Raw genomic sequence first — 57,671 nt, 5'->3', positions numbered from 1 at the left:
ACGCGGCCGAGGCCGAGGCGTGGCGCCGCGCGCGCGCCGAGGGCTCCGCGCCGCCCGTGCCGACGCGGGGCGATCCGGATGCTGCGGCCGCCCCGACGACCGACTGGGCGGCCTTCGCGCAGTCGCTGACCCAGACCGTCATCGTGCGCTCGGCCGAGGCGCTGGCCCGCGTCGCGGCGCCGCCCGCATCCGATGCCGCCGCCGGGCCCACACCGTCGCCCAGGCCGCAGCCGGCGCCCTCGCCGCAGGCCCGCCCCGACGGCCGCGTCTGGCCCGTGCCCGCCCGCGACAGCCGGTCGGCGCGACCGTGAGCGCCGCGCGCGCGTAGGGTGGCACCGTGCACGATTTTTGGGCGTTCGCGGGCAGCTACTGGTGGCTCATCTTCCCCGCCATGGCGGTGCTCGGCGGTGTCGGCCGGGCCTGGGAGCGCGGTGCGCGGGCACGTCACCAGCGACGGCTGGAGATCCTGCACGCGAAAGGCGAGCTGAAGACGGCGCAGCCGAAGCCCGTCGCCACCGCCGCCGAGCCGAAGCCGATCACGAAGCCGACGCCGACCCAGCCGCAGCTGGAGCGGCTCTTCGCCGCACACGATGCCGTGACGGCCCGGTGGCTCGACTACGAACTGGATGTCGCGAAGCTCATCGCGTTCCCGACGATCAGCGACGGCCGCCAGCCGCTGACGGCGGCGTTCCTGCGGGCGAAGAAGACGGCCGACCGGCTGCGCCCGGCATCCGCGAAGGCGCACGTGACCGACGCCGAGCTGGCCGAGTACGCCGGCGCCGTCACCGACTTCGAGGTCGCCTTCGACATCGCCGAGCGCGAGGCGCGGCGGCTGCGCGACTCGGACTTCAGCGAGACCGAGCGCAAGCGCCTCGCCACCGCGAAGCAGCTGCTGTCGGTCGCCGTCGACGAGGCCGCGACCCCGGCCGAACGCCAGCTCGCCTACCGCCGGGTCCGCGACGAGTTGGACGGCCTCATCGTCGTGTCGGACGAGGCGATCACCGTGCTGGAGGAGAAGGTGGCGCTGCCGCTGCCGTCCCGCACCCCGGGCGCCGACCCCGCCGGAGCCTGAGCCTACCACCGCCCGGCCACAGCGCCCCCCACACCTCCGCTCCAGTCGCGGCAAACTGCGGGTGGATGCCGCCAACACCCACATATCGCCGCGACCGAACCTCACGGGTGTCCGCTCCGTCGCGGCAACCGTGCCAAACGCAGGGTGAAACGGCCGAAACACCCCGCCGCACGCGCCAGACGTGCGATCCACCCTGCATTTGGCACGCCCGACGCCCGACGCCCGGGGGCACCAGCCGGCGGCAGCCCCGGGGAAACGCGGCCGCGGCGCCGCCCGCACCTCCGCTTCAGTCGCGGCAAACTGCGAGTGAAGACCGTCAACACCCACATATCGCCGCGACCGAACCCGGCGGCGGCCACCGCGCCCCGCGCTGGCGGCGGCGGCCACCGCGCCCCGGCGCCTGACGCACGCGGGCACCCGCTAGCAGCACGCCCGGGGCAAACGCGGCCGCGGCGCCCACGCCTCCCCAGCGGAGGGCGCCGCGACCGCGGGCTCAGTCGGCCGAGCTCCCACGACCCAGCTCGGCGAGATACGCCATCATGCGGGTCGTGAGGAAGCCGCCGTTGTACAGGCCGATCGCGGTGAACTGCTCGTCGAGCGTGCCCGAGCGCAGCAGGCCCGCGACCTCGTAGCTTGCGACGCTGACGACCGGTTCGGTGTCGTTGGCGCGCAGCAGCTCGACCTCGGCGGCCAGCTGCTGCCGCCCCAGTTCGAGCGATCGGCTGAGCACCGCGTCGAACTGCACGTCGACGACAACCAGGTTCTCGCCGAGCACCGCGTTGTTGTAGTACTTGTCGACGAGCCCCTGGTTGCGGGCGAAGTTGTTCAGGCCGTACCCGAGCGTCGCGTACTGCGCGTTGGGCTTGCCCGGCCCGATGTAGTCGGCGATCGCCGGCTGCACGTTCGCCTGCGACACGGCGAAGGCGACGTTGAGGTCGACGTTCGCGAGCATCTGCGTCATGCGATCGGCCGAGACCCCGTACTGCTCGGCGAGGGGCGCGATCGTCACCGATTCGAACGCCGCATAGTTCGCGTCGGCGCCGCGTCGGAAGAAGTCGCCCACCTGCTGCAGATCGACCTCGTCGCTGATCTTCGCCCCCGGGTTGTCACGCCCGACCTCGAACGTCGCGGCGGCGTTGGAGATCTGCGACCGCGCGAGCTGGGCCCACAGCGCCGGTGCGGTCAGCTCGCTGAACATCTCGTCGAGCGACGCGAAGTCGCCGGCGGCGAACCGCGCCTGGATGTCGGCGATGCGGTTCTCGGCGAACATCAGCAGCGAGTACGCGTCGAACGCCCCCGCGTAGCCGTTGACGAGCCCCTCGACATCCGAGACGTTCTTCGGCTCGTACGCCGACAACCGGTCGAGGAAGGCGCCGAACTCCAGTGACGCGGTCGTGGTGTCCATCGCCTGCGCGAAGAAGGTGTCGAGCCCGGCGAGCCCCTGCGTCGTCAGCGGCAGCAGGAGGCTGCCGACGGCGGCGATGGCCTCCATCGCGGCGGCGGCCTGGGCGGCGAGGTTGTAGGCGCCGGCCTGCAGCCCCTGCCGCTGCAGGTCGGTCGCCTGCGCCGCGTAGCCGTCTGCGAGGGCGATGAGGCCGGTCGCGGCGAACACCTCCTGAACGGCGGCGGGCAGACGCTCCAGCGACGCGCGCGCCGCCGTGTAGCGCGCGAGCGCGGCATCCGTCTGCGGCTTGATCTTGTCGTACGAGGTGTTGTCCAGCCGCGGATCGCGAGTGACGCCGGGCACGTCGATCTGCGTGCCGGTGAGGTGCTGATACGCCTCGTAGATGTCGCCGACCTCGATCACCTCGACCCCGATGCGGTCGCCCTCGCGCACGACATCGACGTAGTCGCCGTTCTTGTCGGGGGTGTTGCGCTGGCCCATCGGGATCAGCACGGTCGTGAACCCGGCGTCGCCGGCGGCCGCGACCTTCTCGGGAATGCCCCCGACCGGGCCGATCATGCCGGTCGAGTTGATGGTGCCCGTCATGGTCACCTTCTTCAGGAACTTCTCGCCGCGTGCGAGGGCGATGAGCCCGGCCGTCGTGAGCGCCCCCGCGCTCGGGCCGTCGTTCCAGCCGTCGGTCTCGAAGCGGAACTCGCCCTCCAGCGGCAGGCCGAGCAGCAGCGTCGAGGCGATGGCGGCGTTCCAGGCGCCCGCCTGCGACTGGTCGCCGATGCCGCCGACCTCGTCGACCGAGAACTCCACCCGGAAGTCGCCCGCCTCTTCCGGATCGGTGCGGGAGATCTTCGTCGTGCCCGTCGTGCCCTCCGATCCGCGCGTCGCGAGCCACGTGATCGTGATGCTGGTGCTGGTGGACTTCTCGGGGATGGTCGCCGCGACGCATCCACTGGCGACCAGGGCGACCGAGACGGTGAGGGCGAGCGCGGCGAGCGCGCGATGGATGCGGAACACGATGTCCTCCGGATGAGTGGGGAGCGGGCCATGCGGATCCCCTCCACAATCGCGGCCGCATCCGCCGCGCACCCCCGTTTGCGCGGAACCCGAATGATCCCGAACGATAGGATCGCGGCAGCGCGAGGGAGGTGCCGATGGATGCCGTGATCTGGTCGCACGACGCCGTCCGAGCGGCGGCCACCCTCGACGACCTGACGGCGCTGCTGCGCGACCGGCGCGTGCACGCCGGATCGCCGTCGTTCAGCGAGCTCGCCCGCCGCGTGAGCGATGTGCGCGCCGCCCGTGGCGTCCGGGCGAGCGAACGCTCTCCCGGACGCATCACGGTCTACGACTGCTTCCGCTCCGGACGGCGCCGCGTCGATGTCGAGCTCGTGCTCGACATCGTGCGGGCGCTCGGCGGCGACGAGGCCGAGGTCGGGCACTGGCGCGAGAGCTGCGCGGCGGTGCTGCGCCGCGACGCCGCGGGCGTCGTGCCGGCCCGCCGCGACGACCTCACGGTGGCGGCGGCGTTCACGGGGCGCGGCGGCGAGGTCGCGGCGGTGCGCCGCGCCATCGGGCCGGTGCTCATCACCGGCATGCCGGGTTCGGGCAAGACGCAGGTCGCGACCCGGGCGCTGCGCGAGCTGGTGGATGCCGGCCGCATCGCCGGCGTCGTCTCGGTCGACCTGCGGGCGAGCGACACGTCGGCCTGGCAGTCGTCGGCGACGGCGATGCTCGATGCCGTCGCCGTCGCGCTGGGGTCGGAGGCCGATCCCGACGCCGAGCTCTCCGAGCGCGCGGAACATGTCGCCGACCTGCTCTCGCGGCAGAACACCGGGCTGGTCGTCGACGACATCGCGGCGTGGGAGCAGGTGGCCGCGCTGGCCGAGCGGGTCGTCGCCACCCCGCTCGTGCTCGTCAGCCGGTCGCTGCTGGACACGCCGCCTGCGGTGCAGCTCGTCGAACTCGCCCCGTGGTCGCCGCAGGAGGGGCTCGATTACCTCCGCGCCATCGTCGGCGCCGCGCGGGTCGATGCCGAGCCCGAGGCCGCGGCCGACCTCGTCACGCTGGCGGGCGGGCTGCCGCTGGCGGCCGCCCTCACCGCGGCACGCATCCACGCTCGCACGCACTGGACCCTGGCCGAGCACCGCGACGCGCAGCGCGCCCGCCTCGACAGCCTGCGCCTGGACGACCCGGTGAGCGACTCCATCGCGCTGACGGCGGGGATGCTGCGGCCCGAGGCGCTGCGGGCGCTGCGGCTGCTGGCCGTGCTGCCGTGCGACGGCATCCCGGAAGAACTGCTCGGCGCGCTCCTGGACGTCGACGACGCGGCGGCCGCCGAGATCTTCCGCGAACTGGCGGCCAGTCACTGCGCCGAGCGGCACGAAGGCTCCGTGGCCGGCCCGCGGTGGCGGCGCATCGGGCTGCACGCCCTCGTCCGTGCGTACGGGGCGGCCGCGTCGTGGGACGACGATCCGCAGGGGGTGCGGGACGCCGCGCTCGACCGCCTCGCCGACGCCTACCTCGAGCGGGCTCGCGGCGCCGCGGAGGCGATCCATCCGGGTCATGCGGCGAGCTATCCGCACACCCCGGCGCCGACGGCATCCTTCGACCCGCTCGACGGCGAGCGGTGGCTGGCGGCGGAGCGCGTCTCGCTGATGCTGCTCGCCGAGGCGCTGGAAGACCGGCGGCCCGAGGTCACGGTGCGCACCGCGCAGGCGCTCAGCCGTCATCTCGACGTGCAGGGGCTGCTGCCGCTGGCGCTGCGACTGCAGTCGCGGTCGCAGGAGCTGGCGCAGGTGCTCGGCGATCCGATCGACATCGCCATCGCCGCGCACGCTGTCGCCCAGCTACGCATGCGGCTGCGGCACGAGGGCGCCGTCGCCGAGCTGGAACGCGCCGCCGCGCTCGCGGCGCAGCTGCCGCTGCCGCGGCTGAGCGCCTCGGCGACGAACGCGCTGGCCGTCGCCGCCGTGCACGCGGGCGACCTCGAGACGGGCCTGCGGCACTTCGAGAGCGTCCTGGAGATCGCGCAGACGCGCGGCATCCCCGAGTACGTGGGGCCGAGCCTGGACAACATCGCGATCGTGATGCGCCAGCTCGGCGATATCGAGGGGTCGATCGTCCGGCATCGCGAAGCCTACGAGCTCGCCGTCGCCCAGGGGCACGCGCGCAACGCGGCGAGCGCGCTGAGCAATCTGAGCGACGACCAGCTCGCCGCCGGCGACATCGACGGCGCGGTCGAGTCGGCCGCGCGCGCGGTGGAGCTGACCGCCGACTCCCGGGGCGAGACGCACGCGTACGCGCTGACGAACCTCGGGCTCGCGCTGTCGGCGCAGGGGCACGCCGCCGACGCCATCGCCCACCATCGCCGCGCGCTGGAGGTCAGCGAGGAGATGTCCGATCCGGTGCTCAGGATGGCCATCCACATCAACCTGGGGCTCGCGCTGCGCGAGGCCGGCGACGCCGCGGCCGCCGCACGCGCGCTCGAGGCGGGGCTCGCGCTCGCCACCGACAGCGCCCACGAGCGCGGGCGCGGGCTGCTGGGGCTGGCCGAGCTCGCGGCCGACGCCGGCGACGCCGCAGCCGCCGCCGTCCACGCCGAGGCGGCGCTCGGGGCGCTGCCCGAGGGCTCGTCGCCCGAGCGCACCCGCGCCGAGCAGCTACGGCGCCCCCCTCACTGACCACGGCTGTGCCAAACGCAGGGTGAACCGGCCCGCAGACGGCCGCGCACGCGCAGAAAGCGCGTTTCGCCCTGCGTTTGGCACGCGCCGTCGCCCCGTCACCCCGGCGCGGCAGCCGCTGTCGGTCGCGGTGGACGGAGCCGCGACACCCGCGGAGCCCAGGTCGCCCACAAGCGGTGGCCCTCTCCCGACAAGGAAACGACCGGGCCGGGAAGGCGATACCGTGTGACGGAAGGGAAGGAGCACCAGTGCGCCGGGGATCCAATCTGCCCGCCGTCGGCAGTTACAACCAGACGCTGGTTCTCGACCTGATCCGCCGGTCACCGGAGGGGCTCAGCCGCGTCGAGCTCGCGGAGCGCACGGGGCTGTCCCCGCAGACGCTCAGCAACGTCACGCGCCGCCTGACGAATGAGGGGCTGATCCTCGAGGCCGGCAAGGTCATCTCGGGGCCGGGCAAGCCGCGCACGCTCCTCGCCCTCGATCCTCGCTCGCGCTATGCGATCGGGGTCCACCTGGACCCCAGCGTCGACACGATCATGATCGTGGACATGTCGGGAAGGGTGATCGCGCAGGCGGAGCATCCCCCCGGGCAGACACAGGATGCCACGCGGCTCGTGGCGGCGATGGCGGGAGCCGTGCGGGCGATCGTGGACCGCGCCGGCATCGACACGGATCGGATCCTCGGCATCGGCGTCGCGGCGCCGGGACCGGTCGACACCGCATCGGGACGGCTCCTCGATCCGCCGCTGCTCCCCGCGTGGCATGGCGTCGACCTCACCGCCCGGCTGCTCGACGAGACCGGGATGCCGACGGTGCTGGAGAAGGACGTGACGGCCGCCGTCGTCGGCGAGCAGTGGCTGGCGTACGGTGACGAGCCCGGTGACACGCTGTTCTTCTACTACGGCGCGGGCATCGGTGCGGGCCTCACGCAGTCCGGGCTTCCCGTGCGGGGGCGGACGGGGAACGCGGGCGACATCGCGCACCTCGGTGTCGATGCGGACGGCCCTCGGTGCGAGTGCGGTGCGCGGGGATGCCTCGGCACCTCGCTCGAACCCGACGAGCTCCTGCGCGAAGCGGGCCTCCTGGAGGGGGCGGATCGCCCGGGCTCTGCAGACCCGCGGCCTGCGCTCGACCGCCTGCGCGGCCTCGCCGAAGACGGCGAGCCGCGCGCGGTCGCGGCGCTCGAACAGGCCGCGCGCCGTCTGGCCCGCGGCCTCGTGCAGATCAACAACCTGCTCGACGTCGACATGGCGGTGATCGGCGGCCCCGTTTGGGTGCGACTCGCTCCCGTGCTGCGCGATCCGCTCCGTGCGGCGCTCGCCCGCGACACGGCGGTGCGCACGACGGGGCCGCTGCGCCTGCGCGATTCACGCGGGGGCACGGATGCCGCGGCGGTGGGCGCGGCGTGCCTCCTGTTGGATCGCGCCTTCACGGCGCGGCCGACGGCGCTGCTGATCACGGAGTAGTCCCCGCTCCCTCAGATCCAGGAGGAACTGCTTGACATCTTTAATCCATTTGATAGATTAACCCACGAGTCCGGCACACGAGAGTGCTCGAACCCCCCTAGCAAAGGAGCAGGAATGCAACACAGCAGGCTCGGCACCATCGCGGCGATCGCCACCGTCGGCGCCATCCTCAGCGGATGCGCCTCGAGCGATTCCACCCCCAGCGCAGACGAGACCGGCGACCGCACGATCACGGTGGTCTACCAGATGACCTCCGCGTTCCACCAGCTCGATGACCTCTTCCAGAAGGTCAAGCCCGAGTTCGAGGCCGCCAACCCCGGCGTCACGGTCAACCTGCAGCCGATCGAGTCCGAGGACGAGTACTTCACCAAGCTCGCCCTCATGAACGGCTCGGCCGACACGGCCCCCGACGTCATCTACGAGGACACGTTCCAGATCCGTTCGGATGCCGCCGCCGGCTACCTGCTGCCGATCGACGACTACCTCGCCGACTGGGACGACTGGAGCCAGTTCTACGACGCCGCCAAGGAGGCCGGTCTCGGTGACGACGGCCAGACGTACGGCGTCTCGATGGGCACGGACACCCGCGCCATCTACTACAACAAGAACATCTTCGCCGCGGCCGGCCTGCCGACCGACTGGCAGCCGGAGAGCTGGGATGACATCATCGAGGCCGCTGAGGCGATCCACGCCTACGACGCCGACCTCATACCGCTGAACATCTACGGCAGCAAATCAGCCAGCGAGCAGGCATCCATGCAGGGTCTGGAGATGCTCCTCTACGGCACGAAGTCGACGCTGTACGACACCGACTCGCAGAAGTGGGTCACCGGCTCGACCGGCATGACCGACTCGCTCGGCTTCTACCAGACGCTCTACGAGAACGACCTGGGGACGCCGCTCGACCTCGCGCTCGATTCGACGATCGGCAGCCGCGTCTCCACCGAGCTGATCCCAGAGGGCAAGCTCGCGATGGCGATCGACGGCTCGTGGCTGCCCGGCGGCTGGATCGAAGGCGACAACGCGTGGGCCGACTGGGAGAGCACCATCGGTCTGGCCAAGATGCCCACCCAGAATGGCGAGGATCCGGGCTACACGTCGATGTCGGGCGGCTGGACGCTCGCGGTCGGTTCGCAGACGGACTACCCGAAGACCTCCTTCGACTTCATCGCGATGGCCCTGAACCAGGAGAACTCGCTCAAGTACGACACCGAGAACAGCCAGATCGCCGTGCGCGACGACGTCGCGACCACGGACGAGTACCTGGACTACAACCCCACGTTCTCGTTCTTCTCGGACCTCGTGCAGTACACGCACTTCCGTCCCGCGACGCCGGACTACTCGCAGATCTCCAGTGCGCTGCAGCAGGCCGCGGAGTCCGTCATCACGGGCGACGCGACAGCGGAAGAGGCGGCGCAGACCTACGACGACGCCCTGACCAAGATCGTCGGCGCGTCACACGTCGAGGCTGGCGACTGAGCCGGATGGCCACCGTGACCACGCCTCGCCCGCTCCGCGCTCCTTCGGGTGCCCGGAGCGGGCGGGGCACCCTCCGCACCCTGTCGAAGTCGACCCCGCTGATCCCGGCGCTCATCCTCCTCGTCATCTTCCTGGTCGGGCCGATCATCTTCGCCCTCTGGGGATCGTTGACGAACCAGGCGCTGTCGGGCTATCGCGCCGCGAAGCCCGAGTTCATCGGCCTCGACAACTACATCGCCCTCTTCGGCGACAAGGACTTCTGGAACTCCGTCGTCCTCACCCTCGTCTTCGTGTTGTTCTCGGCGATCATCGGCCAGAACGTCCTCGGGCTCGCCCTGGCGGTCCTCATCCGCACGGCGACGAAGGCACTGTCCGTGACCGTGAGCACCCTCGTCGTCGTCGCGTGGGTCATGCCCGAGGTCGTCGCCGCTTTCGCCCTCTACGCCTACTTCTCCTCCGACGGCACCCTCAACGCGATGCTGAACGGCATCGGGCTCGGCTCGGTCAGCTGGCTCATCGACTACCCGATGCTCACCGTCATCCTCGCGAACATCTGGCGCGGGACGGCCTTCTCGATGCTCGTCTACAACGCCGCCCTCGCGGAAGTCGACCCCGCGGTGCAAGAAGCCGCGCAGATCGACGGCACCACCACGGTGCAGCGCTTCTTCCTCGTGACCATCCCGATGATCCGCCGCTCGATCACCACCAACCTGATGCTGACGACGCTGCAGACGATCGGAACCTTCGGCCTCATCTGGGTGATGACCGCGGGCGGCCCCGGCACGCGCAGCTCGACGCTGCCCGTGCTCGCCTACCAGGAGGCGTTCAAGTTCGCGCAGGTCGGCTACGGCACCGCGATCGCGGCCGTCACGATCGTGCTCGGCGCCGTGTTCGCGATCCTCTACATCAAGATCCTCAAGCCCGAGGTGGAGTCATGACCGTCGCCCCCGCAACCTTGGCCGCACCGGCCCGACGCCGCACCCCGCGATCGGTCGCCGCACCCACACGACAAGGGGCGCGGTGGTTCGCGAACATCTCGCTCGTGGTGATCGGCCTCTCGTTCCTCATCCCGATCGCCTGGATCGTGTTCTCGTCGGTCGACCCGAAGGCGCTCGTGTCGGTCTCCGTGCCGGGATCGCTGACGCTCGACAACTTCGCCGCGGTCTTCACGTTCGATCAGACGCTCCTTCCACTGTGGAACTCGACCCTGATCTCCTTCGGGACGGCCTCGCTGACGGTCGTGGTCGGCGTGCTCGCCGCCTATCCGCTGTCGCGCTTCAACATGCGCTTCAACCGCGGCTTCCTGTACGGCGTGCTGTTCGGCTCCTGCCTTCCGATCACCGCGCTGATGGTGCCGGTGTACGCGATGTTCGTGCAGTTCAAGCTGCTCGACTCGCTCGTGGGAGTGATCCTCTTCCTCGCCGCCACGTCGCTTCCGATGGCGATCTGGATGCTGAAGAACTTCATGGACTCGGTGCCGGTCTCTCTCGAGGAGTCGGCGTGGGTCGACGGGGCATCGGCGATGCGCGCGCTGTGGCAGATCGTCCTGCCGCTCATGCGCCCCGGCCTCGGCGTCGTGTTCATCTTCGTGTTCACTCAGGCGTGGGGGAACTTCTTCGTCCCCTTCATCCTGCTGTTCAGCTCGGAGAAGATGCCGGCCGCCGTCGCGATCTTCACGTTCTTCGGAAACCACGGCGCGGTAGCCTACGGGCAGCTCGCGGCGTTCGCGATGCTCTACTCCGCGCCGATTCTCGTTCTCTACCTCGTCATGCAGCGCATGACGGGCAACTCGTTCGCCATGGCCGGCGGCGTCAAGGGCTGACACCCCCGCCCCCGCCTCCCGCTTCTCCACCGGGCCTGCCCGGCCGACCCTCGACGTAAGGACCCACCGCACGTGCACGACCGCACCCCCCTCATCGAAATGCGGGTCGACCGCTTCCTCCGGGAGCGACTGCTGCCCGCCGTCCACCGGGCCTCCGCGCCGCTCACGGTCTCGGCGTGGGAGGCGCCCGGGGAGCCGGTGCCGTTCGAGGAGGCCTCGGTCGCGCCCTTCACGCCGTTCGCCGTCGGCGACGTGTGGGGTCGGCCCTGGGGAACGACCTGGTTCGCCGTGCACGGAGCCGTGCCCGCCGCGTGGCTCGACCAGCCGGGCACGCGCGCGGAACTGGTCGTCGATCTCGGGTTCACCGCGGGGCAGAGCGGCTTCCAGGCGGAGGCGCTGGTCTGGCGCCGCGACGGATCCGTCATCAAGGGCGTGTCACCGTTCAACACGACGGTCGCCGGCGCCGTCGTCGACGGCGCCGTGGACGTCCTGGTCGAGGCGGCATCCAACCCCGACGTCGGCAGCCTGTTCAGCTTCGACCCCACGCACCTGGGCGACCCGACGACCGCCGGCAGCGAGCCGATCTACCGCCTACGCACGCTCGAGCTGGGTCTGCGGGATCTGACCGTGAGCGCGCTCGTGGACGACGTGATCGTCCTGCGCCAGCTCGTCGCCGAGCTCGACGCCTCGTCGCCGCGCCGCGCGGAGCTCGTCGAGGGGCTGGACCGGATGGTGGACGCCGTCGATCCGCACGACGTGGCGGGGACGGCGGATGCCGGTCGCGCCGTGCTCGCGCCGCTGCTCGCGAGCCCCGCGCACGCGAGCGCGCACGTGCTGCACGCCGTCGGGCACGCGCACATCGACTCGGCGTGGCTATGGCCGGTGCGCGAGACGGCCCGCAAGGTCGCCCGCACGTTCTCCAACGTGCTCGCGCTCATGGACGAGGACCCCGACTTCGTGTTCGCGAGCTCGTCGGCGCAGCAGTTCGCCTGGATCAAGGAGCGCTACCCGGAGATCTGGGGCCGGCTCGTCGAGCGCGTCCGCGAGGGCCGTTTCGTCCCCGTCGGCGGCATGTGGGTCGAATCCGACACGAACATGGTCGGCGGCGAGGCGATGGCCCGCCAGTTCCTCGAGGGCAAGAGCTTCTTCCTCGAGGAGTTCGGCATCGACACCCCCGAGGTCTGGCTGCCCGACTCGTTCGGGTACACCGCGGCTCTCCCGCAGATCATGCGCGCCGCGGGCGCGCGCTGGTTCCTGACGCAGAAGATCTCGTGGAACGAGACCAACCGCATCCCGCACCACACCTTCCACTGGGAGGGCATCGACGGCAGCCGCATTTTCACGCACTTCCCGCCCGTCGACAAGTACAACTCCGACGTGTCGGGCGCCGACCTCGCGCACGCGCAGCGGAACTTCTCCGACAAGGGGCGCGCACGCGTCTCGCTGCTCCCCTACGGCTACGGCGACGGCGGCGGCGGTCCGACGCGCGAGATGACGGCGGCGGTCGCACGCACCGGTTCGCTGGAGGGCTCGCCGTCGGTGCGGCACTCGACACCGCGCACCTTCTTCGAGACGGCCGAGGCCGAGTACCCGAACCCCGAGGTGTGGAGCGGCGAGCTGTACCTCGAGTTCCACCGCGGCACGTACACGAGCCAGCTGCGCACCAAGCAGGGCAACCGCCGCAGCGAGCACCTGCTGCGCGAGGCGGAGCTGTGGGCGGCCACCGCGAGCGTCCGCGCGGGGGCCGAGTACCCCGCCGCCGAGCTGCAGCGCCTGTGGCGTCACCTGCTGCTGCAGCAGTTCCACGACATCCTCCCGGGCACCTCGATCGCGTGGGTCCACCAGGACGCCGAGCGCGGGTACGCGGCGATCCGCGAGAGCGCGGAGCAGATCATCGGCACCGCGCTGCGCGCCCTCGTCGGCACGGGCACCGAGACCGTGCTCGCCAACGCGGCGCCGCACGAGCGCGACGAGGTGGCTGCGCTGTCGATCGGCCGTGCCTCATCGGCCGGGTTCGCGGCGCCGTCGCCGAGCGGCGACGGGTTCGTCCTCGACAACGGGATCGTTCGAGCCGTGATCGGTGCCGACGGCACGTTCGCGTCGCTCGTCGATCTCGCCACCGGGCGCGAGAGCGTCCCCCCGGGTGAGCGGGGCGGCGTCGTGCACCTGCACCGTGACACTCCGACGCAGTGGGATGCCTGGGACATCGACGACACCTACCGCCGCCACAGCGACGAGCTCGCCGCATCGATGGTGCGCGTCGAGGGCGACGACGTCGTGATCGAGCGCACGTTCGGCACGTCGCGGATCGTAGAGCGGGTGCGCCTGGCATCCGGCTCCCGCGTCCTCTCGCTGTCGTTCCAGATCGACTGGCACGAGACGCAGAAGCTGCTGAAGCTCGGCTTCCCCGTCGACGTGCACACCGACCGGGCCGCGTCCGAGATCCAGTTCGGACACATCGAGCGCCCCACGCACACGAACACGTCGTGGGACGCGGCGCGGTTCGAGACGGCCGCGCACCGCTGGGTGCGCGTCGGTGAGCCCGGCTTCGGGGTCGCGGTCACGAACGACTCGACGTACGGGCACGACATCACCCGCCACGAGCGCCAGGGCGGCGGCACGTTCTCGCTCGTGCGGCTGTCGCTGCTGCGGAGCCCCCTCTTCCCCGACCCGCGCCACGACGAAGGCGAATACCGGCTCGAGGTCGGCGTCGTGATCGGCGCCGAGGTGCAGGATGCCGTCGTCGAGGGCTACCGGACGAACCTCGCGCCGCGCGTGATCGACAACGCCGGAACCTCTGCGGTCGAGCCCCTCGTGATGGTGACCGACGGGGGCGTCGTGGTCGAGGCGGTCAAGCTCGCCCGCGACGGCTCCGGCGACGTCATCGTGCGCCTGTACGAGGCGCTCGGCGAGCGCGTGCGCACGGGCATCCGGTTCGGGTTCACGCACGGCACGCCGGTCGAGACCGACCTGCTGGAGCGCCCCGTGGCCGCCGCGAGCCTGTCCGACGACGGCACGCTTGCACTGCGCCCGTTCCAGCTCGTCACGCTGCGCATCCCCCGCGCCGCGCAGTAGCTTCCCGAAGAGCAGTAGCTTCCCGAAGAGCAGTAGCTTCCCGAAGAGACGGCACATCTCCGGCGAGATGTGCCGTCTCTTGCGTGCGGCGGGGTCATGCCTCGGCGGCGGCGGCCCCCTCACTGACCACGGCTGTGCCAAACGCAGGGTGAACCGGCCCCCAGACGGCCGCGCACGCGCCGAAAGCGCGTTTCGCCCTGCGTTTGGCACGCCGCCCTTGACGTCCCGCTGGTGACGTGGTTACCTAGTCAAGTAACTAACCACCAAACCAGCAGGGGGCCGGAGTGATCGAAGAAGGCCGACCGCTCTTCGTGCAGATCGCCGAGAGCATCGAAGACGCCATCGTCGACGGCAGCCTCGCCGAGCAGGCACAGGCACCGTCGACGAACGAGCTCGCCGCCTTCCACCGCATCAATCCGGCCACCGCGGCGAAAGGGATCGCGATGCTCACCGACAAGGGCGTGCTGTACAAGCGCCGCGGCATCGGCATGTTCGTCGCCGACGGCGCCCGCGAACTGCTGCTCACCGAACGCCGCGCGGCGTTCGCCGACCGCTACCTCGACCCGCTGCTGGCCGAGGCGCGAACGCTGGGCCTCGGCCCCGACGACGTGAGCCGGCTGCTCGCGGAGCGGGCCGCGGCGTCCATCGACATCGCCACGGAAGGAACCCAGCGATGACCACCATCGTCGAGGTCGACCACCTCACCAAGCGCTACCGCGACACCCTCGCGGTGGACGACGTCAGCTTCACGATCGAGAAGGACACGATCTACGGGCTGCTCGGCCGCAACGGCGCCGGCAAGACCACCCTCATGTCGATCCTCACGGCGCAGAACTTCGCCACGAGCGGCGACGTCCGCGTCTTCGGCGAGCACCCGTACGAGAACGCCCACGTGCTCGGCCGCATGTGCTTCGTGCGCGAGAGCCAGCGCTACCCCGACGACGCCACGGCACGGCACGCGCTGAAGATGGCGCGCCTGTTCTTCCCGAACTGGAACCAGGAACTGGCCGACCGCCTCGTGGCCGACTTCCGGCTGCCGCTGCGCACGCGCATCAAGAAGCTCTCCCGCGGGCAGCTGTCGGCGGTCGGGGTCGTCATCGGCCTCGCCGCGCGCGCCGAGATCACCTTCTTCGACGAGCCCTACCTCGGGCTGGATGCCGTCGCCCGCCAGATCTTCTACGATCGGCTGCTGGCCGACTACGCCGAGCACCCGCGCACGGTCATCCTGTCGAGCCACCTGATCGACGAGGTCGCGAACCTCATCGAGCGCGTGATCGTGATCGACCAGGGCCACATCATCATGGACGAGGAGACCGACGCCGTCCGCGGACGCGCGGCGACCATCGTCGGCGACGCGGCGGCCGTCGACGCGTTCGTCGCGGGTCGCGAGGTCGTGCATCGCGAGACGCTCGGCCGCGTGGCGTCGGTCACCGTGATCGGCGCGCTTACCCGCGACGATCACCGACGCCTGGCCGAGGCCGGCCTCGACGTCGCACCGGTGTCGCTGCAGCAGTTGATCGTCCGTCTGACCCAGCGCGCCGACGACCCGGCGCCGTCGACCGAAGGAGCACTCCGATGAGCCGTACGCTCAACGTCGTCCGCATGCAGCTGATCAACCGCCAGACGTTCATCTGGATCCCGCTGATCATCCTCGGCGGCGCGGTCGCACTCAGCATCGCCGTCTACGCCATCCTCGCGGCAGCCGGCATCGACGACGTGGTCAAGGCCGGCGGCGCCGCCTCGGCCCCCCTGTGGTACTTCGTCGCGCTGGGCATCGGCGCGCTGAGCTACACGTTCCCGTTCTCGCAGGCGATGAGCGTCACGCGGCGCGAGTTCTTCCTCGGGACGATGCTGACCGCGGTCGGCGCGTCGGCGCTTCTCGCGATCCTGTTCATTCTCGGCGGTCTCATCGAGCAGGCGACGCACGGCTGGGGCCTGAACGGCTACATCTTCTACCTCGACTGGATCTGGGTGTCCGGGCCGCTCGCGGCCGGCTTCACCTACTTCTCGGCCGCGATGCTGCTGTTCACCACCGGGTTCGGCTTCGCAACGGTGTACAAGCGATTCGGCCCGCTGGGCCTGACGCTCACGTTCCTCGGGCTCGCGGTGCTCCTCGTGGCGGTGCTGTGGGTCGTGGCGTGGTCGGCGGCGTGGGTCTCCGCCATCGAGTGGATCCTGACGCAGGGCGCGCTCGGCCTCGCCCTCTGGGGCCTCGCGCTGACGGTCGTGATCGCCGCAGCCTCGTACCTGACGCTGCGCCGCGCCGTCCCGTAACCCCTGCAGGCTCAGTCGGCGGCGGCGCCCTCCTGCTGGGCGGTGTGGTGGCGGATCACCTCGGCGACGACGAAGCCGAACCACTTCTGCGCGAACTCCGGGTCGAGGTCGGCCTCGACGGCGAGGCTGCGCAGGCGGGCGATCTGCTGCTCTTCGCGCGCGGGGTCGGATGCCGGCATCCGATGCTGGGCCTTGAGCACCCCGACCTGCTGCGTGCAGCGGAAGCGCTCGGCGAGCATGAAGATCAGCGCGGCGTCGATGTTGTCGATGCTGGCGCGCAGGGCGGTCAATCGCTCGGTGGCGTCGGTCATGGCGGCTCCCTCCGTCTGTGCCGACCCTATCGGTTCTGCCGGTGCCCGCCGCGTCATCCGGGCGATTTCCCGCGTCGTCACCCCGCGTCGCGGGGGAGCCGGGCCGTAGAGTGTCAGCATGACCAATGACGAAACCGGCAGGCGGACCTTCCCCCGACGCGCGCGGCGTCGCACCTCCGGCGCACCGTCGGCAGGGACGACCGAGGTGGCGCCGGCATCCGTCGCCCCGGCGGGCGCGCGCAGCGGGCCACAGGTCTGGGCGAACGTCAACCGCCCGTTCGTCGCGGGGTTCTTCCTCGCGCTGGGCGCGCTCGCGGCGATCGCGCTCGGCACGGCGATCAGCAGCCTGGCCACGATCTGGGTCTACATCGCGTTCGCGCTGTTCATCGCGCTCGGCCTGAACCCGCTGGTGCTGCGCCTGGAAAAGCGCGGCACGAAGCGCGCGTGGGCGATCGTGATCGTCTTCTTCGCGTTCTTCGTGATCATCGCGGCCGTGATCTGGCTGATCGTGCCCACGGTGGTCAAGCAGATCGCCCAGTTCATCAACGACCTCCCCGACCTCATCTCCAACTTCCAGACCACGGACCTGTACGCGTGGCTGCACGATCAGTTCGGCGCGCAGGTGCCGGTCATCCTCGCCGAGGTGCAGAAGTTCTTCACCGATCCGAGCAACATCGCCGCGATCGGCGGCGGGGTGCTGAAGGTCGGCATATCGATCGGGACGACGCTGTCGGGCCTCGTCATCGTCATCGTGCTGAGCCTGTACTTCCTGGCCACGCTGCCCGAGATCAAGCAGGCGTTCTACCGGATGGTGCCGGCCCGGGGCCGCGAGCTGACCGCCGACCTCACCGAGCAGATCACCGACTCGGTCGGCGGATACCTCGGCGGCATGGTCGTGCTGGCGTTCTTCAACGCGCTCGTGACGTTCATCCTGTACACGGTGCTGCAACTGCCGTTCCCGGCGCTGCTGGCCGTCGTCGCCTTCGTCATCACGATCATCCCGCTCGTCGGCACCGTGCTGTTCTGGGGCATCGGATCGGTGGTGGCGCTGTTCTCCAACCCGCTCATGGCGCTGATCTTCGCGGCCTCCTACCTCGTGTACATGCAGCTGGAGGCATACGTGCTGACGCCGCGGGTCATGAACAAGGCCATCTCGGTGCCGGGTTCGCTGGTCGTGATCGGCGCCCTCGTCGGCGGCACCCTGATGGGTCTGCTCGGCGCGCTCGTGGCGATCCCCGTGACGGCGTCGATCCTGCTCATCGTCAAGAAGATCTTCATCCCCCGGCAGGACTCGCTCGTCTGAGCGTGCGTCTCAGGCGCGGTCGGGCAGCAACTGGGTCGGGCTCGGCGCCTCGACGCGACGGCGGGCGCGACCGGGGATGCCGGTGCGCTCGTCGAGCGTGAGACCGGCGACCTCGTTCGACAGCTGCCCGGCGACGAGCAGCTCGTCGCGCACGACGACGTGGTGCCGCGGCCAGTCGACGCCGGATTCGACGAGGGCCACCGGGCGCAGCTCGGCGCCGGTACCGCGCACCTCGACGACGGCGATCGTGTTCGAGCCGCGGATGCCGGCGTAGACGAAGCGGCCGTCGCGCGACAGCGCGATCTCGGCCGCGGCGTCGACGCCGGGAACGGTGCCGGGCGCCAGCGGCGTGCCGCCGACGAGCCGCCACGCCCCGGAGCCCGAGGGGTCGGGTGCCAGCGCGAACAGTTCGCACGACAGTTCCGTGACGACGTAGAGGTGGCCGGAGGGATGCCAGAGCGTGTGCCGCGGCCCGGACCCGAGCGGCAGCACCACCCGCCCGGCTTCGTGCGACACGCCACCCGGCGCCCAGATCCGCACCTGATCGAGCCCCAGGTCGGTCGTGATCAGGCCGCCGCCGGGAAGGAACCGCGCCTGGTGCGCGCGCGACGGGCGGGGCTCGGCGGCATCCATGCCCGAAAGGGCATACGGGTCGGTGGCGGCGGGGGCGAGCGACGACGACGACGGCGCCCCGGCGGCATCCAGGGTCATGCGGACGACCCGGCCGTCGCCCCAGCACGAGGCGATCAGCGCGCGCCCGTCGGGCGAGACGGCGACGTGGCAGACGGCCTCTCCGGCCTCGACCGGCGCGCCGAGCGGCACGAGGGTCTGTTCGCCGGTGCGACGGAACGCCTGCACGACCTGGCGCGCTTCGAGCGCGGCGTACAGCACCGGCAGCGTGGGGTGCCCGGCGATCCACGACGGCGAGTCGGTCACGACCGCCGGCTCGCGCAGCGACAGCGCACCCCCCGCCGACGTCTCGTCGAGCGCGCCCGCGTGCAGCACGCCGATGCCCGTGGCGGTTCCGCCCATGTCGGCGGTGTACCCGCCCAGGAAGATGCGCATCAGTGTCTCCTCACGCGTGTCGACTCGGTCGCACTCCGCGCGCTCCGCGCCGCCGTGCGCAACGCCCGCGCATCAGTCGACGAGGTCGTGCCGCACGATGACGCCGTCGCGCGCGGGACCCACGCCGATGACCGAGATGCGGGTGCCGCTCATGGCCTCGAGCGCGAGGACGTAGTCCTGCGCGGCCTGCGGCAGGTCTTCGAAGCGGCGGACGCCGGAGATGTCCTCCGACCAGCCGGGGAAGTATTCCAGAATCGGAATGGCATGGTGGAAGTCGGTCTGATTGACCGGCACCTCCTCGAATCGCCGCCCGTCGACGTCGTAGGCGACGCACACCGGGATCTGCTCGAGGCCCGTGAGGATGTCGAGCTTGGTCATCACGAGGTCGGTGATGCCGTTGATGCGCGTCGCGTACCGCGTGATCGGAGCGTCGTACCAGCCGACGCGACGCGGCCGGCCCGTCGTCGTGCCGAACTCGAACCCGCGCGTGCGCAGCCACTCGCCCTGCTCGTCGAACAGCTCGGTCGGGAACGGCCCCGACCCCACCCGGGTCGTGTACGCCTTGACGATGCCGACGATCCGGTCGAGCCGGTTCGGCCCGACACCCGCTCCGGTCGAGGCGCCGCCCGCCGTCGCCGACGACGACGTGACGAACGGGTACGTGCCGTGGTCGACGTCGAGCATGGTCGCCTGGCCGCCCTCGAAGACGACGACATCGCCGGCATCCAAGGCGTTGTTCAGCAGCAGACCGGTGTCGCAGACCATGGGCCGCAGCCGGTCGGCGTACGACAGCAGATCCTCGACGACCTCGTCGACCGTGATCGCGCGCCGGTTGAAGACCTTGACGAGCAGGTGGTTCTTCTGGTCGAGAGCGCCCTCGACCTTCTGGCGCAGGATGTTCTCGTCGAACAGATCCTGGATCCGGATGCCGACGCGGTTGATCTTGTCGGCGTACGTCGGCCCGATGCCGCGCCCGGTCGTGCCGATCATGCGCTTGCCGAGGAAACGCTCGGTGACCTTGTCGAGCGTGCGGTGGTACTGCGTGATGACGTGCGCGTTGGCGCTGACCTTCAGGCGCGATGTGTCGACGCCGCGCGCGTTGAGCGCCGACAGCTCGGCGAACAGCACCTCGAGGTCGACGACGACGCCGTTGCCGATGACGGCGTTGACACCCGGCGAGAGGATGCCGCTGGGCAGCAGGTGCAGGGCGTACTTCTCGTCGCCGATCACGACCGTGTGGCCGGCGTTGTTGCCGCCGTTGAACTTGACCACCCAGTCGGTGCGCTCACCGAGGAGGTCGGTGGCCTTGCCCTTGCCCTCGTCTCCCCACTGGACGCCGACGATCACGATGCCTGGCATGGGCTACTCCCCCGCTATCGGACGGTGAGCCCCCAGTCTATCGGGCGGGGTTGCGGGCGACGGATGCCGGCATCCGTCGGCACGGGCGACGACGCACGCCACCGCGGGCAGGTCCGCCGGCGCCCAGTCGAGGGTCGGGAGGGCGGATGCCGGCATCCATCGCAGCCGGGAGTGCTCGGTCGCCCGCGGCGTCCCGGACACGAGCGTGCAGTAGTACGTCGTGAGCGTCACGATGCCGAAGTCGTACTCGTGGATCGTGGTGGTGACGAGGCCGCCGACGGCGACGACGCAGCCGAGCTCTTCGATCAGCTCGCGGCGCAGCGCCGCGCTCGGGTCTTCGCCGGGTTCGATCTTGCCGCCGGGGAACTCCCAGCTGCCGGCGAGTGCCCTGCCGGGCCCGCGCTGCGCGGCCAGCACCCGTCCGTCGTCGCCGACGAGCACGGCACCCACCACGTCGATCCGTCTCATCCCACCGATGATGCCGCACGCGCCGCCGACTCGACCCCGCCTGTCCCCCAAACTGCCGACACCGGCGCGCCGCGCCGCGGAGGACAATCGAAGCCACGACGAAGGGAGCGCGATGCGCTGGAGTTGGTTGCGCCTGACGGCGGCCGCCGTCGCGCTCTCGGGGGTCGCCGCCGGGTTCGTCGTCAACGTCGACCGCGCGGTGCGGCAGGGGCAGAGCCTCGGACTCGTGCTCGCCGACTATTTCAGCTTCTTCACGATCATCTCCGCGATCCTCGGCGCCGCGGTGCTCGCCTGGGGCGCGAGCTGGGGTCTGCGGCATGCGGATGCCCCGCGCGAACCGTTCGCCCTCGCCCTCGCGCTGGCCGCCGTCACCGGCCCGGTGCTCCTGCTCGGCGTCGTCTACAACGCGCTGCTGCGCGGGATGCCGTCGGCGGAGGCCCTCGCCGACTCACCCGGCATCGCGCTGCTCGACACCTACGCCGTCGAGGTGCTGCACGTCGTGCTCCCCGTGTACTTCGTGCTCGACCTGCTGCTCGCGCCGCGCCGCCGCGGGCTGCCGTGGTGGACGCTCTCCGTGCTCGTCGGCTATCCGCTGCTGTGGACGGCGTACACGATGGTTCGCGGCGAGCTCGTCGCGAACCCCGACGGCTCGGCGCCGTGGTGGTATCCGTACCCGTTCCTCGACCCGCACGGCCCGGGCGGGTACGGCTCGGCATTCCTCTACATCGGCGCGATCTGCGCCGGCTTCCTCGTGATCGGCACGGCCGTCATCGGCATCGGCCGCTGGCGCGAGCGCCGCGCGCCGCAGTAGCGGCATCCCCCGCCCCATCGCCCCCGTCGGCCACCCTCCCCTCTCCCGCGAAACCTCGCAAATGTCCGCTTTCAGACCCGTTTCCGCGGTGTTTTGCGGACATCTGTGAGGTTTCGCGAGACCTCGCATATGTCGGCTTTTCGGGCCGTTTCGGTGAGATTTGCGGACATATGTGAGGTTTCGCGGTGGTGGGCCGGGGCGGGACGGCGGGGCGGGAGGGACGGCGGGGCGGGGCGGGTCAGACCCGGTAGCGGATCGGGAACCGCACCGGGCCCGTGTTGCCCGAGACGGGCAGCCACTCGCCCGGGCCGTCGGGCTCGGCGCCCGGCATCCGCTGCGCGAGCAGGGGCAGCGCGACGGACATGTCGGTGCGGGCGACGAAGTGGCCCAGGCAGTGGTGCACGCCGCCGCCGAAGCCGCTGTGCAGCGGGCGGTCGTCGTACGTGATGTCGAGCTCCACGTGCGCGGCCATCGCACGCGGGTCGGTGCCCATCGCGTGCGACAGCACCTGCACGATGCCGCCGGCCGGCACCCGCAGGCCGTTGAGGTCGACGTCTTCGATGGCCTCGCGCGTCACCCAGGTCACGGTGGGGTTGACGCGCATGACCTCCTCCACGGCGCGGGCGCCGAGTTCCGGTCGCTCCGCCAGCAGCGCCCACTGGTCGGGACGGGCGAGCAGCGTCTGCAGCGCGAGGCCCAGCTGGTTGCGGGTCGTCTCCATGCCCGCGAACGCGAGGAACACGAGCGCGACCGACAGCTCGCGCCGCGAGAGCGCGTCGCCCGCCTCGTGCGCCTGGATGAGCGTCGTGACGAGGTCGTCCTGAGGATGCCGCTGCCGATCGGCGATGACCTCTTCGATGTAGCCGGTCAGCCCCTCCAGCGCCGCCTCGATGCGGGGCAGGTCGTCGCGCACCCGGATGCCGAAGGACTTCCCGAGGTCGTCGGCCCAGTGCGCGATCTGCGGCCACTGCTCGTCGGGCAGCCCCAGCAGGTAGCAGAGCACCCGCGAGGCGTAGGGCTCGGCGAACTGCGAGACGAACTCGACGCGCGCGAAGCCATCGGCATCCGGGGCACCGAACCCGTCGATGAGGTCGTTCGCCAGCGCCTGGAACCGCGGCCGCATCGCCTCGATCGTCTTGTTGCGAAACGCCGGCCCGAGGAGCTTCCGCAGCCGCAGGTGGTCGTCGCCCTCCAGGCTCAGCAGCGTCTCCTGCCACCACTGCCGCCACGGCCCGTCGTGGATGCCGTTCTGATCGGGCCACTGCGCACTCCCCTGCCGGAAGCGGCGGTCTTTCAGCAGCGCCGTGCCCTCCTCGTACCGCAGGATCGCCCAGCCGTACGGGGTCTCGGCGTACCACGAGGCATCCTGCGCGTCGTGCACCTGGGTCGAGGTGACGTCGAACGCGGTGTCGGCGAGGTCGAGGTAGGGGACCGTCATAGCGCGACCCTACCGCGGATGCCGCCTCCGACCGGCGGCGCGGGAGCCGGCATCCGCCCCTGGATAGGATTGAACGCATGTCGAAGGTCCTCCAGTCCCTGCCCGTCGGCGAGCGCGTCGGCATCGCCTTCTCCGGGGGGCTCGACACCTCGGTCGCGGTCGCGTGGATGCGCGACAAGGGCGCCGTGCCCTACACCTACACCGGCGACCTGGGCCAGTACGACGAGGACGACATCGCCTCGATCCCGGGCCGTGCGCTGCAGTACGGCGCCGAGGCGTCGCGCCTGGTCGACTGCAAGCCGCTCATGGTCGAAGAGGGCCTCGTCGCGCTCTCGTGCGGCGCGTTCCACATCCGCAGCGCGGGCCGCACCTACTTCAACACAACGCCGATCGGACGCGCCGTCACCGGCACCCTGCTCGTGCGGGCGATGAAGGAGGACGGCGTCGACATCTGGGGCGACGGCTCGACCTACAAGGGCAACGACATCGAGCGGTTCTACCGGTATGGCCTGCTCGCCAACCCGGCGCTGCGCATCTACAAGCCGTGGCTCGACGCCGACTTCGTCACCGAGCTGGGCGGGCGCAAGGAGATGAGCGAGTGGCTCGTCGCGCACGACTTCCCGTATCGCGACTCGGTCGAGAAGGCGTATTCGACGGATGCCAACATCTGGGGCGCGACGCACGAGGCCAAGACCCTGGAGCACCTCGACGTGTCCCTGGAGATCGTCGACCCGATCATGGGGGTGCGCTTCTGGGATCCGGCCGTCGAGATCGCCACGGAAGACGTGTCGATCACGTTCGAGGCGGGGCGCCCGGTCGCCCTGAACGGCACCTCGTTCCCGGATGCCGTCGCCCTCGTCCGCGAGGCGAACGCCATCGGCGGACGCCACGGCCTGGGCATGAGCGACCAGATCGAGAACCGCATCATCGAGGCCAAGAGCCGCGGCGTGTACGAGGCGCCCGGGATGGCGCTGCTGTTCATCGCGTACGAGCGGCTGGTCAACGGCATCCTGAACGAAGACACCCTCGCCACCTACCATGAGCAGGGCCGGCGCCTCGGGCGCCTGATGTACGAGGGGCGCTGGCTCGAGCCGCAGTCGTTCATGCTGCGCGAGTCGATCCAGCGCTGGGTGGGGTCGGCGATCAGCGGCACCGTCACGCTGCGGCTGCGCCGCGGCGAGGACTACACGATCCTCGACACCGTCTCGCCGAACCTGTCGTACGCGCCCGAGAAGCTGTCGATGGAGCGCGTCGGCGACGCCGCCTTCGGCCCGACCGACCGCATCGGCCAGCTCACGATGCGCAACCTCGACATCGCCGACTCGCGTGCGCGCCTGGAGCACTACGCCGGGCTGGGCCTGCTCGGCGGGGCGACCGCCGAACTCGTCGGGCAGCTGTCGGCGGGCGCGGCGTCGGAGATCATCGAGCACGCCCAGCCCTACGATGCCTCGCGCGAAGAGCTCGCCGAGGCCGTGGATGCCGCTGGCGAGTCGGCGTCGTTCGACTTCGGCGCCGACTGACGCGGCTCAGCGCGACCCGACTCCAATCGGTCGTTGAGCGAGGGGAGCGAGACGAAACGACGTGATCAGACGAGAACCGCGTTTCGTCTCCTCGCTGCGCTCGTCGCTCAACGACCGGGAGAACCTCTAACTCAGACTCAGCGCGGCGGGGCGAAGACGGCGGCGGCGGCCTCGATCTCGGCATCCGTCGGGATGCGGGGCGCGTAGTCGCGGGCGCGCAGGTAGTCGAGGAAGCCGGCATCCGGAGCGACGCCGTAGGTCGCGACGTAGTAGGTGACGGGTCCGGTCCAGACGTACTCGCCGTCGGTGCGGATCGTCAACGGCACGACCGGTTCGTCGTGGTTGAGCACATCGACGCCGCGGGCGGTCGTGTGCATGACGACGGCCCCGGCCTGGAGGTAGGCGCCCACGCGCGCCGCCTCGTCGGGGGACAGCCGTTCGTCGTTCAGCGGCGGCCGCTGCCGGTCGGGCGTTGCGACCCAGCCGGGCGGGAACACCGATACCTGCGTCACCATGCGCTCTCATCCCTCCGGCTGGCACCAGTGTCGCACGCGCACATCCGCGTCGGGCGTCTCACCCCGGGGAGAATAGAGATTCGGCCGCCGCCGCGGCCACGCGTTACGATGCGAGAGCGGTCTCAGCTACTGGGGGCATGGGGCCGAAGCCGGTCCTCCGACCGCCGCGAAGCCGACGCCCCCGCGAAAGCGTTCCGACGACGATGTCCGACACCGCATACGATCACGACCCCGCCACCCCGGCCGAGCCCGGCGACCAGATCCCGGGCGAGAAGCACGCCAAGCCCCGGCGTTCGCTCGGCCGCCGCATCGGCATCATCGCGTTCTCGGTCGTCGCGGGCCTGACGGCCGTCGCCCTCGTCCTCGCCGGTGTCGTGGTCTTCACCATCCAGCGCTCGTTCCCGCAGCTCGACGGCACGATCGCCGTCGCCGGCCTCGGCGACGACGTGACGGTCTATCGCGACGTGCAGGGCATCCCGACGATCGTCGCCGACTCGACGCACGACCTGTTCTACGCGCAGGGCTACGTGCACGCGCAGGACCGCTTCTGGGAGATGGACTTCCGCCGCCACGTCACGAGCGGGCGCCTGTCCGAGCTGTTCGGCGCGAGCCAGCTGCCGACCGACGAGTTCCTGCGCACGCTCGGCTGGCGCCGCGTCGCCGAGGAGGAGGTCGCCGCGCTCGACCCCGTCACCCGCAGCTACTACGACGACTACGCCGAGGGCGTCAACGCGTACCTCGCCGACCACCAGGGCGCGGCGGTCTCGTTGGAGTACGCGATCCTCGGGCTGCAGAACCCCGGCTATGAGATCGAGCCGTGGACGGCGGCCGACTCGGTCGCGTGGCTGAAGGCGATGGCGTGGGATCTGCGCAGCAACGTCGAGGAGGAGACCGAGCGCGCCCTCCTCGCCCAGACCCTCACGCCCGCGCAGATCGCCGAGCTCTATCCCGCCTACCCGTACGACCTGAACCCCGTCATCGTGCCGCAGCTCACGACGGATGCCCCTGCCCCCTCGTCGGCGGTCACCACCTCGTACCGGACGGATGCCGGTGACGCACCCGCACCGGAGGCCTCGGCATCCATCGCCTGGACCGAGGTGGGCAGCGTCGTCGAAGCCGCGTCGGCGTTGCTCGGCGGCGTGGGCGAGGGCATCGGCTCGAACTCGTGGGTCGTCTCGGGCAGCCTCACCGAGAGCGGGCTGCCGCTGCTGTCGAACGACCCGCACCTGGGCGCGGCGCTGCCGAGCGTGTGGCACCAGGTCGGTCTGCGCTGCCGCACCGTCGGCAGCGCCTGCCCGTTCGACGTCGCCGGGTTCGGGTTCTCCGGCGTGCCCGGGGTCATCATCGGGCACAACGCCGACATCGCGTGGGGCTTCACGAACCTCACCGCCGACGTCACCGACCTGTACATCGAGAAGGTCGACGGCGACTCGTACTGGCGCGACGGCGAGCTCGTGCCGCTTCAGACCCGCACCGAGACGTTCCACGTCGCCGGCGGCGACGACGTGACGATCGAGGTGCGTTCGACGGTGCACGGCCCGATCGTCTCGGGCCTGACCGGCGACTTCACGGCGATCGCCGACGATCCGTACGTCGGGTCGAAAGACGAGGCTGCGCGACCGGACGACGCCGGGGGCGGTGCGGGCGGCTCCGACTCGTCGGGCGAGTACGCCGTGTCGCTGCGGTGGACCGCGCTGGATGCCGGCAGCACCGCGGCCGCGATCTTCGCGCTGAACACGGCGCACGACTTCGCCGACTTCCGCGCGGCGGCATCCCTGTTCGACGTGCCGGCGCAGAACCTCATCTACGCCGACACGCAGGGCAACATCGGGTATCAGGCGCCCGGGAAGCTCCCAATCCGCGGGGCCGGCGACGGCACCATGCCGCAGCCCGGCTGGGATCCGGCCTACGACTGGACGGGGTACATCCCGTTCGAGGAGCTGCCGGTGTCGTACAACCCGGCATCCGGGTACATCGTCACGGCGAACAATCGCCTGGTCGACGAGACGTACCCGTATTTCCTCGGGTCGGACTTCGACTACGGATTCCGCGCCGCGCGCATCACCGACCTGCTGCAGCGTGCCATCGCGAAGGGCAAGGTGACCGCCGACGACATGGCCGCGATCCAGCGCGACCAGCAGTTCTGGATGGGCAAGCGCCTCGCGGGCGTCTACGCCGACATCACCGTCGACGATGCCGGCGTGCAGCGCGCGCTCGACCTGTTCGACAGCTGGGACGCGCAGAACAGCCCCGACTCGGCGGCGGCCGCGTACGCCAACGTGCTGTGGGACGAGCTCGCGCAGGATCTGTTCTCACGCCGCGCCGACCCGGCGCCGCTGTCGGATCAGGCGCGCCTGTTCGTCGTCGTCGACGACCTGCTGGACGACCCGGCGTCGCCGTGGTGGACGAACTCGCAGCTCGACGTGGCCGGCCAGCGCGCGATGCTGGAACGGGCCGCGACCGACGCGTACACCCGGCTCGTGGGGCTGCAGAGCGACAACCCGGATGCCTGGAACTGGGGTTCGCTGCACGCCATCACGCTCACGAACTCGACGTTCGGCGAAAGCGGCATCGCACCGATCGAGGCGCTGTTCAACCGCGGGCCGTTCGCGGTCGGCGGCGGCTCGGCCGTCGTCGACGCGACGGGGTGGTACGTGGGCTCCGGGTCGTTCGCGACGCAGACGGTGCCGTCGATGCGGATGACCGTCGACCTCTCCGACTTCGACGCGTCGCGCTGGAACCACCTCACCGGCACGAGCGGCCACGCGTTCCACCCGAACTACCTCGATCAGGTCGACGACTGGCAGCACCTGCAGCACACGCGCTGGCTGTTCACCCTGGACAAGGTGAAGGACGCCGCGACCGACACGCTCATCCTGACCCCGGCGTCCTGAGTCGACCGCCCGCGGTTCCGCGTTCGCCGCGGGCGCGGGCTCGGCGCGGGTTCGGCGCGGGCTCGGCCGACGGCTCGGGCTCGCGTCCGGCGCGGGCGACGGCATCCCTTGCTCGCGCTGTCGAAACCTGCACGCGCTATCGAAAGTTCAGCAGCGCGTGCAGAAAACGACAGCGCGACAGGGAAGCGCGACAGGGAAGCGCGACGGGGGAGCGCGACGGGATGCCGGACGAGCGAGAGTCGGGCGGGTGTCGGCGGCGGCGAGCCGGATCAGCTCGCCGCCGGAGTCGGTCTCGCACGTGCGTTCTCGCGTGTGGGTGGATGCCGCCACCCACACGCTGTCGCCCACCCGCCGGTCATGACATCCCGTCGGGCTTCGGCTCGCGGCATCCATCGCGCGCTCGCGCTGTCGAAACCTGCACGCGCTGTCGAAAGTTCAGCAGCGCGTGCAGGTTTCGACAGCGCGTGCAGGTTTCGACAGCGCGTGCAGAAAACGACAGCGCGACGGGGAAGCGCGACAGGCGAGCGACGGGGAAGCGCGGCGGGCGAGCGACGGGCGAGCGACGGGCGGGGGCTCAGCCCGCGGCATCCGTCTCGCGCTTGTCGCGGGCGAGCTCGTCGACGAGCAGCGAATCCTCGTCGAGGGTGCCGTTGCGGTAGGCCTGCCGCCCGACCATGTGCGCCGACAGCGGCGCGGTCGCGAGCTGGATGAGGATGACCGGCACGAGGAACGTCGTCACCTGCCACGACCCCAGTGCCAGGGCGATCGCGGCGCAGACGATGATGAGCCCGAGCACCTGCGGCTTGGTCGCCGCGTGCAGGCGCGTCGGCACGTCGCGGAAGCGCAGCAGGCCGATGGATGCCGTCAGGCACAGCAGCGCCCCGATCAGGATCAGCACGAGCACGATCACGTCGGTCATCGCCGGCCTCCTTCCCGAGCCGCGTCAGAACCCCCCGCGGAGCCCTGCTCGGGCGGCGCCGGCTGATCGCGGCGCGCGACGAAACGCGCGACCGAGATCGAGCCGAACACCCCGACGGCCGCGACGATCAGCAGCAGGGGGAGCGTGCGGGTGTGGTGGTTGATCGCCATCTCGGCGCCCAGCACGCACAGCACGAGGGTCAGCAGTACGTCGGCGGCGACGGCGCGGTCGAGGATCGAGGGTCCGCGGATGATCCGCCACACCGTCAGCAGCGCGGCGACCGCGAACGCGAGGAAGATGAGGACGATCAGCACCGTCACGACGACCCCTCCGAACCGGACGCAGCGGCCCGCACCGCCGCCACCTGCGCTCGCGATCCCACGGCGCGCACGATCCGTTCCTCCCAGTGCTGCACGTCGGCCCGCTGCCGCTGGACATCCGCCTCCCCACGCACGCCGATGACGTGCAGGTACAGGATGCGGCGGTCGCGATCGATGTCGACGATGAGCGAGCCGGGGATGAGGGATGCCGTCACCGCGACGTGCGTCATGATGAGGTCGTCGTCGGTCACGAGCGGCACCCCGATGATCGCGGCCCCGGGCTGCCCGGGCGTGAGCACCTGCCACGCGACGGTGAGCGAACCGCGCACGAGCGCCACGAGGAACTCCGCGACGAACACGACGCCCCACCACGGGTCGACGCGCCCCGACAGTTCGACCGGAGGCAGCCGGAACACGCGGGTCACGAACACCGCGACGACGACGCCGGTCACCAGCGACAGCACGGTGAACTGGCCCCACAGCAGCATCCACAGGGCGACGAGCCAGATGAAGAACGGCAGTTGCCGCCACAGCGACGCGAGCACGGATCCGGCGCTCATTGGTCCGCCCCCTCCTGCAGCTGCACGAGCGTCACGGGCTCGGTGAGGGCCTCGCCGATCGTCGCGCACAGGCTGTACAGCGGGCCGGCGAACACCGTCAGCGCGACGGTGACGCCGACCATGCCGGCGGTCGTGGCGGTCATGATGCGCGGGATGCGGCGCCTCCCGCCCTGTTCCCCGGCGGCCGGGGCGCCGTCGAGGTAGGCGATGCGCTCGGCGAACGCGGGGTCCTCGCCGTGGTCCTCCTCCTCGCGCCAGAAGGCCAGGTTCCACGCGCGCATGAGCGTGTAGAGGGTCAGCAGCGACGTCACGATGCCGCCGCCGATCAGCGCGTACATGAGCGGCGTGCCGACCTCGGCGGCCGCGTTGAACAGCGCGAACTTGCCGATGAAGCCCGAGAACGGCGGCAGGCCGCCGAGGTTCACCGCCGGGATGAAGTACAGCACGGCGATCACCGGCGCCGCCTTCATGAGCCCCTTCACGCGCAGCACCGACGTCGACCCGGCGCGGCGCTCGACGAGTCCCACGGCGAGGAACAGCGTCGTCTGCACGACGATGTGGTGGACCATGTAGTAGATCGTCGCGCCGAGCGCGAGCGGGGTCGCGATCGCCAGCCCGAACACGAGAAAGCCGACGTGGCTGACGAGGGTGAACGACAGGATGCGTTTGAGCTCGGCCTGTGCGACCGCGCCGAGGATGCCGACGATCATCGTCGCGAGCGCCACCACGAGCAGCAGGGTGTTGAGGTCGTTGTCCCGGAAGATCTGCGTCTCGGTGCGGATCATGGCGTACACGCCGACCTTGGTCAGCAGGCCCGCGAACACCGCCGTGACGGGGGCGGGCGCCGTCGGGTACGAGTCGGGCAGCCAGAACGACAGCGGGAAGACGGCCGCCTTGATGCTGAACGCGAGCAGCAGCATGAGGTGCAGCACGAGCTGGGTCTGCTGCGGCAGCTCGGTCATCCGCTGCGACAGCTGTGCGATGTTGACGGTGCCCAGCGCCCCGTAGATCGCCGCGATCGCCACGAGGAACAGGATCGACGACACGAGCGACACGACGATGTAGACGACGCCGGTGCGGATGCGGTTCTCGGTCGAGCCGAGGGTGATGAGCACGTACGAGGCGACGAGCAGGATCTCGAACCCGACGTAGAGGTTGAACAGGTCGCCCGCGATGAACGCGGTGAAGATGCCCGCCGCGAGGATCAGGTACGACGGGTGGAAGATCGTGACGGGGGTGTCGTCGTCGCCGTCGGCGGCGCCCTGGCCGACCGAGAAGAGCAGCACCGCGAGCAGCACGATCGACGACACGACGACCAGGAGCGCCGCGAGCCGGTCGACGTACAGCACGATGCCGAAGGGGATCGGCCACCCGCCCACCGATACCGCGAAGGCGTGGTGCGACGCGTCGACGGCCGCCAGCAGCGCGGCGGCGATGACGGCGACGAGCGTGAGGGTGACGACCGAGACACCGACCTGCACCCGGCGGCGGCGGCCGAAGATGAGCGCGACGGCGGCGCCGAGCAGCGGCAGCGTCACGAGCAGCGGCACGAGCGCGCTCATCGGGCATCCCCTCCGTCGCGGGCGGTGCCGGCATCCGTCATCCGGTCGACGGGAGCGTCGTCGCGGATGCCGTCGACGTCGCGGTGGTGCAGCACGGTGATCGGGGCCGTCTCGGTGCCGATGAAGTCGGTCGTGGCGTCGTCGTCTTCCGGAGTGATCTCGTCGTCGAGCTCGTCCTCGTCGGCCGCACCGCGGCCGCGCACGGCGAGGTCTTCCTCGTCGTCGTGCACCGTGTCGGCCTGGCCGAGCTGCCACGAGCGGTAGATGAGGGCGAGGAGGAACGCCGACACGGCGAACGTGATGACGATGGCGGTGAGCGTGAGCGCCTGCGGCAGCGGGTCGCTCATCTGGTCGGGCTCGGCCACCCCGAAGAAGGGCGCGAGCCCGGGCCGGCCCATGACGACCAGCAGGAAGAGGTTCGCCGCGTTGCCGAGCAGCAGGAATCCGATGAGCACGCGGGTCAGCGACCGCTCGAGCATCGCGTAGACGCCGGCGGCGAAGAGCACGGCCATGACGACGATCAGCACGACGGACACGTTCACGGGACGTGCACCCCCCGGTCGCGCAGCTCCTGCGTCTGCCGGTCGACCTCGCCGCCGAGCGAGCGCAGCACGTCGAGCACGAGTCCGATGACGACGAGGTAGACGCCGACGTCGAAGAGGGTGGAGGTGACGAATTCGAGGTGGCCGATGACGGGGATCTCGGCCTCCCAGAAGGAGCTCGTCAGCGGCGCCGCGCCGAAGACCAGCGGCACGACCGCGCACGCGACGGCGAGCGCCATGCCGGCGCCGAGGAGCCGCCCGGCATCCGTCGGGGCCGCCGCGCCCAGCTCGTACCGACCGCCCGCGATGTACCGCATGACGAGCGCCATGCCCGCCACGAGACCCCCGGCGAACCCGCCGCCGGGCAGGTTGTGCCCGGCGAAGAGCAGGTAGATCGACACGACGATGATCGTGTGGAAGAGGATGCGGACGATCACCTCGAGCATGATCGACCGGTTCGCGGGATCCACCTTCTGCCCGCCGACGAGCCACGCCTGGCGCGTGCTTCCCGGCGCGACGGCGCGGGGGCGTGGACCCTCGTCGGTCTCGACGAGGGGACGGCGGGTGCGGATCGCGGCCGTCGGCAGGGGCGCGATGGCCCGCGAGAGCAGGTCGGAGCGGTGCGTCACGAACACGAGGGATGCGACGCCGGTCGCGGCGAGGATGAGCACCGACAGCTCGCCCATCGTGTCCCAGCCGCGCAGGTCGACGAGGGCGACGTTGACGACGTTCTTGCCGTGCCCGAGCTCGTAGGCGAGCTCGGGGAAGCTCACCGAGATGGGTCCCTCACCCGCGCGCCGGTGGCGACCATCGCGACGATCGCCATCGTCGCGCCGACCGCGACGGCCAGCACGGCGCGCGCGACGGGCGCGACGGATGCGTTGTGCTCACCCATCCGCGCCGGGATGCGGCGCAGCACGAGCGTGAACGCGACGAGCGTGACGGTCTCGACGAGGATCTGCGTGAGCGCCAGGTCGGGGGCACCGCTCGTGGCGAAGAGCACGACCATGCCGAGGCCGGTGACCGAGACGAGCACGACGCCGGTGTAGCGCTTCTGCGCGCGCACGGCGACGATGCCGGCGAGGATCATGATCGGCGCCGCCACGACCTGCATCGGCGTCTGCCAGGCGTCGAGCGACAGGGACCATCCGCCGCCGTCCGCCCCGTTCACCCCGTTCACCAGCGGCGCGATCAGCGCCGTGCCCTCGGCCGCGACGAACACGACGAAGATCGTGCCGACGTACACCGGCAGCGATCCGCGCTGCGTGAAGGTCGTCGTCCAGACCGCGAGGCGCGCGAGGGCGCGCAGCGTGCCGTTGTAGACGTCGACGGCGGTGAAGCGCAGCGCGCGGCCGCGCCACCCGGTGCGCACGACGAGCACGCACAGCGCGAACCCGGCCGCGATCGACCCGAGCGAGAGGAACAGCGCCGGCTCGAACCCGTGCCACAGCGCGAGGTGGGCGGCGTGGTCTGTGCCGGATGCCGCCGGGGCGGTGTCGGCGTAGCCCGCCAGCGCCGTGTCGAGCCAGGGCGCGGCGATGCCCCCGGCGATCGTGAGGCCGGCGAGCAGGACGGGCGCGGCGAGGAATCCGACCGGCGGGTCGGGCCAGGCCGTCGCCGGCCCCGGCTCCCCGTCGGCAGTGCGCTTCGTCCAGAACGCGCCCCAGACGAAGCGGATGCCGTAGGCCGCCGTGAGGACCGAGCCCAGCACGATGCCGACGAGCGCGACGAGCGCCCAGACTGCCGCTGCGGGCTCGGTGGCGGCATCCAGGACCGCCGCCAGCACGCCCTCCTTCGCGACGAACCCGATCGTCGGGATGACGCCGACCATCGAGGCGACGGCGACGATCGAGAACGTCGCGAGGGTCGGCGCCTGCCGCCCGACCCCCGACAGCTCGCCGATGTCGCGCGTGCCCAGCTGACGGTCGATGACGCCGACGACAAGGAACAGCGCCGACTTGAACAGGGCGTGGCTCAGCAGCAGCGCGAGCCCCGCGAGCGCAAGGTCGCGCGTGCCGAAGCCGAGCACGGCCGTCAGCATGCCGAGCTGGCTCACCGTGCCGAACGCGAGGATGCGCTTGAGGTCCGACTCGCGCAGCGCCTGCACGCCACCGAGCAGCATCGTGAAGATGCCGAGCGAGATCACGATCGGCCGCCAGGGCCCGGCGATCGCGAACGCCGGCGCGCAGCGCGCGATGAGGTAGATGCCCGCCTTCACCATCGCCGCGGCGTGCAGGTACGCGCTCACCGGTGTCGGGGCGGCCATGGCGCCGGGCAGCCAGAAGTGGAACGGGAAGATCGCCGACTTGCTGAGCGCGCCCACGAGCAGCAGCACGATGGCGGTGTCGACCAGCGCGGAATCGCTGTTCATGCCGCCAGCGGCATATTCGGCGAGGATGCCGGAGAGGCTGCTGGTCCCGGCATCCACCACGAGGATCACGGCGCCGACGAACATGACGAGCCCGCCGAGCGTCGTCACGAGCAGCGCCTGCAGCGCGGCCCGGCGGCTCGCGCCGCGCGCGTGGGAGAAGCCGATGAGCAGGTACGACAGGATGCTCGTGATCTCCCAGAACATCACGAGCACGATGAGGTCGTCGGTCAGCACCAGCCCGTACATCGCGCCGGCGAACGCCAGCAGCACGGCGCTGAACAGGCCCACGCCGTCCTTCTTGCCGGCGAAGTACCACCGGCAGTAGATCATGACGAGCGCACCGACGCCGGTGACGACGAGCGCCAGGATCCAGCCGAGGGTGTCCATGCGCATCGACAGCGCGATGCCCAGTTGCGGGATCCACGCGTACGACTCGGTCGGCGTGTTCCCCGCCAGCACGGCGGGAGCCTCGGCGGCGGCGTGCGCGAACGCGGCGATCGGCAGCAGCGCCGCGACGAAGAAGGCCCGCGCCCCGATCCGCTTCACGAGCCACGGCAACGCCAGCGGCAGTATCGCGAACGCGGCCAGGAGAGCGAGCACACTGGCCTCCTGGCTGTTCGGGGGTCGGTCACCCCAGTCTACCGGGCAGCGCCCCCGCCGCCCCGCCCCGCCCCGTCCGGCCCCCGTCCGGCCCGTGAGAAACCACTTCGCGCGTGAGAAACCACATCTGCAGTGGTTTCTCGAGCAGGAAGTGGTTTCTCACGCGGGGGTGAGCGCGTAACGGGGCGGGGCGGACGCGGGGGCGGGGGCGGGGGGTCACGCGGGGGCGGGGGGATGCGCGGGGGCGCCGTCGTGTTGCCCCGCCGGAACTCGCACGTCAGCACCACCGAGGCCGGTGCGCGGCCGTCGAGCATCGTCACGATCGCCGTGCCGGCGGCGCGGCCCTTGCCGGCGGCATCCTGCACGAGGGTCGTCAGCTCGTAGGGCGCCAGCCCGTCGACGGGCACGCCGTCGAAGCCGGTGACGCTGACGTCGTCGGGGACGCGCAGGTCCGCCTCCTCCGCGGCGCGGATGACGCCGGCGGCGAGCAGATCGCTCTGCGCGATGACGGCCGTCGGCCGGGTGCGCGGGTCGGCGAACAGCGCGCGACCGGCGGCGAGCCCCTCGTCGATCGAGCTCTCGGCGGTCGCGATGGCCGGGGCATCCGGGAAGACGTCGCGGGCACCCTCCAGCCGCTCGCGCGTGACGTCGACGGCGGGGTCGGCGCCGGCGGGGATCCAGCCGCGCGGACCCCCGGCATCCTGCCACAGCGTGACGATCGCGACGTCGGAGTGCCCGAGGTCGCGCAGATGCTCGGCCGCACGGCGCTGCGCCTCGCGGTTGTCGAGCAGGATGCGGGGGATGCCGTCGCCGGCGTCGCCCTCGATGACGACGATCGGGATGCCGCGGGCCTGCACGGCGGGCAGCGTGTCGAGCAGGCGGCCGTCGCAGCCCAGGAGCACTGCCGCGTCGATCGACGCCGTCTGCAGCGTCGGGGCGTTCGCGATGTCGCTCTCGCGCGACACGAGCAGCAGGCCCGCGCCGAACGGGGCGACGGCGTCGGCGAGGCCGTCCATCAGGAGCCGCTGCACGGGGTCGAGGAAGATGGAGTTCAGGGTCGAGCCCACCACGACGGCGACGATTCCGCTGCGGCCGCGGCGCAGCGAGGCGGCGCGGGGGTCGGGGCCGACGTAGCCGAGCACGGCGGCGGCTTCGAGCACCTTGACGCGGGTCGCGGCCGACACCGGCGACTTGCCGCTGTAGACCACCGACGCCGTCGACGGCGAGACGCCCGCCCTGCGGGCGACATCGGCGATGGTGGCGCGACGGTTCGACACCTTTCGATGCTAGCCCGGCCGGGCCGTTCGATCGAATCGATTCGCTAGACTTCTCCGGTGACCACCACCGCCCCGACGCGTCCGCAACTCGTCCACTGGCGCACCGCCGTCTTCACGCTCTTCTTCATGTGCGGCATCGTGTTCGCGTCGTGGGCCGCGCGTCTTCCGGCCGTCAAGGTGAACCTGGGCATCGACGACTTCCAGGTCGGCATCCTGCTGTTCGCGATGGGAGCGGGCTCGCTCACCGGCGTCATGCTCGCCAACTACATCGTGACGCACTGGGGCGCCAAGCGCGGCCTGTCGGGCACCGTCGTGGCCATGGGGGCGGGACTGATGATCGTCGCACTGGGTGTCGATGCGCTCCTGTCCTACCCGCTCGCCGTCGCGGGCCTCGCCCTGACCGGCATGGCGATCGGGTCGACCGACGTCATGATGAACGTCGAGGCCGCCGCCGTCGAGCAGTCGTTCGGCAAGACGCTCATGCCGCTGTTCCACGCGTTCTTCAGCTTCGGCACCGTCGTCGGCGCAGCCATCGGCGTCGGGATCGTCGCATGGGGGGTCCGGGTGACGTGGCACCTGGGTGCGGTCGCGCTCGTCTGGTTGGCGATCGCCGTCTTCGCGCTGCGGTACTTCCCCGCGCGGACGCTCGCCGACGGCGGCGACGCGACGCCCGCGACCCGCGGCGAACGCCTGCACGCCGCCCTCGCGGTCTGGCGCGATCCGCGCACCTACGCGATCGGCGCCATCATCCTCGGCATGGCCTTCGCCGAGGGCAGCGCCAGCGACTGGCTGGCGATCGCCGCCGTCGACGGGCACAACCTGTCCGAGGCGACCGGCGCGATCTTCCTCACCGTGTTCTCGATCGCGATGACGACCTTCCGCGCCCTGGGCGGGCCCGCCGTCGACTGGATCGGCCGCGTCTGGACCCTCCGCATCCTCGCCGTCATGGCGGCGGCGGGCCTCGTGACCTTCATCCTCGCGCCGAACCTGCCGGTCGCCTTCATCGGCGTCGCGCTGTGGGGCCTGGGCGCCTCGCTCGGCTTCCCCCTCGGGATGTCGGCCGCCGCCGACGACCCCGCGAAGGCCGCCGCCTCGGTGTCGGCCGCCGCCACCATCGGCTATGTCGCGTTTCTGTGCGGCCCGCCCGTGCTGGGCTGGATCAGCCACCAGATCGGCATCCTGCCCACCCTCTGGATCATCGTCGCCCTCATCGTCATGAGCGGCTTCGCCTCGGGCGCCGCGAAGCCCATCGCCGGCTCGAAGGTCGGCGCCGGCCACCACTGACCCCTCGCCCCTCGGCGCCGGCGCACCGTGGGATGCCGGCATCCTGCTCCCCCGCCCCCGCCTTCATCCGTCGCGAATCACGGCTATCCCGCGCCTTGACCACGACTTGCGCCGGATGAACCGGCCGCCCCCGCCTTCATCCGACCCAAACCGCGGCCATCCGGCGCAATCGCCACGATTCGCGACGGATGACGCAGCGCACCGCCGGATGCCGCCCCCGCCCGACGCGCCGCCGGATGCCGCCCCCACTCGCTACGAGAGCGGCTTGACGAGGTAGACGAGTTCCACTCCGTCGCGCAGGGTCTCGCGTCGGGTTTCGGCGTAACCTTCGCGCACGTAGAGCCTGATGTTCGCCTGGCTCAAGTGTCCGGTGAACAACTCGGCGCGCGTCGCCTGTGAATCGTGCTCGGCGCGGCGCAGGAGCGTGGTGCCGAGCCCTTTGCCTTGCTGATCCGGGGCGACCGTCAGGCGTCCGATGTGAACTGTTCCGTTCTCCACCGTCCAGCGCACCGCGGCGACGATCCTCGCCCCGTCCAGCGCGACGGCGCCGCTGCCGACGCGCAGCTCGTCCTGAAGTTCGCTCAGTGTCTGGGTCAGTGCCGGGAGAAACGGGTCGCCGTAGATCTGCGCTTCGGTCGCGTACGCGGCGCGTTGCAGGGTGAGAACTTCGCCGGCATCCTCGACGGTCATCCTTCGCGTCCGTGCCTCATCCATCGCTGCGTGCCCCCGAGCATCCGTTGCCGCCTGTCAGACTTGAGCGGTGCGTCTCATTATCGCCCGCTGCTCCGTCGACTACTCGGGCCGGCTGAACACTCATCTCCCGCTCGCCACGCGTCTCATCATGATCAAAGCCGACGGGACGGTCGCGTTCCATCGCGACATCCAGCACGCGCCGCTGAACTGGATGAGCCCGCCGTGCACGCTCACGGTCGAAGAGCCGGATGCCGACTCGGCCGGCGCGGGCGTGATCGAGCACTGGCGCGTGACCCACAGCAAGACCGGAGATGCGCTGCTCGTGCGCATCTACGAGGTGCTGCACGACTCATCGCACGAACTGGGCATCGACCCCGGGCTGCAGAAGGACGGCGTCGAGGCCGACCTGCAGCGGCTGCTCGCCGAGCAGGTCGAGGTGATCGGCGACGGGCTGACCCTCGTGCGCCGCGAGTTCCCGACGGCGATCGGCCCCGTCGACCTGCTGCTGCGCAACCCGGCCGGCGGCACCGTCGCGGTCGAGGTCAAGCGCCGCGGCGACATCGACGGCGTCGAGCAGCTCACCCGCTACCTCGAGCTGCTGGGGCGCGATCCGCACCTCGCCCCGGTCACGGGCGTGTTCGCGGCGCAGGAGATCAAGCCGCAGGCGAAGGTGCTCGCCGCCGACCGCGGCATCCGCTGCGTCACTCTCGACTACGAGGGCATGAAGGGCACCGAGTCCGGCGCCCCGCGCCTGTTCTGACCCGACATCTCTGAGGTCTCGCGAAACCTCACAAATGCACGCGACACGCCGTGCGAACCGGTCTAGAAGCGGACATTTGCGAGGTTTCGCGGACGACGCGGCGGGCGGGGGACGCGGGGAGGCGCCGGTAGGCTGGCGGCATGGCGGCGAGATCACCCTGGACCTGCGTGCTGTGGGACATCGACGGCACGGTCGTCGATGCGTCCGAGGGCATCCTCCGCCGCCTCACGCGGTGCCTCACCGACTACGGGCTGCCCGCGCCGACCCGCGAAGAGCTCGTGCACTGGATCGGCCCGCCGATGCACGAATCGTTCCAGACGAACGTCGGCATGACCCCCGAACAGGCGGCCGAAGCCACCGCGCGCTACCGCGTCATCGGCAAGGCCGAGGGGTACGCCTCCGGTGCCCGGCTCTACCCCGGCATCGCCGAGCTCATCGCGGAGGTGGATGCCGCCGGCATCGCGCAGGCCACCGCCAGCTCGAAACCGGAGCACCAGGTCGAGGTGCTCATGGACCACTTCGACCTCGCCCGGCATCTGCAGGTCGTCGTCGGCGCGACGCCCGACGAGAAGACCCGCGCCTCGAAGTCGGCGGTCGTCGCCGAGGCGCTGCGCCAGCTGCATGCCGGCGGCCACGACACGAGCCGTCCCGTACTCATCGGCGACCGCCACCACGACGTCGACGGCGCCGCCGAGCACGGCGTGCCGGTGATCTTCGCGCGATGGGGATTCGGCTGGCCGTACGAGTCGGAGGGTGCGGCGGCCGTCGTCGACGACGCCCGCCAGTTGCGCGCCCTGCTGCTGCTCGACGACCCGGCCGACGAGCTCCAGGCCTAGCCCGCCGATGGATGCGCCGGTCGACGCGTGGGGGTGGGTGGTCCCCTCCCTCGTGGTCTTCAGCGGAGCGGCGTTCCTCGTCGCGATCGCCGTCGGCGCGGTGCTGCTGCACCGGCGCTCACCCGCCGTGCGGGCCGCGGCCGACGCCGAACGGGTGCAGGCCGGCTCGGCTCTCGTGCGGCTCGACGACGCCGTCGCCGAGCTCGACCTCGAGGTCGGACTGTCCGGAGCGCTCTACGACGGGTCGGCCCCGGCCGCGCTGCGACGGGCGCGGATGACGGCGCAGCACGTCCGCGACGCGGCCTTCGAGGAGTATCGCGCGCTCGCGGGCGCCCCGGCGCACGAGGCCGCGCGCCGGGCGCGCGGCATCCGCTCCCGCACCGACGGCGCGCTCGCGGCGATCGCGCGGGCCCGATCCGGGCACGCCGCGTGGATGGCCCAGAACGTCAGCGCCGCCGTCCAGGTCACGGCCGCCCGCGAACGGCTCGTGGCGCAGCGCGCCGAGCTCGGCGACCCCGGTGGGCTCCTCGCACGGCTCGCCGCGCAGCACGACCGCAGCGAGTGGATCGACGCCGAGCGAGCCGCCGCCCAGGCGACGGCATCCCTCGCCGACGCCGAACGTCTCGTCGCCGACGCGGCCGCGCGCGCCGAAGACCCGACCCGGTCGGCCCTTCCCGTGCTCGCCGACGCCGAGCGGGCGCTGCGCGCGGCGGCCGAGTCGACGCGCCGGTTCGAGGAACGGTGCCGGCTCGTGACGGATGCCGCCGCCGCGCTCCCGGAGGAGTTCGCCCAGGCCCGCACCGCGCTGCGCGCCTCCGCCGCGCTGCGCGAGACGCTGGAGCCCGCCGACGCGGAACGGCTCGGCAAGGCTCTGCACGACGCCGAGGCCGAGCTCACGGCGCTCGAGCCCGGAGCAGGGCGCCGGCCCGCCGCGACGGTCGAGCGCATCGCGCGGCTGCGCGATCGGCTCGACCTCGCCGTGGGCGATGCCCGCACGGCGCAGCAGCGGTTGCGCGGCGCGCGCTCCGCGCTGCCGGGGGCACTGTCGGTCGCACGCGACACGATCGCCCGGGCCGAGCCGACGGCATCCCACGCGGGCGTCGATGCGCGCGTGCGCCTGGCAGCGGCCCAGCGCGAGCTGGCCGCAGCGCGGGCGGCCGGCGACCCGGTCGAGGCATTGGATGCCGCGCGCCGGGCCACCCGGCACGCCGAAGACGCCATAGCCCTCGCGGACTATGACCGGATGACGAGAGGCTGACGGCCCGGGGGCCGCTCAGACTCAGAGCGGTCGGATGTTCTCCGCCTGCAGGCCCTCGGGACCCTGGGCGATCTCGAACTCGACGCGCTGGTTCTCCTCGAGCGAGCGGTAACCGCCCGACTGGATGGCGGAGTAGTGGGCGAACACGTCGGCGCCGCCCTCATCGGGCGCGATGAACCCGAAGCCCTTCTCCGAGTTGAACCACTTGACGGTACCGCTGGTGCTCATGAGCTGCCTTACTTGCATGCGATGCCGGCGCGAGTGCGCCGTCGGGTCAACGCTAACGGGGTCGCGGCCCGGACGGGGCACTCCATGAGAGATGGTGACACAAACGTTGCACGACGAGCCGGTTAACCATTCGACGCCCGGGCAGAATACGCACAAATGCGCACGCCCGGGCGTCGACGGATCCCCCCGGATAGGCCACGCATAGCGTGGCTGTCTCCACTGTACTGATATAACGATGGGCGTGCGGGGGCGCAATCCGGGAAATCGCCGTGAACTGTTCCAGCGCGAGGTAGGCATGGCATCCGCTCTTCCCTTCACATGCACGACACGTAAACTGTGCGCGACATGACCGTGCTTCTTGCCCCGATCGACCTGAGCACAGGCACGATCCTCAGCGACGAGGTCTACAGCCGCATCGGCGCCGCCATTCTCGACGGCACCCTCGTCGCCGGCGCGCACCTGCGCGATACCGATCTCGCCCTGCAGCTGGGGGTGTCGCGCACTCCCGTGCGCGAAGCGCTGCAACGGCTGGAACGCTTCGGGCTGGTGGAGGTCGCCGTCGGACGCTACACGCGGGTGTCCGAACCCGACGACCGACTGCGCGAAGAGACGGGCGTGTTCACCGCGTACCTCATGGGCAACGCGTTGCGGATGGCCCTGAGCGAGGCCTCCGAGGAGGAGCTCGACGGCATCCTTCACGCGGCGGATGCCGTGGTCGACAGCGCCCGGGCGGGGGTTCCGCTGCTGGTGTTCGAGGCGTCGGCGGCGATGTTCGAGCTCGTGACCTTGGCGACGCACAACGGCGTCTTCATCGGCGTCGTCCGAGAAGCGGGGTTGGCGATCCAGCGGAATCTGCGCGGCTGGACCCCGTTCGTCGCCGGCCCGCTGGCGCGCGCCGACGACTATCTGACGCTGCGCGCACAGATCGCCGCCCGCGATGCCGACGGCGCCGAGCGCACCCTCCGCACGCTGCACGGCGTCGGCTGAGCCCCCGTCGGCCGTCGCCACCGTCGGCCGTCGCCGCCGTCGCCGTCGCCGCCGTCGCAACGGCGATACCGCCACCGCGGCCGTCGGCATCCGCGCCGTCGCGGCATCGCCGCTGTCGCGAAAAACGGAAATGTCGCGAAAAACGGATGCCACGGGCACCACGCATCCGTTTTTCGCGGTTTCTCCGTTTTTCGCGACGGCAGAATCGCGACGGGCAGAATCGCGACGGCAGAATCGCGACGGCAGAATCGCGACGGGCAGAATCGCGGCGGGGGAGCGATGACGGGAATGGGAAAGGGCCCGATCGGGACCCTTTTCCTGTCGTGCGCGAGGGGGGACTTGAACCCCCACGCCCTTTCGGGCACTGGCACCTGAAGCCAGCGCGTCTACCTATTCCGCCACTCGCGCGAATCCGTGTCGCCACGGACTCAACCTCCCGAGGATATCACGCAGGGCGTCGCAGGCAGAATCCGAGGCGGGGGCCCACCGCGCCGCCACCCGCCGAAATCGCAACGTGCCGCTCGCGCCCAGGCTGTGCAATTAGCATGTACGCACCGGTCGGCGAGCCTGAGGAGCCCCGTGGGACTACTGGACAGCTTCGAGAAGGGACTCGAACGCGCCGTCAACAGCGCGTTCGCGAAGTCCTTCCGCAGCGGCATTCAGCCCGTCGAGATCGCTTCGGCCCTGCGCAGCGAGCTCGACGCGAAGGCCGCCGTGGTCAGCCGCGACCGCATCCTCGCACCGAACTCGTTCCAGGTGCGGCTGTCGCCCTCCGACGCCGAACGGATGGGCTCGCTCGGCGAGACCCTCGACGACGAACTGCAGCAGCTCGTGCACAAGCACGCCAAGGCGCAGGGCTTCACCTTCGCCGGCCCCGTCACGATCGGCCTCGCCGCCGACCCGCAGCTGCCCACCGGCACGCTGCGCGTCGACTCGCAGACCGCCGCCGGGCAGGTCGCCTGGCGCGGCGTCGTCGACATCGACGGCACGCGGCACGCCCTGAAGAAGGGCCGCACGGTCATCGGCCGCGGCAGCGACGCCGACATCACGATCCCGGATGCCGGCACCAGCCGCCGCCACGTCGAGATCCTGTGGGACGGCGAGCGCGCCCTCGTGCGCGACCTCGGGTCGACCAACGGCACGCAGCTGAACGGCACCAAGGTCGCCGAGGCCGCACTGCTGCCCGACTCGGTCATCACGATCGGCCGCACCGACATCGCGTTCCACGTCGTCGCGCAGGCGACCCCGCCGCGGCCCACGATGTCGGCGGCGGATGCCACGCGCGCCTTCGGGATCGGGGGCGCCTCGTGAGCGAGCTCACCCTGCTCCTGCTGCAGGTCGGCTTCCTGATCCTGCTGTGGTTCTTCGTCTTCGCCGTCGTCTACTCGCTGCGCGCCGACCTGTTCGGCGTCAAGGTGCGCAAGCTCCCCGACCCGGCTCCGGCGGCGGCACCCTCGGGTCCCGGCGCGCCTGCCGGGGTCACCGCCCCCGTCGCCCCCGTCGCGGCGGCCGCCGCACCGAGCCCGGCGCGCGCGAGCGCGCCATCCCCGACGGCATCCGGCGCGCAGACCGCGACCCGCGACGCCGTCGCGCGCATCGTCATCACGAGCGGCCCGAAGGCCGGCCTGGAGCTGCCGCTCGGCACCGAGGCGCTGACGATCGGGCGCTCCAGCGAGTCGGGGCTCGTCATCCGCGACGACTACACCTCCAGCCACCACGCTCGGCTGCTGCTGTGGGGCGATCAGTGGATGATCCAGGATCTCGACTCGACCAACGGCACCTGGCACGACGGCGCCCGCGTCACGACCCCCGTTCCGGTGCGCGTGGGCGCGGCGATCAAGGTCGGCGCGACGACGTTCGAGCTGAGGAAGTAGCCCCCGCGTCATGGTGTTCGAAGGCTCGAGCGTCGCCATCTCCCACACGGGGAAGGTGCGCTCCAACAACCAGGATTCGGGCTACGCCGGCTCGAACCTGTTCGTCGTCGCCGACGGCATGGGCGGGCACGCCGGCGGCGACGTCGCGTCGAGCATCGCCGTGCACCGGCTGAAAGAGCTCGACCACCCCTACACCTCCACGGCCGAGGCCGAGCGCGCCCTGCAGGATGCCATCGGCTCGACCGCGACAGTGCTCATCGACACCGTCGGCGAGCGTCCCGAGCTGGCCGGCATGGGCACCACCGTCAGCGGCATCATCATGGTCGACGACTACGCCGTCATCGCCCACATCGGCGACTCGCGCATCTACCTGTACCGCGACGGCGCGCTCACCCAGATCACGACCGACCATACCTTCGTGCAGCGCCTCGTCGACTCGGGTCGCATCACCCCCGAAGAGGCCCGGTACCACCCGCGCCGGTCGGTGCTCATGCGCGTGCTCGGCGACATGGACCCCGACCCCGAGGTCGACACGTTCATCATGGCGACCCAGCCCGGCGACCGCTGGCTGCTGTGCTCCGACGGACTGTCGGGCGTCGTCGACGACGCGCACACCGCGAAGGCGCTCGGCCAAGGGCTGCCGCCCGGCCGCACCGCCGACGTGCTGCTCAAGCAGGCCCTCGACGGCGGCGCCCCCGACAACGTCACGATCGTCATCGTCGACGTCGGCGGCAGCCACCCGATGTTCAGCGGCACGCCGACCATCGTCGGGTCGGCCTCGAACCCGCAGGGCGTCGAGGTGCCCGCCGCGCGGCCGGGGCGCACGAGCTGGCTGCATCCGAACCGGCAGGCCGCCAACGAGCCGACGCACTTCGAGCCGGCCGCCGAGTTCCTCGAGGAGCTCATCGAAGAAGATCGCCGCCGCGCCCGGCGCCGCCGCGTCTGGTGGATCGTCGGCCTCGTCGCGTTTCTCGCGGCGCTCGCCGCGGCCGCGTTCGGCGCGTACAGCTGGACGCAGTCGCGGTACTTCGTCGGCGCCGACGACGACACGGTCGTGATCTTCCGCGGCATCCAGCAGGATCTGGGTCCGATCTCGCTGTCGTCGGTGTTCGAGGACACCGGCATCCTCCTGTCGGATCTGCCCTTCTACCAGCGGCTCGCGGTGACCGAGACGATCTCGGCGCGCTCGTTCGCCGACGCCGAGGCCATCGTCGACACGCTGCGCGACACGTCGGAGGCGGACCAATGACGGCCATCGACACGGCCCCGGCCGACACGACCGTCGTCAAGGCGCTGCGCGGTCTCCGGATGCCGCAGACCCAGCGCAATCGCGAACTCTGGCTGCTGATCTTCGCCTTCGCGATCAATGCCGCCACCGTCGCGCTCGTCCAACTCGGCGCGACGGGGCAGATCGACTGGACCTTCCTGTACTACTGCGGGGCTCTCACGGCTCTCGTGCTCGGGCTGCACGTCGCGCTGCGCCTGCGGGCGCCGCAGGCCGACCCGTTCGTCGCGCCGATCGCGACCGTGCTGTCGGGGCTGGGCCTGGCCATGATCTACCGCATCGACATCGAGAAGGAGATCTCGGGCTGGGAGGCGCTGTCGACCCGGCAGCTCGCGTGGCTCGCGATCGCGATCGCCGGCGCCGCCGTCATCGCCGTCGCGCTGCGCAACTACCGCGTGCTGTTCCGTTACACGTACGTGTTCGGGTTCGCCGGCATCGTGCTGCTGCTGCTGCCGTTCGTCCCCGGCCTCGGCACCGACGCCAACGCCGACGTGTGGGTCTCGATCGGCGGCATCTTCTCGTTCCAGCCCGGCGAGCTGGCCAAGATCGCGCTCGCGATCTTTTTCGCCGGCTACCTCGTGCGCACGCGCGAGGCGCTGAGCTCGGTGGGCACGCGGTTCCTCGGCATCACCTGGCCGCGCCCGCGCGAGCTCGGGCCGCTGCTGCTGGTGTGGCTGGCATCCATGGCGATCATCGTGCTGCAGCGCGATCTCGGCACGGGCCTGCTGCTGTTCGGCATGTTCATCGCCATGATCTACGTCGCCACCGGCAAGACGAGCTGGGCCCTGCTCGGCCTCGTGCTCGCCGTCGGCGGCGCGGTCATCGCGGCGCAAGTGCTCACCTACGTCGGATGGCGGTTCCAGAACTGGCTGGATGCGTTCAACCCCGACATCATCGACCGTCAGGGCGGCAGTTATCAGCTCGTCAGCGGCATCTTCGGACTGTCCGAGGGCGGATTCCTCGGCACCGGCCTCGGCCAGGGCCGGCCCGGCCTGACGCCCCTGTCGCAGAGCGACTACATCATCCCGAGCCTCGGTGAGGAGCTGGGGCTGATCGGACTGTTCGCGATCCTGTGCCTGTACATGGTGTTCGCGAGCCGCGGCATCCGGATCGGGATCGCGGGGCAGGACGACTTCGGCAAGCTCCTCGCGACCGGCCTGTCGTTCACGATCGCCCTGCAGGTGTTCATCATGGTCGGCGGCGTCACCCGCATCATCCCGCTGACGGGGCTCACGACGCCTTTCCTCGCGGCGGGCGGGTCGTCGCTCGTGGCGAACTGGATCATCGTGGCGCTCCTGCTGCGGATCTCGGATGCCGTGCGCTCACGACCCAGAGTTGTGATCGGATGAGGGGGGTGATCGGCTGACATGACGAAAGAACTCCGACGCCTGTCCATCGTCATGCTCGCGATGTTCGTCGCCCTGTTCGGCGCGACGAGCTGGATCCAGGTCGTGCAGGCGGGCGAGCTCGGCGAGAACCCCCGCAACAAGCGCGCCCTCTACGACTCGTTCGAGGTGCAGCGCGGATCGATCATCGCCGGCGACACCGTCATCGCCTCGTCGGTGCCCAGCGGCGATCTGTACAGCTGGCAGCGGCAGTACCCGGATGCCACGATGTGGGCGCCCGTCACGGGCTACCTCAATCCGCTGCTGCAGTCGGCGACCGGCCTCGAGCAGGCGATGAACCGCGAGCTGTCCGGCACGGCGGGTTCGCAGTTCCTCTCGCGGGTGGAGCGCGTCATCACGGGGCAGTCCCCGCGCGGGTCGAACGTGCTGGTGACGATCGACCCCGCCATCCAGCAGGCCGCGTTCGAGGCTCTGGGCAGCTACCAGGGCGCCGTCGTCGCGATCGAACCTTCGACCGGGCGCATCCTCGCGATGGTGACGAGCCCCAGCTACGACACGAACACGCTCGCCGCGCACGACTCCGACCAGGTCAACGCGACCTACGACGAGCTCCTCGCCGACGCGCTGAATCCGCTCTGGAATCGGGCGATCGCGGGCAACCTCAACCCGCCCGGGTCGACGTTCAAGCTCGTCATCGCCTCGGCGGCGCTGTCGTCGGGCGCGTACACGCCCGAGTCGACCTTCCCGAATCCCGCGCGCTACACGCTGCCGGGCACGACCACCGAGATCAGCAACTTCGACGGCGGGACGTGCGGCGACGGCGACGTGGTGACGATCGCCACGGCGCTGCGGCTGAGCTGCAACATCCCGATGGCGCAGCTGGCGGTGGCGCTCGGCGAAGACGCGATCCGCGCGCAGGCCGAGAAGTACGGGTTCAACTCGACGTTCGAGATTCCGCTCGACGTCACGGCGTCGGTATACCCGCAGGGCCAGCTCTCCGACGACAAGACGGCCCTCACCGGGTTCGGCCAGGGCGACGTGCTGGCCTCGCCCCTGCAGATCGCGATGGTCTCGGCGGGCATCGCCAACGACGGCGTCGTGATGAACCCGCGTCTGGTCGACAGCGTCGTCGCGCCCGACCTGACGGTGCAGCAGACGTTCGAGAACACGCAGTTCGGGCGCGCGATCAGCACGGAGGATGCCGCAACCATGACCCAGCTCATGATCGCCAATGTCAGCAATGGCGCAGCGAGCGGTGCAAGAATAGACGGGGTCGATGTCGCCGGGAAGACCGGCACCGCGGAGCACGGAGCGGATGACCCCTACACGCTGTGGTTCACGGGTTTCGCGCCCGCGGACAATCCTCAGGTTGCCGTCGCCGTCCTGATCGAGAATGGCGGAGGGCTCGGCCAGAACGGCACGAGCAACGGGATCGCGGCCCCCATCGCGAAGAAAGTCATTGAGGCGGTGCTGAGCAGATGAGACCGACACAGGGTGTGAGCTTCGGCGGGCGCTATGAGCTCGACTCGCGGATCGCGATCGGCGGCATGGGCGAGGTCTGGGAGGCGACCGATCACGTCATCGGGCGCACCGTGGCGATCAAGATCCTCAAAGACGAGTACATGGGCGACCCCGGCTTCCTCGAGCGCTTCCGCGCCGAGGCGCGCCACGCGGCGCTCGTGAACCACGAGGGCATCGCGAGCGTCTTCGACTACGGCGAGGAGAACGGCTCGGCGTTCCTCGTGATGGAGCTCGTCCCGGGCGAGGCCCTGTCGACGATCCTCGAGCGCGAGGGCTCGCTGTCGACCGACAAGACGCTCGACATCGTCGCGCAGACCGCGGCGGCGCTGCAGGCGGCGCACGCGGCCGGTCTCGTGCACCGCGACATCAAGCCCGGCAACCTCCTCATCACGCCCGACGGGCGGGTGAAGATCACCGACTTCGGCATCGCGCGCATCGCCGACCAGGTGCCGCTGACGGCCACCGGCCAGGTCATGGGCACGGTGCAGTACCTCTCGCCCGAGCAGGCGTCGGGCAGTGCCGCCTCGTCGGCGACCGACGTGTACTCGCTCGGCATCGTCGCGTACGAGTGCCTCGCCGGCAAGCGCCCGTTCACCGGCGAGTCGCAGGTCGCGATCGCCATGGCGCAGATCAACGAGACCCCGCCGGCGCTGCCGGAGACCATCGCGGCGCCGGTGCGCAACTTCGTGATGTGCATGATCGCGAAAAAGCCCGAAGACCGGCCCGCGACCGCCTCGGCGGTCGCGCGCGCGGCGACGGCCCTGCGGCGCGGAGACGTCGCCGCGGCGGCCGCGATCGTCCCGGCGATCGGGGGCGGCCAGCCGATCGACGAGGTGACGAAGCTGCTGTCGGCGGGGCTCGGGGGTCTCGCCACGCAGCAGGCCACCCGCATCCTGCCCGCCGAGACCGAAGACGCCGACGCCACCGACGAGCCGGCGACGACGCGCAAGCGCAGCCCGTGGACCTGGCCGCTGATCGCGCTCATCGTGCTGCTGCTGCTCGTGCTGGGCGGCACGCTGTTCGCGCTGTTCGCCAATCAGGGCGACGATGCGGCGGCTTCGCCCACCGACACCAGCACCGGCACGAAGACGGCGACCGAGACACCCACGCCCACCCCCACCACGGTCGCCATCGCCGACCTGGGCTTCATCGGCATGACGTGCGACGCCGCGCTGCAACTGGCCAACGACAACAACATGACCGCGGTCTCGTGCGTCCCCGGCGACCCCGCGCCCACGGCGGCCGACGAGGGCGTGATCTACCAGATCAACCCGTCGGCGGGCAACGTGCCGCTGGATGCGACCGTGACGCTCACCTACTACGGCGCGCAGACCGAGCTGGGCACCCCCACCAAGCCGACCGTGACGAACAACCCGGTCGGGTCGATGTCGTTCACGATCACGTGGGAGGCGTTCTCGTGCCCGGCCGGGTCGACCCTCACGGCGTACAACTTCACCGTGATCAACGGCACCTTCGACGCGAGCGGCAGCACGACCTACCAGTCGCCGACGACCCCGCGCAGCCTCGCGGTGACGGCGAGCTCCGACGCACAGTCCGGCGCGTACGTCCAGGTGTCGTACACCGCCCAGTGCGGCGACCGCGAGACGGCCGCCTCGCCCGAGGGCCAGGCGCAGATCCCGAGCTCGACGCCCTCGCCCGAGGCCACCGACTGAGCTCTGCGCGGGCGGGTTCGATTAGGCTGGGTGTTCAGCGCCAGTCCAGGGGAGTGAAGTGTCCGCAGAGCCACGCGTGCTGTCCGACCGCTACCGGGTCGATGCGCTGATCGGTCGCGGCGGCATGGCCAGCGTCTACCGCGGCTTCGACGAGACCCTGGGCCGCCCCGTCGCGATCAAGATCCTCAAGCGCGAACTCGCCGAAGACAACGCCTTCCGCACCCGTTTCCGCCTCGAAGCCCAGGCCGCGTCGCGCATGTCGCACCCCGCGATCGTGCGCGTCTACGACGCCGGCGAAGATACCGGCACCGATGCCGACGGCACGACGCATCCGGTGCCGTACATCGTGATGGAGCTCGTCCACGGCCGGCTGCTGAAAGAGATCGCCGCCGACGGCCCGCTGCCGATGGGCGAGGCCGTGCGGTATGTCGACGGCATCCTGGAGGCGCTGGAATACTCGCACCGTGCGGGGGTCGTGCACCGCGACATCAAGCCCGGCAACGTGATGGTGACGGATGCCGGCCAGGTGAAGGTGATGGACTTCGGCATCGCACGCGCGGTCTCGGACTCGTCGTCGACCGTCGCCGAGACGACCGCGATCATCGGCACCGCCGCCTACTTCTCGCCCGAGCAGGCCAAGGGCGAGCCCGCCGACGCCCGCGCCGACCTCTACTCGGCCGGCGTCGTGCTGTACGAACTGCTCACCGGGCGCACGCCGTTCCGTGGCGACTCGCCGGTCGCGGTCGCCTACCAGCACGTCAGCGAGACCCCGGCGACGCCGTCGGAGCTCATCGGCACCGTGCCGAGGTCGCTGGATGCCGTCATCCTCCGGGCGCTGGCGAAGGATCCCTACCAGCGCTACCAGGACGCGGCATCGTTCCGCGAGGCGCTCGATGCCGCCCTCGACGGCCGCGCCCCGAGCAAGCGCCAGGTGGGCACGCTCACGAGCGAGCTGTACGGCGCCAATCCGCGCCAGGCCGCCGAGACGGCCCGTTCACTGCACCAGCTGAGCACCGACACGACGATGCGCCGCACCCAGCCGGGGCCGCCCGCCGCGTGGATCTGGGCCGGGGTCGCGATCCTCGCCGTCGTGCTGATCTCGGTGCTCATCTGGGTCATGACCAGCCGTCCCGGGCAGACCGTCGCCCCGAACGCCCGCGTCGTGCCCGACCTCGTCGACGTCTCGTGGGACCGGGCCAACGAAGAGCTCACGAAGCTCGACCTGCAGGGTGTGCAGCTGGAGGAGAGCAGCGACAAGATCGCCAAGGGCAACGTCACCCGCACCGACCCCGCCGCGGGCACGACCGTGGCGCCCGGCCAGGAGATCAAGGTGTACGTCTCGACGGGACAGGAGATGTCGACCGTCCCGACGCTCGAAGGGCTCTCGACGGCGGATGCCACCGCCGCTCTCACCGGGGCGGGGCTCACGCTCGGGCCGGTCACGAGCCGCAACGATCCGAACATCTCGGCCGGGACCGTCATCTCGGCCGATCAGGCCGAGGGCGCACAGGTGCCGACCGGCACCGCCGTGGGCCTCGTGGTCGCCAGCGGCAAGGTCACCATCAGGGACTACACGAAGACCTACACGGTCGAATCCGCCCGTGCAGAGCTCGAGTCCGAGCAGCTGGGGCTCACCGTCGTCGTCGCGGAGGACGCCTCGTGCCATGCGACGGATCCGCCGACGGTCGACCAGCAGTCGCTGCCTCCCGGCGACGTGCCGATCCACTCGGAGATCACGCTCACCGTCTGCACCGGCCCATAGCGGCTCGGCCGCCCGACAGGAAGCGGCTCAGCCACCGACCGTGGACTCCTGCGGGTTGACGAACTGCCCGGCCCAGGGGAAGACGTACCAGAACAGGCCGTAGAGGATCGCGGCGGCGAGGGCCAGCAGGATGAGCACCCGCACCCACGCGGGCCCGGGCAGGATGCGCCAGAGGGCGGCGTACATCAGGTGGTCCCTCCGCTCAGTGACGCCGGCGGGCCGTCGACGGCGGGCGTGAAGCTCTCGAAGATCGCGTAGGCGATGATGCGCTCGAGCATGTTGTACTTCGGCGCGCAGCTGGTGAGCGTGAGGTAGCGCGCGTCGGCGGTCACGCCGAGCTGCTGCGGCACCGGCAGCAGCACGTCGACCTGGGTGTCCTGCACGTACTCCAGCGTGCGGAAGCGGTACGTGTACCACCCGTCCGGCGTCTGGATGACGATGGCGTCGCCGATGACGAGCTGATCGATCGGCCCGAACGGATCGCCCGAGGTCCAGCGGTGCGCGGCGTAGACCGTGTTGCCGACCTCGCCGGGCATGGCGGTGTCGGGGTAGTGCCCGACGTGACCCTGGTCGAGGATGTCCTTGCGCGTCACGCCGCCGTCGATCTGGAACTGCCAGTTCGCACCGAACCGCGGGATGAACATGACGCCGACGACCGCGCCGTGCTCCGGCTGCGCCGCAACGGGGATGACGGGGTCGGTCGGCGCCGGCGTCGGCGTGCCGGTCTGGGACTGCGCCTGCGCCTGCTCCTGGGCCGCGTCGATCCAGCTCTGCGACAGGGCGCTCGCCTCGGCGTTCTTCTGCGCGCCGATGATCATGTCGCCGACCCACACCTGCCACACGACGTAGAGCAGCGCGACCACGCCGACGGTGATGAGGATCTCGCCGATCACTCCGGCCACCGAGACGCGACGTTTCGAGCGCGCGTGCGGCACCGCCGTCTGCGCGGCCGCGCGCTCGGAAGCCTCAGTTTCCCCCATCCGGCGATTCTCGCACGCATGGCTGTGCGCCGCCTGCCAGGTAGACTCGCTCCCATGGCACGTTCAGGCAAGGATGACGAGCAGCTCGTAGAGCCCCATGAGCGCGATTCCGCTCCCAACCCGGTGTGGTTCAAGCCCATCATGCTCGGCCTGATGATCCTGGGCCTGCTGTGGGTGATCGTGTTCTACCTGAGCGGCCAGATGCTGCCGATCCCCGGCATCACCAGCTGGAACCTCGTCATCGGGTTCGGCATCGCCTTCATCGGCTTCCTGATGACGACGCGCTGGCGCTGATCCGTCCTCCACAGCCTGTCCACCGGGTGTGAATTACACCGGTGTGATTCATCCCCAACTGTGGATGAACCTGTGGATAATCGCCGGCATCCGGTTCAGTGGGACAAGAGCAGCGGGATGCCGAGCAGCACCAGCAGCCCGGCGCCCACCGCGATCAGCAGCCACACCTGGCGTCGCTGCTGATCGCGCCGGCGGGTGCGGGCGAAGATGAGGCCGAGGAGCGCGCCGACGAGGCCGCCGCCGATGTGCGCCTGCCACGCGATGCCCGACCCGGGCAGGAACGTCAGCACGAGGTTGAGGCCCAGCAGCACGGCGATCATCGTGACGTTGGCGCCGAGGTGCCGGCCGATGACGAACATCGCGCCGAGCAGACCCCACACGGCGCCGGACGCGCCGACCACCCACGTCGTCGGCGCGAGCAGCGCCGTCAGGACCGACCCGCCCAGCGCGCTGAGGAGGTACAGCGCGAGGAACCGCCCGCGGCCGAGCAGCGGTTCGAGGCTCCGCCCGAGCGCCCAGAGGGCGAGCATGTTCAAGGCGACGTGCCAGATGCCCGCATGCACGAGCGTCACCGTCACCAGCCGCCACGGCTGCACGTACGCCCACTCGGCGCTGAACGCGAGCAGTCCGCGCACGGTCTCGCCGAAGCCGGGGATCAGCCCGATCAGGAAGAAGACGCTCGTGACGATGACGAGGGCGTAGGTGACGACCGGCCTCGTGCTCAGCGCGCTCGATGCCCGGCCCGGGGCTCGGCGCCGCGGCATCCGGGTCACGGTCGCCACGTGCGCCTGCTGCTGCGCGGCCAGGCACTCGGGGCAGATCACGCCGACCGGCATGGCGGTCTGGCACTGCGGGCAGATCGTGCGCAGGCATCGCTGGCAGAGTACGAAGCTCTGGCGCTGCGGATGCCGGTAGCAGAAGTTGTCCGGGTTGCTCGCGAAATCGTCGGTCATCGGTCCCCGAGCTCGTCGTCGAACGCCCGTCAGGCCGCGACGACGTCGATCGAGCCGATGACGACGGGCTCGACCGGGCGGTCGCCGGGGCCGGTGCGCACGGCGGAGATCTCGTCGACGACGGCGCGTGAGGCGTCGTCGGCGACCTCGCCGAAGATCGTGTGCTTGCCGTTCAGCCATGGCGTCGGGTCGGTCGTGATGAAGAACTGCGAGCCGTTGGTGCCCTCGGCCTGGCCCGTGATGGCGTTGCGGCGCAGGCCCGCGTTGGCCATGGCGAGCAGGTACGGCACGCCGAAGTTCAGTTCGGGGTGGATCTCGTCGTTGAAGTTATAGCCGGGGCCGCCCACGCCCTGGCCGAGCGGGTCGCCGCCCTGGATCATGAAGTTCGGGATGATGCGGTGGAAGACGACGTCGGTGTAGAGGGGGCCCTCTCCGGGCTGGCCGGTGGCGGGGTGCGTCCACGCCTGCGAGCCGTCCGCGAGACCGGTGAAGTTCTGCACCGTGCGGGGCGCGTGGTCTCCGAAGAGGTTGACGACGATGTCGCCGTGGTTCGTGTGGATGGTGGCGACGGCGGTGTGAATCGGCATACTTGGCATTCTCTCATCCGTCCGGCCCTGGCGGTGTCGGCGCGGTCTGGCAAGATGGGGGATAGTCCGCATCAGCGCACCAGCCGCCAGATCAGGGAGGGCCCCGTGAGCCTCAGCCGTAAGCGCAAGAAGGAGCTCCAGAAGCTGCAGAAGCAGGCGAACGAGTTGTGGGACTCGCAGCAGGTGCTGCTGGGTCACGCTGGCGACGTCGCCCGCGAGGCCGGCCGCCAGCTCGGCAACTACAACCGCGAGCAGGTCGTGCCGACGGTGCAGCAGACGTACGAGAAGTACGCCGCGCCGTACGTGAACCAGGGCGTGGCCACGTCGCGCAAGGTGTACAACCAGCGCCTCGTGCCGGCCGCCGGTGCCGTCATCGGCTCGGCGCTGTCGGTGTGGGATGCCGCCAACGAGAAGCGTGAGAACCTCGCCGCCGGGCGGGCCTTCGGCGGTGTCGACCTCGGCGCCCTGCAGAAGCGGGCCGACAAGTACGGCAAGGAGGTCGCGGCCCGTCTGGTCGCGGCTCCGCCGGCCCCGGCGAAGAAGGGCATCGGCGCCGGTGGCGTGATCGCGATCATCTTCGGAGTCGCGGCGGCCGCGGGCGTGCTCTACGCCGCGTGGCAGACGCTGCGCGCCGACGACGAGCTGTGGGTCGCCGACGACCCGCTGCGCGCGCCGGAGGAGTGAGCCGGCGACGCGCACGGTGACCGCCGGTCAGTTCAGTCCGGCCAGCTCCAGTGCGACGTCGACGAGCTTGACGTGCTTCAGGGTCGCCACCTGATCGAGGGCGAACCACTCCGCCCGGTCGGTGGACCCCTCCAGTTCGTGGCGTAGCTCGCCGCCGACGATGTGCGCGCGATAGACGATGCGCAGCGTGTGCAGCGGTTCGGTCGCGCCCACACTGAGACGCTGGCCGGCCGGGATGACGCGCGAGTCGATGCCGAGCAGCCCGTCGAGCTCGACCCGGTAGCCGGTCTCTTCGTACACCTCGCGGCGCGCGGCGTCCTGCGGGTCTTCGCCCGCCTCGAGCCCGCCGCCGGGCATCGTCCAGGCGTTGTGCCGGCCCTCGACCCAGTGGGCGAGCAGGATCCTGCCGTGCTCATCGAGAATGACGGCGTAGGCGGCGACGCGCATGTCCATCTCGCCACCCTATCGACTGCCGGCTCGCGCTCTTCAGCGGGTGAAGCCGCGCTGCAGGTCGGCGTACCCGAGTGCGTCGTCGAGTGGGGACAGGGTGCCATGCTCGCGCAGTTCTCTGGCGGCGCGGTCGAGCGCGCTGTAGGCGACGCGAGCGAGACTGCCCCCGACGCTCACCCGGGCGACGCCGAGCGCAATCAGCGTCGCCGCGTCGATGACCGGCGCGGTCAGGCCCGCGACGATGTTCAGTGGCGCCGGGATCTCCCGCACGAGGCGCCCGATCGTGCCCGCGTCACGCACGCCCGGGACGAAGATGCAGTCCGCCCCGGCATCCACGTACCGCTGTGCGCGCTTCACGGTTTCCGTGAACGGGTCGCTGCTCCCGGCGACGAAGTACGCGTCAGTGCGGGCGTTCAACACGAAAGTTCCCCGGGGCGCTGCGGCGCGCGCCCGGGCGATCCGCTCCACGGCGGCATCCGCATCGAGCAGAACTCCCGCGACCGAATCCTCGATGTTGCCACCGACCGCGCCGACGCGGGCCGCTTCGGCGACCGTCGCGGCGACGTCGTCGTAGCCGGCTTCCAAGTCGGCGGTGACAGGAACCTCGACGGCGTCCACGATCTCGGCGATGCGGGACAGCATCACCTCGCGGCTCACGCCGCCACCGTCGGCGACCCCGCACGCCCACGCGATGCCGGCGCTCGTGGTGGCGATGGCCGCGAACCCCGCGGCGGCGAGCAGTCGTGCCGACCCGGCATCCCACGCGTTCGGAAGGACGAACCCGGGGCCGCGATGCATCTCGTGAAAGAGTTCGACACGCTCGTTCATAGCCCCGTCCTATACCCGCGGCCCGCAGCCGTCAAGGCGGCGAACCACCCGTCGACTCGGTGACTTTCACCCGTCCGGACAATGGAACATAAATGCGTAGATCTTCTTGCTTCTTTCGATGTTTTGTTCTATTCTGCTGGTAGGGAGTGAAGTCGCTTACGGGTGTCCTCGGGTGAGGCGGGAGCGTTCTGCTCCGTAGCGAAGAGTCTGGTTTTCGTTGCTCATCACGGGAGTGTCTTCATGTCCGCTGATGCGGTTTTTTCGCGCTCCTGGACCGCGTGGCAGCGGCGCGCGCGGGCATTACCTTGGCGGGTCGTAGGTGGCGATTATTGTTGTCCCGCTGACCGACAGCGGGCTGCCGTTGACCCCAGAGCGCAGTTGGAGAACTTAATGCTTGAGAAGTCCACCGACATGTGGGTATTCAACGAACTGGTGAGCAAGGGCTTCATCAACGCGTCGTTCGAGCCAGTGGACCCCAACGTCCGCGCGTGGGCCGAGAAGTCGGACGTCGAGTCCATCAACGAACTCCTGTCGACGGCTTCAAAGCGCGGGACCGGCAATGCCGGCCGCCCTGAGTTTGTGATCTTCGATGGACCCGCGAACCTGGTTGTCGTCATCGAGAACAAGGCATCGACGGCGAAGCACATCTTCGACGACGACCTTGGGCAACGGGTTGACGAGTATGCGGTCAACGGAGCGCTGTGGTACGCGAGCTTCCTGAAGGACCGGTTCAACGTCATAGCCGTCGCTTGCTCGGGCACCGACCGCCTCACACGGCGCATTGACACCTTCGGATGGAAGCTCGGCGTCGACACCTTTACAAACCTCAACGTTCATGAGGTTCTGAGACCTGCCGACTACCGCGATCTTCTGGCCGAGCCGGGGAAGACAGGGGATGCCGCTCGCCAGGCACGGCTCCTCGAGTCCGCCAACTCCATCAACGCGTTCATGCACCACGAGATGAACATCATCGAGCACAACCGCCTCTATGTGCTCGGCGCGATTCTGTTCGCGCTCGAGGATCCGCTGTTCAAGACCGCTTACTCGCAGTACAACTCCAATCAGGACATCGCTGAGATCCTCTGGCAGACACTTGAGCGGCGAATCAAGGGCTCGGTCGTCTCGGACAAGCGCACACTCACAGACGAGCTGCGCCCGAGGATCCTGTCTCTCGCCAACGCCGAGAAGGAGGGGATCCGCGACCGGTACGCCAAGGGAACGCTTCACAAGCTCATTGCTGATGTCGACCGGATTCTCTACGAGCACTATGAAGACAGTGAGCT

Annotated in this window: 50 protein-coding genes, 1 tRNA gene and 2 pseudogenes (2 of these 53 only partly in view); 30 read left to right on the top strand and 23 right to left on the bottom strand. The window is 70.7% G+C overall.

The window, feature by feature from the left end:
* Both QM720_RS05935 and QM720_RS05930 read left to right on the top strand, forming a co-directional pair.
* Positions 1–311, top strand: the 3' portion of a protein-coding gene (locus QM720_RS05935) for a hypothetical protein (protein WP_415125221.1). It extends 634 nt beyond the left edge of the window; the window shows 311 of its 945 coding nt (coding positions 635–945); its start codon lies beyond the left edge, outside the window; its stop codon occupies positions 309–311.
* 26 nt (positions 312–337) lie between these two features.
* The gene (locus tag QM720_RS05930) at positions 338–1,072 is read left to right on the top strand and encodes a hypothetical protein (RefSeq protein ID WP_415125220.1); all 735 of its coding nucleotides are present in this window, start codon (positions 338–340) and stop codon (positions 1,070–1,072) included.
* Positions 1,073–1,565: 493 nt separating this feature from the next.
* Here the strand turns inward: QM720_RS05930 and QM720_RS05925 are convergent, their stop codons facing one another.
* The gene (locus QM720_RS05925; protein WP_415125219.1) at positions 1,566–3,488 is read right to left on the bottom strand and encodes a S16 family serine protease; all 1,923 of its coding nucleotides are present in this window, start codon (positions 3,486–3,488) and stop codon (positions 1,566–1,568) included.
* Positions 3,489–3,625: 137 nt separating this feature from the next.
* Between QM720_RS05925 and QM720_RS05920 the strand changes: the two genes are divergently transcribed.
* From QM720_RS05920 to QM720_RS05880, 9 genes are all read left to right on the top strand, one after another.
* On the top strand, positions 3,626–6,154 hold the full coding sequence (locus tag QM720_RS05920; protein WP_415125218.1) for a tetratricopeptide repeat protein: 2,529 nt from the start codon (positions 3,626–3,628) through the stop codon (positions 6,152–6,154).
* Positions 6,155–6,402: 248 nt separating this feature from the next.
* On the top strand, positions 6,403–7,620 hold the full coding sequence (locus QM720_RS05915; RefSeq protein WP_415125217.1) for an ROK family transcriptional regulator: 1,218 nt from the start codon (positions 6,403–6,405) through the stop codon (positions 7,618–7,620).
* Between the two features lie 114 nt (positions 7,621–7,734).
* Complete coding sequence (locus QM720_RS05910) at positions 7,735–9,099, top strand: extracellular solute-binding protein (protein ID WP_415125216.1); 1,365 nt, start codon at positions 7,735–7,737, stop codon at positions 9,097–9,099.
* A gap of 5 nt (positions 9,100–9,104) precedes the next feature.
* Positions 9,105–10,037: a carbohydrate ABC transporter permease gene (locus QM720_RS05905; protein WP_415125215.1), complete on the top strand. Its 933-nt coding sequence runs from the start codon at positions 9,105–9,107 to the stop codon at positions 10,035–10,037.
* On the top strand, positions 10,034–10,921 hold the full coding sequence (locus QM720_RS05900; protein ID WP_415125214.1) for a carbohydrate ABC transporter permease: 888 nt from the start codon (positions 10,034–10,036) through the stop codon (positions 10,919–10,921). Before QM720_RS05905 ends, QM720_RS05900 begins: the two co-directional genes overlap by 4 nt.
* Before the next feature lie 72 nt (positions 10,922–10,993).
* Complete coding sequence (locus QM720_RS05895; protein ID WP_415125213.1) at positions 10,994–13,996, top strand: alpha-mannosidase; 3,003 nt, start codon at positions 10,994–10,996, stop codon at positions 13,994–13,996.
* Between the two features lie 284 nt (positions 13,997–14,280).
* Positions 14,281–14,673: a GntR family transcriptional regulator gene (locus tag QM720_RS05890; protein ID WP_415125212.1), complete on the top strand. Its 393-nt coding sequence runs from the start codon at positions 14,281–14,283 to the stop codon at positions 14,671–14,673.
* Positions 14,670–15,575 (top strand): ABC transporter ATP-binding protein, encoded by a 906-nt coding sequence (locus QM720_RS05885; RefSeq protein ID WP_415125211.1) that lies wholly within the window; start codon positions 14,670–14,672, stop codon positions 15,573–15,575. Before QM720_RS05890 ends, QM720_RS05885 begins: the two co-directional genes overlap by 4 nt.
* On the top strand, positions 15,572–16,270 hold the full coding sequence (locus tag QM720_RS05880) for a hypothetical protein (protein ID WP_415125210.1): 699 nt from the start codon (positions 15,572–15,574) through the stop codon (positions 16,268–16,270). The genes QM720_RS05885 and QM720_RS05880 overlap by 4 nt, the downstream gene beginning before the upstream one ends.
* A gap of 11 nt (positions 16,271–16,281) precedes the next feature.
* Here the strand turns inward: QM720_RS05880 and QM720_RS05875 are convergent, their stop codons facing one another.
* Positions 16,282–16,581 (bottom strand): chorismate mutase, encoded by a 300-nt coding sequence (locus QM720_RS05875; RefSeq protein ID WP_415125209.1) that lies wholly within the window; start codon positions 16,579–16,581, stop codon positions 16,282–16,284.
* Positions 16,582–16,699: 118 nt separating this feature from the next.
* On the opposite strand from QM720_RS05875, the gene QM720_RS05870 reads away from it, so the two are divergent.
* A complete protein-coding gene (locus tag QM720_RS05870) occupies positions 16,700–17,884 on the top strand; it encodes an AI-2E family transporter (protein WP_415125208.1) in 1,185 nt (394 codons plus the stop codon).
* A gap of 9 nt (positions 17,885–17,893) precedes the next feature.
* Here the strand turns inward: QM720_RS05870 and QM720_RS05865 are convergent, their stop codons facing one another.
* The 3 genes from QM720_RS05865 to QM720_RS05855 form a co-directional block, all read right to left on the bottom strand.
* Positions 17,894–18,949: a lactonase family protein gene (locus QM720_RS05865; RefSeq protein ID WP_415125207.1), complete on the bottom strand. Its 1,056-nt coding sequence runs from the start codon at positions 18,947–18,949 to the stop codon at positions 17,894–17,896.
* Positions 18,950–19,021: 72 nt separating this feature from the next.
* On the bottom strand, positions 19,022–20,308 hold the full coding sequence (locus QM720_RS05860; RefSeq protein WP_415125206.1) for an adenylosuccinate synthase: 1,287 nt from the start codon (positions 20,306–20,308) through the stop codon (positions 19,022–19,024).
* A 3-nt stretch (positions 20,309–20,311) separates the two neighbouring features.
* The gene (locus QM720_RS05855) at positions 20,312–20,776 is read right to left on the bottom strand and encodes a (deoxy)nucleoside triphosphate pyrophosphohydrolase (RefSeq protein WP_415125205.1); all 465 of its coding nucleotides are present in this window, start codon (positions 20,774–20,776) and stop codon (positions 20,312–20,314) included.
* A 112-nt stretch (positions 20,777–20,888) separates the two neighbouring features.
* On the opposite strand from QM720_RS05855, the gene QM720_RS05850 reads away from it, so the two are divergent.
* Positions 20,889–21,587 carry a Pr6Pr family membrane protein gene (locus QM720_RS05850; RefSeq protein WP_415125204.1) on the top strand — a complete coding sequence of 233 codons (699 nt, stop codon included), beginning with the start codon at positions 20,889–20,891 and terminating at the stop codon, positions 21,585–21,587.
* Positions 21,588–21,825: 238 nt separating this feature from the next.
* Here the strand turns inward: QM720_RS05850 and QM720_RS05845 are convergent, their stop codons facing one another.
* A complete protein-coding gene (locus tag QM720_RS05845; RefSeq protein WP_415125203.1) occupies positions 21,826–23,025 on the bottom strand; it encodes a cytochrome P450 in 1,200 nt (399 codons plus the stop codon).
* Positions 23,026–23,102: 77 nt separating this feature from the next.
* Between QM720_RS05845 and argG the strand changes: the two genes are divergently transcribed.
* Entirely contained in the window at positions 23,103–24,545 is a 1,443-nt protein-coding gene (argG, locus tag QM720_RS05840; RefSeq protein WP_415125202.1) for an argininosuccinate synthase, read from the top strand.
* Positions 24,546–24,682: 137 nt separating this feature from the next.
* On the opposite strand, the gene QM720_RS05835 is transcribed toward argG, so the two are convergent.
* Entirely contained in the window at positions 24,683–25,060 is a 378-nt protein-coding gene (locus tag QM720_RS05835) for a hypothetical protein (protein WP_415125201.1), read from the bottom strand.
* 203 nt (positions 25,061–25,263) lie between these two features.
* Between QM720_RS05835 and QM720_RS05830 the strand changes: the two genes are divergently transcribed.
* Positions 25,264–27,954 carry a penicillin acylase family protein gene (locus QM720_RS05830; RefSeq protein ID WP_415125200.1) on the top strand — a complete coding sequence of 897 codons (2,691 nt, stop codon included), beginning with the start codon at positions 25,264–25,266 and terminating at the stop codon, positions 27,952–27,954.
* Positions 27,955–28,528: 574 nt separating this feature from the next.
* Here the strand turns inward: QM720_RS05830 and mnhG are convergent.
* The 7 genes and pseudogenes from mnhG to QM720_RS05795 all read right to left on the bottom strand — a co-directional run.
* Positions 28,529–28,873 carry a monovalent cation/H(+) antiporter subunit G gene (gene mnhG / locus QM720_RS05825; RefSeq protein ID WP_415125199.1) on the bottom strand — a complete coding sequence of 115 codons (345 nt, stop codon included), beginning with the start codon at positions 28,871–28,873 and terminating at the stop codon, positions 28,529–28,531.
* Positions 28,870–29,193, bottom strand: coding sequence for a monovalent cation/H+ antiporter complex subunit F (locus QM720_RS05820; protein ID WP_415125198.1), 324 nt, complete (start codon positions 29,191–29,193; stop codon positions 28,870–28,872). Before QM720_RS05820 ends, mnhG begins: the two co-directional genes overlap by 4 nt.
* Positions 29,190–29,753 (bottom strand): Na+/H+ antiporter subunit E, encoded by a 564-nt coding sequence (locus QM720_RS05815; protein ID WP_415125197.1) that lies wholly within the window; start codon positions 29,751–29,753, stop codon positions 29,190–29,192. Before QM720_RS05815 ends, QM720_RS05820 begins: the two co-directional genes overlap by 4 nt.
* Positions 29,750–31,315, bottom strand: coding sequence for a Na+/H+ antiporter subunit D (locus QM720_RS05810; RefSeq protein WP_415125196.1), 1,566 nt, complete (start codon positions 31,313–31,315; stop codon positions 29,750–29,752). Before QM720_RS05810 ends, QM720_RS05815 begins: the two co-directional genes overlap by 4 nt.
* A complete protein-coding gene (locus QM720_RS05805) occupies positions 31,312–31,857 on the bottom strand; it encodes a Na(+)/H(+) antiporter subunit C (protein ID WP_415125195.1) in 546 nt (181 codons plus the stop codon). Before QM720_RS05805 ends, QM720_RS05810 begins: the two co-directional genes overlap by 4 nt.
* Positions 31,854–34,828, bottom strand: a pseudogene (locus QM720_RS05800) (Na+/H+ antiporter subunit A). The gene QM720_RS05805 and the pseudogene QM720_RS05800 overlap by 4 nt, the downstream one beginning before the upstream one ends.
* A gap of 242 nt (positions 34,829–35,070) precedes the next feature.
* A pseudogene (locus tag QM720_RS05795) lies at positions 35,071–36,105 on the bottom strand (LacI family DNA-binding transcriptional regulator); the annotation flags it as partial.
* Positions 36,106–36,162: 57 nt separating this feature from the next.
* On the opposite strand from QM720_RS05795, the gene QM720_RS05790 reads away from it, so the two are divergent.
* Entirely contained in the window at positions 36,163–37,389 is a 1,227-nt protein-coding gene (locus tag QM720_RS05790) for an MFS transporter (RefSeq protein WP_415125194.1), read from the top strand.
* Positions 37,390–37,641: 252 nt separating this feature from the next.
* On the opposite strand, the gene QM720_RS05785 is transcribed toward QM720_RS05790, so the two are convergent.
* Entirely contained in the window at positions 37,642–38,079 is a 438-nt protein-coding gene (locus tag QM720_RS05785) for a GNAT family N-acetyltransferase (protein ID WP_415125193.1), read from the bottom strand.
* A gap of 70 nt (positions 38,080–38,149) precedes the next feature.
* On the opposite strand from QM720_RS05785, the gene nucS reads away from it, so the two are divergent.
* The 3 genes from nucS (at position 38,150) to QM720_RS05770 (ending at position 40,936) form a co-directional block, all read left to right on the top strand.
* The gene (gene nucS, locus QM720_RS05780; protein WP_415125192.1) at positions 38,150–38,842 is read left to right on the top strand and encodes an endonuclease NucS; all 693 of its coding nucleotides are present in this window, start codon (positions 38,150–38,152) and stop codon (positions 38,840–38,842) included.
* Between the two features lie 140 nt (positions 38,843–38,982).
* Positions 38,983–39,678: an HAD hydrolase-like protein gene (locus QM720_RS05775; RefSeq protein ID WP_415125191.1), complete on the top strand. Its 696-nt coding sequence runs from the start codon at positions 38,983–38,985 to the stop codon at positions 39,676–39,678.
* Positions 39,679–39,685: 7 nt separating this feature from the next.
* Positions 39,686–40,936: a hypothetical protein gene (locus QM720_RS05770; protein WP_415125190.1), complete on the top strand. Its 1,251-nt coding sequence runs from the start codon at positions 39,686–39,688 to the stop codon at positions 40,934–40,936.
* Positions 40,937–40,957: 21 nt separating this feature from the next.
* On the opposite strand, the gene QM720_RS05765 is transcribed toward QM720_RS05770, so the two are convergent.
* Positions 40,958–41,164, bottom strand: a complete 207-nt coding sequence (locus QM720_RS05765; RefSeq protein WP_415125189.1) for a cold-shock protein — start codon at positions 41,162–41,164, stop codon at positions 40,958–40,960.
* 345 nt (positions 41,165–41,509) lie between these two features.
* Here QM720_RS05765 and QM720_RS05760 point away from each other — a divergent pair, with 345 nt between their 5' ends.
* Positions 41,510–42,151 carry a GntR family transcriptional regulator gene (locus QM720_RS05760; RefSeq protein WP_415125188.1) on the top strand — a complete coding sequence of 214 codons (642 nt, stop codon included), beginning with the start codon at positions 41,510–41,512 and terminating at the stop codon, positions 42,149–42,151.
* A 324-nt stretch (positions 42,152–42,475) separates the two neighbouring features.
* Here the strand turns inward: QM720_RS05760 and QM720_RS05755 are convergent.
* Positions 42,476–42,559 (bottom strand) — tRNA-Leu (locus tag QM720_RS05755).
* A 171-nt stretch (positions 42,560–42,730) separates the two neighbouring features.
* On the opposite strand from QM720_RS05755, the gene QM720_RS05750 reads away from it, so the two are divergent.
* The 7 genes from QM720_RS05750 to pknB are packed head-to-tail and all read left to right on the top strand — an operon-like array spanning position 42,731 to position 51,612.
* Positions 42,731–43,462, top strand: coding sequence for an FhaA domain-containing protein (locus QM720_RS05750; protein WP_415125187.1), 732 nt, complete (start codon positions 42,731–42,733; stop codon positions 43,460–43,462).
* Complete coding sequence (locus QM720_RS05745) at positions 43,459–44,025, top strand: FHA domain-containing protein (RefSeq protein ID WP_415125186.1); 567 nt, start codon at positions 43,459–43,461, stop codon at positions 44,023–44,025. The genes QM720_RS05750 and QM720_RS05745 overlap by 4 nt, the downstream gene beginning before the upstream one ends.
* Before the next feature lie 10 nt (positions 44,026–44,035).
* Positions 44,036–45,274, top strand: coding sequence for a PP2C family protein-serine/threonine phosphatase (locus tag QM720_RS05740; RefSeq protein WP_415125185.1), 1,239 nt, complete (start codon positions 44,036–44,038; stop codon positions 45,272–45,274).
* A complete protein-coding gene (locus tag QM720_RS05735) occupies positions 45,271–46,659 on the top strand; it encodes an FtsW/RodA/SpoVE family cell cycle protein (RefSeq protein WP_415125184.1) in 1,389 nt (462 codons plus the stop codon). Before QM720_RS05740 ends, QM720_RS05735 begins: the two co-directional genes overlap by 4 nt.
* Before the next feature lie 18 nt (positions 46,660–46,677).
* Positions 46,678–48,138, top strand: a complete 1,461-nt coding sequence (locus QM720_RS05730; RefSeq protein ID WP_415125183.1) for a peptidoglycan D,D-transpeptidase FtsI family protein — start codon at positions 46,678–46,680, stop codon at positions 48,136–48,138.
* On the top strand, positions 48,135–49,850 hold the full coding sequence (locus QM720_RS05725) for a serine/threonine-protein kinase (protein ID WP_415125182.1): 1,716 nt from the start codon (positions 48,135–48,137) through the stop codon (positions 49,848–49,850). Before QM720_RS05730 ends, QM720_RS05725 begins: the two co-directional genes overlap by 4 nt.
* 58 nt (positions 49,851–49,908) lie before the next feature.
* Entirely contained in the window at positions 49,909–51,612 is a 1,704-nt protein-coding gene (gene pknB, locus QM720_RS05720) for a Stk1 family PASTA domain-containing Ser/Thr kinase (protein WP_415125181.1), read from the top strand.
* A 27-nt stretch (positions 51,613–51,639) separates the two neighbouring features.
* On the opposite strand, the gene QM720_RS05715 is transcribed toward pknB, so the two are convergent.
* Together QM720_RS05715 and QM720_RS05710 are read right to left on the bottom strand one after the other, a co-directional pair.
* Complete coding sequence (locus QM720_RS05715; RefSeq protein ID WP_415125180.1) at positions 51,640–51,798, bottom strand: hypothetical protein; 159 nt, start codon at positions 51,796–51,798, stop codon at positions 51,640–51,642.
* On the bottom strand, positions 51,798–52,592 hold the full coding sequence (locus QM720_RS05710) for a class E sortase (RefSeq protein ID WP_415125179.1): 795 nt from the start codon (positions 52,590–52,592) through the stop codon (positions 51,798–51,800). Before QM720_RS05710 ends, QM720_RS05715 begins: the two co-directional genes overlap by 1 nt.
* A 54-nt stretch (positions 52,593–52,646) precedes the next feature.
* On the opposite strand from QM720_RS05710, the gene QM720_RS05705 reads away from it, so the two are divergent.
* Entirely contained in the window at positions 52,647–52,886 is a 240-nt protein-coding gene (locus QM720_RS05705) for a cell division protein CrgA (protein ID WP_415125178.1), read from the top strand.
* A gap of 95 nt (positions 52,887–52,981) precedes the next feature.
* On the opposite strand, the gene QM720_RS05700 is transcribed toward QM720_RS05705, so the two are convergent.
* Together QM720_RS05700 and QM720_RS05695 are read right to left on the bottom strand one after the other, a co-directional pair.
* On the bottom strand, positions 52,982–53,839 hold the full coding sequence (locus QM720_RS05700; protein WP_415125177.1) for a rhomboid family intramembrane serine protease: 858 nt from the start codon (positions 53,837–53,839) through the stop codon (positions 52,982–52,984).
* Positions 53,840–53,868: 29 nt separating this feature from the next.
* Positions 53,869–54,426 carry a peptidylprolyl isomerase gene (locus tag QM720_RS05695; protein WP_415125176.1) on the bottom strand — a complete coding sequence of 186 codons (558 nt, stop codon included), beginning with the start codon at positions 54,424–54,426 and terminating at the stop codon, positions 53,869–53,871.
* 105 nt (positions 54,427–54,531) lie between these two features.
* Here QM720_RS05695 and QM720_RS05690 point away from each other — a divergent pair, with 105 nt between their 5' ends.
* Positions 54,532–55,110, top strand: coding sequence for a DNA helicase (locus QM720_RS05690; RefSeq protein ID WP_415125175.1), 579 nt, complete (start codon positions 54,532–54,534; stop codon positions 55,108–55,110).
* Between the two features lie 27 nt (positions 55,111–55,137).
* Here QM720_RS05690 and QM720_RS05685 read toward each other — a convergent pair whose 3' ends face one another.
* Positions 55,138–55,563: an NUDIX hydrolase gene (locus QM720_RS05685; RefSeq protein WP_415125174.1), complete on the bottom strand. Its 426-nt coding sequence runs from the start codon at positions 55,561–55,563 to the stop codon at positions 55,138–55,140.
* Between the two features lie 33 nt (positions 55,564–55,596).
* Positions 55,597–56,388 (bottom strand): isocitrate lyase/PEP mutase family protein, encoded by a 792-nt coding sequence (locus QM720_RS05680; RefSeq protein ID WP_415125173.1) that lies wholly within the window; start codon positions 56,386–56,388, stop codon positions 55,597–55,599.
* A gap of 390 nt (positions 56,389–56,778) precedes the next feature.
* On the opposite strand from QM720_RS05680, the gene QM720_RS05675 reads away from it, so the two are divergent.
* Positions 56,779–57,671: the start of an HsdM family class I SAM-dependent methyltransferase gene (locus tag QM720_RS05675; RefSeq protein WP_415125172.1), read on the top strand. The gene runs 946 nt beyond the window's last position; only the first 893 of its 1,839 coding nucleotides appear in the window; the start codon lies at positions 56,779–56,781; the stop codon falls past the right edge of the window.

It is taken from the genome of Microbacterium sp. (genome assembly GCF_047602155.1).
Classification (GTDB): Bacteria; Actinomycetota; Actinomycetes; order Actinomycetales; family Microbacteriaceae; genus Microbacterium.
Note: the sequence above shows the minus strand (reverse complement) of the source record. Positions and strands in the feature narration are given on the sequence as shown.

Excerpts from the sequence above, each read along its gene's own strand:
- QM720_RS05715 (WP_415125180.1), bottom strand. The coding sequence starts at position 51,798 with ATGTACGCCGCCCTCTGGCGCATCCTGCCCGGGCCCGCGTGGGTGCGG.
- QM720_RS05735 (WP_415125184.1), top strand. The coding sequence starts at position 45,271 with ATGACGGCCATCGACACGGCCCCGGCCGACACGACCGTCGTCAAGGCG.
- QM720_RS05870 (WP_415125208.1), top strand. The coding sequence starts at position 16,700 with ATGACCAATGACGAAACCGGCAGGCGGACCTTCCCCCGACGCGCGCGG.
- QM720_RS05900 (WP_415125214.1), top strand. The coding sequence starts at position 10,034 with ATGACCGTCGCCCCCGCAACCTTGGCCGCACCGGCCCGACGCCGCACC.
- QM720_RS05865 (WP_415125207.1), bottom strand. The coding sequence starts at position 18,949 with ATGCGCATCTTCCTGGGCGGGTACACCGCCGACATGGGCGGAACCGCC.
- QM720_RS05775 (WP_415125191.1), top strand. The coding sequence starts at position 38,983 with ATGGCGGCGAGATCACCCTGGACCTGCGTGCTGTGGGACATCGACGGC.
- QM720_RS05880 (WP_415125210.1), top strand. The coding sequence starts at position 15,572 with ATGAGCCGTACGCTCAACGTCGTCCGCATGCAGCTGATCAACCGCCAG.
- argG (WP_415125202.1), top strand. The coding sequence starts at position 23,103 with ATGTCGAAGGTCCTCCAGTCCCTGCCCGTCGGCGAGCGCGTCGGCATC.
- QM720_RS05710 (WP_415125179.1), bottom strand. The coding sequence starts at position 52,592 with ATGGGGGAAACTGAGGCTTCCGAGCGCGCGGCCGCGCAGACGGCGGTG.
- QM720_RS05905 (WP_415125215.1), top strand. The coding sequence starts at position 9,105 with ATGGCCACCGTGACCACGCCTCGCCCGCTCCGCGCTCCTTCGGGTGCC.
- QM720_RS05850 (WP_415125204.1), top strand. The coding sequence starts at position 20,889 with ATGCGCTGGAGTTGGTTGCGCCTGACGGCGGCCGCCGTCGCGCTCTCG.
- QM720_RS05730 (WP_415125183.1), top strand. The coding sequence starts at position 46,678 with ATGACGAAAGAACTCCGACGCCTGTCCATCGTCATGCTCGCGATGTTC.
- QM720_RS05765 (WP_415125189.1), bottom strand. The coding sequence starts at position 41,164 with ATGAGCACCAGCGGTACCGTCAAGTGGTTCAACTCGGAGAAGGGCTTC.
- QM720_RS05705 (WP_415125178.1), top strand. The coding sequence starts at position 52,647 with ATGGCACGTTCAGGCAAGGATGACGAGCAGCTCGTAGAGCCCCATGAG.
- QM720_RS05835 (WP_415125201.1), bottom strand. The coding sequence starts at position 25,060 with ATGGTGACGCAGGTATCGGTGTTCCCGCCCGGCTGGGTCGCAACGCCC.
- QM720_RS05760 (WP_415125188.1), top strand. The coding sequence starts at position 41,510 with ATGACCGTGCTTCTTGCCCCGATCGACCTGAGCACAGGCACGATCCTC.
- QM720_RS05830 (WP_415125200.1), top strand. The coding sequence starts at position 25,264 with ATGTCCGACACCGCATACGATCACGACCCCGCCACCCCGGCCGAGCCC.
- QM720_RS05810 (WP_415125196.1), bottom strand. The coding sequence starts at position 31,315 with ATGAGCGCGCTCGTGCCGCTGCTCGTGACGCTGCCGCTGCTCGGCGCC.
- QM720_RS05845 (WP_415125203.1), bottom strand. The coding sequence starts at position 23,025 with ATGACGGTCCCCTACCTCGACCTCGCCGACACCGCGTTCGACGTCACC.
- QM720_RS05785 (WP_415125193.1), bottom strand. The coding sequence starts at position 38,079 with ATGACCGTCGAGGATGCCGGCGAAGTTCTCACCCTGCAACGCGCCGCG.
- QM720_RS05770 (WP_415125190.1), top strand. The coding sequence starts at position 39,686 with ATGGATGCGCCGGTCGACGCGTGGGGGTGGGTGGTCCCCTCCCTCGTG.
- QM720_RS05695 (WP_415125176.1), bottom strand. The coding sequence starts at position 54,426 with ATGCCGATTCACACCGCCGTCGCCACCATCCACACGAACCACGGCGAC.
- QM720_RS05815 (WP_415125197.1), bottom strand. The coding sequence starts at position 29,753 with ATGAGCGCCGGATCCGTGCTCGCGTCGCTGTGGCGGCAACTGCCGTTC.
- QM720_RS05855 (WP_415125205.1), bottom strand. The coding sequence starts at position 20,776 with ATGAGACGGATCGACGTGGTGGGTGCCGTGCTCGTCGGCGACGACGGA.
- QM720_RS05885 (WP_415125211.1), top strand. The coding sequence starts at position 14,670 with ATGACCACCATCGTCGAGGTCGACCACCTCACCAAGCGCTACCGCGAC.
- QM720_RS05680 (WP_415125173.1), bottom strand. The coding sequence starts at position 56,388 with ATGAACGAGCGTGTCGAACTCTTTCACGAGATGCATCGCGGCCCCGGG.
- QM720_RS05740 (WP_415125185.1), top strand. The coding sequence starts at position 44,036 with ATGGTGTTCGAAGGCTCGAGCGTCGCCATCTCCCACACGGGGAAGGTG.
- QM720_RS05725 (WP_415125182.1), top strand. The coding sequence starts at position 48,135 with ATGAGACCGACACAGGGTGTGAGCTTCGGCGGGCGCTATGAGCTCGAC.
- QM720_RS05910 (WP_415125216.1), top strand. The coding sequence starts at position 7,735 with ATGCAACACAGCAGGCTCGGCACCATCGCGGCGATCGCCACCGTCGGC.
- QM720_RS05920 (WP_415125218.1), top strand. The coding sequence starts at position 3,626 with ATGGATGCCGTGATCTGGTCGCACGACGCCGTCCGAGCGGCGGCCACC.
- QM720_RS05860 (WP_415125206.1), bottom strand. The coding sequence starts at position 20,308 with ATGCCAGGCATCGTGATCGTCGGCGTCCAGTGGGGAGACGAGGGCAAG.
- mnhG (WP_415125199.1), bottom strand. The coding sequence starts at position 28,873 with ATGACCGACGTGATCGTGCTCGTGCTGATCCTGATCGGGGCGCTGCTG.
- QM720_RS05875 (WP_415125209.1), bottom strand. The coding sequence starts at position 16,581 with ATGACCGACGCCACCGAGCGATTGACCGCCCTGCGCGCCAGCATCGAC.
- QM720_RS05700 (WP_415125177.1), bottom strand. The coding sequence starts at position 53,839 with ATGACCGACGATTTCGCGAGCAACCCGGACAACTTCTGCTACCGGCAT.
- QM720_RS05685 (WP_415125174.1), bottom strand. The coding sequence starts at position 55,563 with ATGGACATGCGCGTCGCCGCCTACGCCGTCATTCTCGATGAGCACGGC.